The sequence below is a fragment of the Lysinibacillus alkalisoli genome, assembly GCF_014643595.1.
Taxonomy (GTDB): Bacteria; Bacillota; Bacilli; order Bacillales_A; family Planococcaceae; genus Metalysinibacillus; species Metalysinibacillus alkalisoli.
The window spans coordinates 1-57671 of record NZ_BMJT01000002.1 but is presented as its reverse complement, the minus strand read 5'-3'; the positions used below and the strand labels follow the sequence as shown (position 1 = coordinate 57671).

Annotated in this window: 64 protein-coding genes, 1 pseudogene and 1 riboswitch (1 of these 66 running past the window's edge); of the genes and pseudogenes, 13 read left to right on the top strand and 52 right to left on the bottom strand. The window is 36.9% G+C overall.

The window, feature by feature from the left end; genetic code table 11:
* Both IEW44_RS02715 and IEW44_RS02710 read right to left on the bottom strand, forming a co-directional pair.
* A protein-coding gene (locus IEW44_RS02715) for a HAMP domain-containing sensor histidine kinase (RefSeq protein ID WP_188613491.1) crosses the window boundary here: on the bottom strand, nt 1–134 show its 5' end (the start). It extends 1243 nt beyond the left edge of the window; the window shows 134 of its 1377 coding nt (coding positions 1–134); the start codon lies at nt 132–134; the stop codon falls past the left edge of the window.
* Nucleotides 131–790, bottom strand: a complete 660-nt coding sequence (locus tag IEW44_RS02710) for a response regulator transcription factor (protein ID WP_188613490.1) — start codon at nt 788–790, stop codon at nt 131–133. Before IEW44_RS02710 ends, IEW44_RS02715 begins: the two co-directional genes overlap by 4 nt.
* A gap of 436 nt (nt 791–1226) precedes the next feature.
* Here IEW44_RS02710 and IEW44_RS02705 point away from each other — a divergent pair, with 436 nt between their 5' ends.
* The gene (locus tag IEW44_RS02705; RefSeq protein ID WP_188613489.1) at nt 1227–1772 is read left to right on the top strand and encodes a GNAT family N-acetyltransferase; all 546 of its coding nucleotides are present in this window, start codon (nt 1227–1229) and stop codon (nt 1770–1772) included.
* A gap of 111 nt (nt 1773–1883) precedes the next feature.
* Here the strand turns inward: IEW44_RS02705 and IEW44_RS02700 are convergent, their stop codons facing one another.
* From IEW44_RS02700 to fakB, 12 genes are all read right to left on the bottom strand, one after another.
* Complete coding sequence (locus tag IEW44_RS02700; protein ID WP_188613488.1) at nt 1884–2825, bottom strand: ABC transporter substrate-binding protein; 942 nt, start codon at nt 2823–2825, stop codon at nt 1884–1886.
* Nucleotides 2826–2920: 95 nt separating this feature from the next.
* The gene (locus tag IEW44_RS02695; protein WP_188613487.1) at nt 2921–4438 is read right to left on the bottom strand and encodes an AraC family transcriptional regulator; all 1518 of its coding nucleotides are present in this window, start codon (nt 4436–4438) and stop codon (nt 2921–2923) included.
* Nucleotides 4439–4558: 120 nt separating this feature from the next.
* Entirely contained in the window at nt 4559–5635 is a 1077-nt protein-coding gene (gene murG, locus IEW44_RS02690; protein ID WP_188613486.1) for an undecaprenyldiphospho-muramoylpentapeptide beta-N-acetylglucosaminyltransferase, read from the bottom strand.
* A 202-nt stretch (nt 5636–5837) separates the two neighbouring features.
* Nucleotides 5838–6728: a CobW family GTP-binding protein gene (locus IEW44_RS02685; protein ID WP_188613485.1), complete on the bottom strand. Its 891-nt coding sequence runs from the start codon at nt 6726–6728 to the stop codon at nt 5838–5840.
* Nucleotides 6729–6799: 71 nt separating this feature from the next.
* The gene (locus IEW44_RS02680) at nt 6800–8272 is read right to left on the bottom strand and encodes a S41 family peptidase (protein WP_188613484.1); all 1473 of its coding nucleotides are present in this window, start codon (nt 8270–8272) and stop codon (nt 6800–6802) included.
* Between the two features lie 401 nt (nt 8273–8673).
* Entirely contained in the window at nt 8674–8859 is a 186-nt protein-coding gene (locus IEW44_RS02675) for a hypothetical protein (RefSeq protein ID WP_188613483.1), read from the bottom strand.
* Nucleotides 8860–9070: 211 nt separating this feature from the next.
* Complete coding sequence (gene deoD / locus IEW44_RS02670; protein WP_188613482.1) at nt 9071–9775, bottom strand: purine-nucleoside phosphorylase; 705 nt, start codon at nt 9773–9775, stop codon at nt 9071–9073.
* Nucleotides 9776–9856: 81 nt separating this feature from the next.
* Nucleotides 9857–10060 (bottom strand): YozE family protein, encoded by a 204-nt coding sequence (locus IEW44_RS02665; RefSeq protein WP_188613481.1) that lies wholly within the window; start codon nt 10058–10060, stop codon nt 9857–9859.
* Nucleotides 10061–10068: 8 nt separating this feature from the next.
* Nucleotides 10069–10491, bottom strand: a complete 423-nt coding sequence (gene msrB / locus IEW44_RS02660; protein ID WP_188613480.1) for a peptide-methionine (R)-S-oxide reductase MsrB — start codon at nt 10489–10491, stop codon at nt 10069–10071.
* The gene (msrA, locus tag IEW44_RS02655; protein WP_188613479.1) at nt 10491–11012 is read right to left on the bottom strand and encodes a peptide-methionine (S)-S-oxide reductase MsrA; all 522 of its coding nucleotides are present in this window, start codon (nt 11010–11012) and stop codon (nt 10491–10493) included. The genes msrB and msrA overlap by 1 nt, the downstream gene beginning before the upstream one ends.
* A complete protein-coding gene (locus IEW44_RS02650) occupies nt 11012–11578 on the bottom strand; it encodes a DUF2140 family protein (protein ID WP_188613478.1) in 567 nt (188 codons plus the stop codon). Before IEW44_RS02650 ends, msrA begins: the two co-directional genes overlap by 1 nt.
* A gap of 175 nt (nt 11579–11753) precedes the next feature.
* Nucleotides 11754–12596, bottom strand: coding sequence for a DegV family protein (gene fakB / locus IEW44_RS02645; RefSeq protein ID WP_188613477.1), 843 nt, complete (start codon nt 12594–12596; stop codon nt 11754–11756).
* 167 nt (nt 12597–12763) lie between these two features.
* On the opposite strand from fakB, the gene trhA reads away from it, so the two are divergent.
* Nucleotides 12764–13408: a PAQR family membrane homeostasis protein TrhA gene (gene trhA, locus IEW44_RS02640; protein WP_188613476.1), complete on the top strand. Its 645-nt coding sequence runs from the start codon at nt 12764–12766 to the stop codon at nt 13406–13408.
* A 64-nt stretch (nt 13409–13472) separates the two neighbouring features.
* Here trhA and folA read toward each other — a convergent pair whose 3' ends face one another.
* Complete coding sequence (gene folA / locus IEW44_RS02635) at nt 13473–13943, bottom strand: type 3 dihydrofolate reductase (RefSeq protein ID WP_188613475.1); 471 nt, start codon at nt 13941–13943, stop codon at nt 13473–13475.
* Between the two features lie 50 nt (nt 13944–13993).
* On the opposite strand from folA, the gene IEW44_RS02630 reads away from it, so the two are divergent.
* Nucleotides 13994–15178: a class I SAM-dependent rRNA methyltransferase gene (locus IEW44_RS02630; protein ID WP_188613474.1), complete on the top strand. Its 1185-nt coding sequence runs from the start codon at nt 13994–13996 to the stop codon at nt 15176–15178.
* 48 nt (nt 15179–15226) lie between these two features.
* Here IEW44_RS02630 and IEW44_RS02625 read toward each other — a convergent pair whose 3' ends face one another.
* Together IEW44_RS02625 and IEW44_RS02620 are read right to left on the bottom strand one after the other, a co-directional pair.
* The gene (locus tag IEW44_RS02625; RefSeq protein ID WP_188613473.1) at nt 15227–15982 is read right to left on the bottom strand and encodes a hypothetical protein; all 756 of its coding nucleotides are present in this window, start codon (nt 15980–15982) and stop codon (nt 15227–15229) included.
* 187 nt (nt 15983–16169) lie between these two features.
* Nucleotides 16170–16362, bottom strand: a riboswitch (cobalamin riboswitch).
* 51 nt (nt 16363–16413) lie between these two features.
* Nucleotides 16414–17010: a P-loop nucleotide/nucleoside kinase family protein gene (locus IEW44_RS02620; protein WP_188613472.1), complete on the bottom strand. Its 597-nt coding sequence runs from the start codon at nt 17008–17010 to the stop codon at nt 16414–16416.
* Between the two features lie 153 nt (nt 17011–17163).
* Between IEW44_RS02620 and IEW44_RS02615 the strand changes: the two genes are divergently transcribed.
* Together IEW44_RS02615 and IEW44_RS02610 are read left to right on the top strand one after the other, a co-directional pair.
* Complete coding sequence (locus IEW44_RS02615) at nt 17164–17856, top strand: phosphoribosylaminoimidazolesuccinocarboxamide synthase (RefSeq protein WP_188613471.1); 693 nt, start codon at nt 17164–17166, stop codon at nt 17854–17856.
* 259 nt (nt 17857–18115) lie between these two features.
* Nucleotides 18116–18613, top strand: a complete 498-nt coding sequence (locus tag IEW44_RS02610; protein WP_188613470.1) for a sigma-70 family RNA polymerase sigma factor — start codon at nt 18116–18118, stop codon at nt 18611–18613.
* Between the two features lie 165 nt (nt 18614–18778).
* Here the strand turns inward: IEW44_RS02610 and IEW44_RS15975 are convergent, their stop codons facing one another.
* Complete coding sequence (locus IEW44_RS15975) at nt 18779–18913, bottom strand: hypothetical protein (protein WP_268236342.1); 135 nt, start codon at nt 18911–18913, stop codon at nt 18779–18781.
* Between the two features lie 10 nt (nt 18914–18923).
* Nucleotides 18924–20033 carry a M20/M25/M40 family metallo-hydrolase gene (locus tag IEW44_RS02605; RefSeq protein ID WP_188613469.1) on the bottom strand — a complete coding sequence of 370 codons (1110 nt, stop codon included), beginning with the start codon at nt 20031–20033 and terminating at the stop codon, nt 18924–18926.
* Between the two features lie 176 nt (nt 20034–20209).
* On the opposite strand from IEW44_RS02605, the gene IEW44_RS02600 reads away from it, so the two are divergent.
* Entirely contained in the window at nt 20210–21070 is an 861-nt protein-coding gene (locus tag IEW44_RS02600; protein ID WP_188613468.1) for a hypothetical protein, read from the top strand.
* Between the two features lie 67 nt (nt 21071–21137).
* Nucleotides 21138–21299: a hypothetical protein gene (locus IEW44_RS02595; RefSeq protein WP_188613467.1), complete on the top strand. Its 162-nt coding sequence runs from the start codon at nt 21138–21140 to the stop codon at nt 21297–21299.
* Between the two features lie 173 nt (nt 21300–21472).
* Here the strand turns inward: IEW44_RS02595 and IEW44_RS02590 are convergent, their stop codons facing one another.
* From IEW44_RS02590 to IEW44_RS02560, 7 genes are all read right to left on the bottom strand, one after another.
* Nucleotides 21473–22429 (bottom strand): hypothetical protein, encoded by a 957-nt coding sequence (locus IEW44_RS02590; protein ID WP_188613466.1) that lies wholly within the window; start codon nt 22427–22429, stop codon nt 21473–21475.
* A 93-nt stretch (nt 22430–22522) separates the two neighbouring features.
* Nucleotides 22523–22933 (bottom strand): Fur family transcriptional regulator, encoded by a 411-nt coding sequence (locus IEW44_RS02585; RefSeq protein WP_188613465.1) that lies wholly within the window; start codon nt 22931–22933, stop codon nt 22523–22525.
* A complete protein-coding gene (locus IEW44_RS02580; RefSeq protein ID WP_188613464.1) occupies nt 22933–23784 on the bottom strand; it encodes a metal ABC transporter permease in 852 nt (283 codons plus the stop codon). The genes IEW44_RS02585 and IEW44_RS02580 overlap by 1 nt, the downstream gene beginning before the upstream one ends.
* A 12-nt stretch (nt 23785–23796) precedes the next feature.
* A complete protein-coding gene (locus IEW44_RS02575; protein ID WP_188613463.1) occupies nt 23797–24543 on the bottom strand; it encodes a metal ABC transporter ATP-binding protein in 747 nt (248 codons plus the stop codon).
* Between the two features lie 99 nt (nt 24544–24642).
* Nucleotides 24643–25563 carry a hypothetical protein gene (locus tag IEW44_RS02570; RefSeq protein ID WP_188613462.1) on the bottom strand — a complete coding sequence of 307 codons (921 nt, stop codon included), beginning with the start codon at nt 25561–25563 and terminating at the stop codon, nt 24643–24645.
* A gap of 142 nt (nt 25564–25705) precedes the next feature.
* Nucleotides 25706–26596 carry a deoxyribonuclease IV gene (locus IEW44_RS02565; RefSeq protein ID WP_188613461.1) on the bottom strand — a complete coding sequence of 297 codons (891 nt, stop codon included), beginning with the start codon at nt 26594–26596 and terminating at the stop codon, nt 25706–25708.
* 13 nt (nt 26597–26609) lie between these two features.
* Nucleotides 26610–27911, bottom strand: coding sequence for a DEAD/DEAH box helicase (locus IEW44_RS02560; protein WP_188613460.1), 1302 nt, complete (start codon nt 27909–27911; stop codon nt 26610–26612).
* A gap of 155 nt (nt 27912–28066) precedes the next feature.
* Here IEW44_RS02560 and IEW44_RS02555 point away from each other — a divergent pair, with 155 nt between their 5' ends.
* Nucleotides 28067–29038 (top strand): 4-hydroxy-3-methylbut-2-enyl diphosphate reductase, encoded by a 972-nt coding sequence (locus IEW44_RS02555; RefSeq protein WP_188613459.1) that lies wholly within the window; start codon nt 28067–28069, stop codon nt 29036–29038.
* A gap of 89 nt (nt 29039–29127) precedes the next feature.
* The gene (locus IEW44_RS02550; RefSeq protein ID WP_188613458.1) at nt 29128–29724 is read left to right on the top strand and encodes a TcaA NTF2-like domain-containing protein; all 597 of its coding nucleotides are present in this window, start codon (nt 29128–29130) and stop codon (nt 29722–29724) included.
* Between the two features lie 262 nt (nt 29725–29986).
* Here the strand turns inward: IEW44_RS02550 and IEW44_RS02545 are convergent, their stop codons facing one another.
* Both IEW44_RS02545 and IEW44_RS02540 read right to left on the bottom strand, forming a co-directional pair.
* A complete protein-coding gene (locus IEW44_RS02545) occupies nt 29987–31957 on the bottom strand; it encodes a methyl-accepting chemotaxis protein (RefSeq protein WP_188613457.1) in 1971 nt (656 codons plus the stop codon).
* 327 nt (nt 31958–32284) lie between these two features.
* Nucleotides 32285–33205 carry a cation diffusion facilitator family transporter gene (locus IEW44_RS02540; RefSeq protein WP_188613456.1) on the bottom strand — a complete coding sequence of 307 codons (921 nt, stop codon included), beginning with the start codon at nt 33203–33205 and terminating at the stop codon, nt 32285–32287.
* A 284-nt stretch (nt 33206–33489) separates the two neighbouring features.
* Between IEW44_RS02540 and IEW44_RS02535 the strand changes: the two genes are divergently transcribed.
* Nucleotides 33490–34002 carry a hypothetical protein gene (locus IEW44_RS02535; protein ID WP_188613455.1) on the top strand — a complete coding sequence of 171 codons (513 nt, stop codon included), beginning with the start codon at nt 33490–33492 and terminating at the stop codon, nt 34000–34002.
* A gap of 48 nt (nt 34003–34050) precedes the next feature.
* Here the strand turns inward: IEW44_RS02535 and IEW44_RS02530 are convergent, their stop codons facing one another.
* The 9 genes from IEW44_RS02530 to ccpN form a co-directional block, all read right to left on the bottom strand.
* Nucleotides 34051–34263 carry a hypothetical protein gene (locus IEW44_RS02530; protein WP_188613454.1) on the bottom strand — a complete coding sequence of 71 codons (213 nt, stop codon included), beginning with the start codon at nt 34261–34263 and terminating at the stop codon, nt 34051–34053.
* A 14-nt stretch (nt 34264–34277) separates the two neighbouring features.
* On the bottom strand, nt 34278–35399 hold the full coding sequence (locus tag IEW44_RS02525; protein WP_188613453.1) for a Nif3-like dinuclear metal center hexameric protein: 1122 nt from the start codon (nt 35397–35399) through the stop codon (nt 34278–34280).
* Entirely contained in the window at nt 35396–36091 is a 696-nt protein-coding gene (locus IEW44_RS02520; RefSeq protein WP_188613452.1) for a tRNA (adenine(22)-N(1))-methyltransferase, read from the bottom strand. The genes IEW44_RS02525 and IEW44_RS02520 overlap by 4 nt, the downstream gene beginning before the upstream one ends.
* Nucleotides 36092–36226: 135 nt before the next feature.
* The gene (locus tag IEW44_RS02515) at nt 36227–36574 is read right to left on the bottom strand and encodes a c-type cytochrome (protein WP_188613451.1); all 348 of its coding nucleotides are present in this window, start codon (nt 36572–36574) and stop codon (nt 36227–36229) included.
* A 172-nt stretch (nt 36575–36746) separates the two neighbouring features.
* Complete coding sequence (locus IEW44_RS02510; protein WP_188613450.1) at nt 36747–37310, bottom strand: hypothetical protein; 564 nt, start codon at nt 37308–37310, stop codon at nt 36747–36749.
* A 183-nt stretch (nt 37311–37493) separates the two neighbouring features.
* A complete protein-coding gene (rpoD, locus tag IEW44_RS02505; protein ID WP_188613449.1) occupies nt 37494–38621 on the bottom strand; it encodes an RNA polymerase sigma factor RpoD in 1128 nt (375 codons plus the stop codon).
* Between the two features lie 31 nt (nt 38622–38652).
* Complete coding sequence (gene dnaG / locus IEW44_RS02500; protein ID WP_188613448.1) at nt 38653–40449, bottom strand: DNA primase; 1797 nt, start codon at nt 40447–40449, stop codon at nt 38653–38655.
* A 180-nt stretch (nt 40450–40629) separates the two neighbouring features.
* Complete coding sequence (locus IEW44_RS02495) at nt 40630–41445, bottom strand: pyruvate, water dikinase regulatory protein (protein ID WP_188613447.1); 816 nt, start codon at nt 41443–41445, stop codon at nt 40630–40632.
* Nucleotides 41442–42098 carry a transcriptional regulator CcpN gene (gene ccpN, locus IEW44_RS02490; RefSeq protein ID WP_188613446.1) on the bottom strand — a complete coding sequence of 219 codons (657 nt, stop codon included), beginning with the start codon at nt 42096–42098 and terminating at the stop codon, nt 41442–41444. Before ccpN ends, IEW44_RS02495 begins: the two co-directional genes overlap by 4 nt.
* Nucleotides 42099–42446: 348 nt before the next feature.
* Between ccpN and IEW44_RS02485 the strand changes: the two genes are divergently transcribed.
* Nucleotides 42447–43835, top strand: coding sequence for a glycine--tRNA ligase (locus tag IEW44_RS02485; RefSeq protein WP_373286126.1), 1389 nt, complete (start codon nt 42447–42449; stop codon nt 43833–43835).
* Nucleotides 43836–43885: 50 nt separating this feature from the next.
* Here the strand turns inward: IEW44_RS02485 and recO are convergent, their stop codons facing one another.
* From recO to mtaB, 14 genes are all read right to left on the bottom strand, one after another.
* Nucleotides 43886–44656, bottom strand: coding sequence for a DNA repair protein RecO (recO, locus tag IEW44_RS02480; RefSeq protein WP_188613444.1), 771 nt, complete (start codon nt 44654–44656; stop codon nt 43886–43888).
* Nucleotides 44657–44704: 48 nt separating this feature from the next.
* Nucleotides 44705–45619, bottom strand: a complete 915-nt coding sequence (era, locus tag IEW44_RS02475; RefSeq protein WP_188613443.1) for a GTPase Era — start codon at nt 45617–45619, stop codon at nt 44705–44707.
* Nucleotides 45606–46010: a cytidine deaminase gene (locus tag IEW44_RS02470; protein ID WP_188613442.1), complete on the bottom strand. Its 405-nt coding sequence runs from the start codon at nt 46008–46010 to the stop codon at nt 45606–45608. The genes era and IEW44_RS02470 overlap by 14 nt, the downstream gene beginning before the upstream one ends.
* 13 nt (nt 46011–46023) lie before the next feature.
* Entirely contained in the window at nt 46024–46368 is a 345-nt protein-coding gene (locus IEW44_RS02465; protein ID WP_188613806.1) for a diacylglycerol kinase family protein, read from the bottom strand.
* 8 nt (nt 46369–46376) lie between these two features.
* Nucleotides 46377–46847, bottom strand: coding sequence for an rRNA maturation RNase YbeY (gene ybeY / locus IEW44_RS02460; RefSeq protein WP_188613441.1), 471 nt, complete (start codon nt 46845–46847; stop codon nt 46377–46379).
* Nucleotides 46848–46859: 12 nt separating this feature from the next.
* Nucleotides 46860–48974, bottom strand: a complete 2115-nt coding sequence (locus IEW44_RS02455; RefSeq protein ID WP_188613440.1) for an HD family phosphohydrolase — start codon at nt 48972–48974, stop codon at nt 46860–46862.
* A 108-nt stretch (nt 48975–49082) separates the two neighbouring features.
* Complete coding sequence (locus IEW44_RS02450; protein ID WP_188613439.1) at nt 49083–50039, bottom strand: PhoH family protein; 957 nt, start codon at nt 50037–50039, stop codon at nt 49083–49085.
* Between the two features lie 126 nt (nt 50040–50165).
* Nucleotides 50166–50675, bottom strand: a complete 510-nt coding sequence (locus IEW44_RS02445; RefSeq protein WP_188613438.1) for a hypothetical protein — start codon at nt 50673–50675, stop codon at nt 50166–50168.
* 34 nt (nt 50676–50709) lie between these two features.
* Nucleotides 50710–51711 (bottom strand): flotillin-like protein FloA, encoded by a 1002-nt coding sequence (gene floA, locus IEW44_RS02440; protein WP_308421623.1) that lies wholly within the window; start codon nt 51709–51711, stop codon nt 50710–50712.
* A complete protein-coding gene (locus IEW44_RS02435) occupies nt 51711–53051 on the bottom strand; it encodes an NfeD family protein (RefSeq protein ID WP_373286122.1) in 1341 nt (446 codons plus the stop codon). Before IEW44_RS02435 ends, floA begins: the two co-directional genes overlap by 1 nt.
* 186 nt (nt 53052–53237) lie before the next feature.
* The gene (gene rpsU, locus IEW44_RS02430) at nt 53238–53411 is read right to left on the bottom strand and encodes a 30S ribosomal protein S21 (protein WP_004227078.1); all 174 of its coding nucleotides are present in this window, start codon (nt 53409–53411) and stop codon (nt 53238–53240) included.
* Nucleotides 53412–53522: 111 nt separating this feature from the next.
* The gene (deoC, locus tag IEW44_RS02425) at nt 53523–54194 is read right to left on the bottom strand and encodes a deoxyribose-phosphate aldolase (RefSeq protein ID WP_188613437.1); all 672 of its coding nucleotides are present in this window, start codon (nt 54192–54194) and stop codon (nt 53523–53525) included.
* 74 nt (nt 54195–54268) lie between these two features.
* Nucleotides 54269–54745, bottom strand: coding sequence for a hypothetical protein (locus IEW44_RS02420; protein ID WP_188613436.1), 477 nt, complete (start codon nt 54743–54745; stop codon nt 54269–54271).
* Between the two features lie 187 nt (nt 54746–54932).
* On the bottom strand, nt 54933–56309 hold the full coding sequence (gene mtaB / locus IEW44_RS02415) for a tRNA (N(6)-L-threonylcarbamoyladenosine(37)-C(2))-methylthiotransferase MtaB (RefSeq protein WP_188613435.1): 1377 nt from the start codon (nt 56307–56309) through the stop codon (nt 54933–54935).
* Nucleotides 56310–56563: 254 nt separating this feature from the next.
* Between mtaB and IEW44_RS02410 the strand changes: the two genes are divergently transcribed.
* Nucleotides 56564–56854, top strand: a complete 291-nt coding sequence (locus IEW44_RS02410; protein WP_229704137.1) for an Ltp family lipoprotein — start codon at nt 56564–56566, stop codon at nt 56852–56854.
* A 76-nt stretch (nt 56855–56930) separates the two neighbouring features.
* On the opposite strand, the gene IEW44_RS02405 is transcribed toward IEW44_RS02410, so the two are convergent.
* Nucleotides 56931–57476, bottom strand: a complete 546-nt coding sequence (locus IEW44_RS02405; RefSeq protein ID WP_188613434.1) for a recombinase family protein — start codon at nt 57474–57476, stop codon at nt 56931–56933.
* 93 nt (nt 57477–57569) lie between these two features.
* On the opposite strand from IEW44_RS02405, the pseudogene IEW44_RS02400 reads away from it, so the two are divergent.
* Nucleotides 57570–57671, top strand: a pseudogene (locus IEW44_RS02400) (SulP family inorganic anion transporter); the annotation flags it as partial.

Sequence of the window (57671 nt, the reverse complement as noted above, 5' to 3'; positions counted from 1 at the left end):
GCTTTAATGCGTTCTTCTTCCAATAACCAACTATGCACAAATAAGTACAGCACAATGCAAATCGCTGCATAACTAATAAAAATAACTGTACCAGAAGCTGCTGCCCATTTATGTTTTAACGAAGTATGTGTCATTGGCGAATCACATATCCTACACCTCGAACGGTTTCAATTGTGAGTGCTGTTTGTAATTTCGTACGTAGATGTCGAATATAAACATCCACGACATTCGTTTCTACTTCGGTTTCAAAGCCCCATACCGCAGTTAAAATGTTTTCTCTCGTACACACTTGATTGAGATGTGTTAATAAATAATGCAATAAATCATATTCCGTTTTGGTTAATCCAATACGTTCTCCCTCTACATAAACCTCATGTGCTTTCATGTCCATAACAACTTGATTCAATTCTATTGTAGTTTCTTCTTTTTTTGTGCGGCGTAAAATTGTGCGAATACGTGCTAATAACTCCTCAATAGCAAAAGGCTTAACAATATAGTCATCCGCGCCTGCATCCAAACCGCCAACACGGTCCATGACAGCATCTCGGGCTGTTAATAAAATAATAGGCACATCCGACTTTGTGCGAATACGCCGACAAATTTCAATGCCATTTAATCCTGGCAACATCACATCCAATAATAAAACGTCATAATCTTGTGTTAATGCAGATTCATAGCCATCTCTACCATCATGAAAAATTGTCACGTCAAAGCCTTCGTGTTTTAACTCCAACTCTAGAAAACGAGCAATGCTTTTTTCATCCTCTACTATCATTACCTGAATGCTCATTACTTCACCTACTTTACGTAATATCATGTTTTTTATCGTCTCTTATTTTAGCATATGTCGCAAAATATGGCGGTTGCTAGCTCTCATCAAAAGCAAGTGACAAATTTGTGACACACTAAAATTATTTTCCATTTATGCAGATAAAAAGATATAGCTTTCCGGTTTTTTTTAGCTTATGATACTTTTGGTTAGACGAATTAGTTATACAAAAAACGATTGGTACAAAACGATAACATAGTAAATATTGACGAATTTTCTGAATATTATACAAAATATTTGAATTTACGAGAATTACGTTTTACAATGTTATTATCGTAGAAGATTTTTTTATTCTATGGTAGGTTTCACCTTTTTCTTATTTGGGAATAGTTTTTTGTAAGACGTTTCGCTGCCGTCTATTTGACAATTCCATATTGAAAAAAGGGAGGCGTTTCGCATGTTAAAAAAACGTGAGTTAGTCGAGTGCACTGAATTATTTGAGTTATTATCAAACCCTACCGTTTTCCCGTACGTACGTCAAAAAGCTACATCTGCTGACGAGTACTGGTTTATGACGAAACAGCTAATGGAAGAAGAAGCAGCTGGCACAGCAGTTTCCCGCACAATCATAGATGATTGGAATCAAGTGATTGGCACAATTAGCTTATTCGACATTCAAGAAGGCGCTGGTTTCCTAGGCACATGGATTGGTGAGCCATTCCAAGGTAAAGGGTACAACCAACGCGCTAAGCACGATTTCTTATCTGAGCTATTTTTTGAGTTAGATTTCCACACTGTGTTCTTACGCATTCGTGTTGAAAACATTAAATCTCAGCGTGCAGCAATGAAACTACCTTATGTGGTAGAGGCAAATGAATCACACCCTACATTATTACAACAAATTAATGCAAATGGTAATGAGTTTAAACTTTATCAAATTCCACGTGATCTGTTCTACATGGTGGCAGCACAAACAGCTAACGAAGAAGTTGTGGCAATGTAAATGAAAAATTATAGGATGGTGACGACAGTATGAGTACCGATGAAGGCAATAGTATAAAGAGATAAGAGGTTCGATTGACACTATAAAATCAATCAAACCTCTTATCTTTTTTTATTTACTCATTAACCACTCTGTTAGTTCTTTTAACTGCTCAGATACTGCTATTGGATCATAATACCATGAGCGTTCTTCTGGCCAAATATATACTTTATCCTGCTGTACAGCAGGTAAACTCCCCCATATAGGATCCGCTTTTAAGTCTTCTAATGTTGCATTGTTAGATGTGACGATTAAATAATCGCCTGCATAATCGGCTAACATCTCTTGCGATACCTCTTGCCATTGTTTCTCCATTAATTCATCTGCAATTTTCACAGGAGGTTTACGACCAAGTGCTTGATAGATTGGTTGGCCACCACGTCCAAAATTATCTCCATAAACATAAATAGCTTTATCCGTATACTCAATAATTGAAAAAGTTTGGTTTGTTGGAATGACTTTATCCACTTTTTCTTTAGCTATTTTCACTTGGTCTGCATAATCGGCTAACCATTGTTTTGCTTCTTCTTCTTTGTCAAATAACGCTCCAAAGTATGTTAGCTCTTCTTCCGCATTTTTCAAATCACCATAAGGAATAACAATAGTCGGCGCAATTTTCTTATAAGCCTCTTCATTATCAGGATTACCTGTAATAATAAGGTCTGGCACTAATTCTAATACTTTCTCTGTTGAAGGTGCACCATATACACCTATGCTTTCAATACCTTTTAATGCATCTTTTACATAATAGTTTTCAAGTGTTAGGCCTGGTGCACCTACTGGTATAACATCTAATGCTACTAGCGTTGCTAAATATTCATCTGCTACAATGCGCTCAGGGTTTTTCGGGATCTCTACCTCACCATTCCCTGCTTTTACTACTTTTGTTGCTATTTGTTGTTCTTCCGTTTTATCTGCTTTGGCTGTTGCTTTATCCTCTGTCTTATCTTTAGCACTACAGCCTACTAACACAACAAGTATTACCAAAACACATACTAGTACATTTCTTTTCATCTTTATGCTCTCCTTTAATTGAAATCAATTCTCAATAAGTATAAAGCGTATTGTTTTAAAGGTCGATGCACAAAAATGATATATGCTGTGGATTTTTATGATGTGAACAATGTCATAAGTCGGTCTAATTGAATATTCGTAGAGAGTGGGTCGTAGCCATAAAATGTGTTGGCATCATTAATAATAAAATACTGATTGTTGCGCACAGCTTGTAACGATTGCCATTTATCACTTTCGAAAATACGTTCAATTTGTTGCAAAGCATACGGTTCTTTTGGCAAAGCTGTAATGAAAATATAAGCCGCATCATAATTTACAATTTCTTCAATTGGTACCTTTACATAGCCTATTGTATTTTGCTTTAAAAACTCAGGTTTCTCAAATTGCAAGTCTTCATATAAAATATGGCAACTACGACCAAACTTACTATTAATGCTATATGCAAAGTGCTCACAGATTTCCCACACGATGACTACACCACGTTCCACACCTAATGTATCTAAAATATAATTAGTATGCTGAATTTTATTATCATAGTGTTGTAATAATGACTTTGCTTTTTGCTCGTGTTGAACGATACGAGCAATGGCCATAAACTGCTCCCGCCATGTCATGGTTAAACATGGCAGATCGACTAATGGCGCAATGGGTAAAATAGTTTCTTGATCATCACGATTATAATGAATCACCACATCTGGTTTACAGCGTTGTAATATCTCTCGATTTAACTCTACATTTTCTTCATGCATTAATTGTGTATGGTGTTGATATTGTATGGTTAGCCAATAGGGACAAATTCCATACACAGGTATGATGCCTAGCGCTAATAAACACCCTGTATGATTACTATTTAAGGCAGCTACACGTTTTAGTTTCTCATAATATAGCGTAGGGGCCATACTCGTAACTTGCTTAAATTTTCGACTAAAATACGTGCGATCCATATAGCCTACAGATTGTCCTAATTTTTCAAGCGAGGGCAATTCAATTAACAGGCGTTGTTGCGCTTTACGAATACGTAACAACGCAACATATTGGTTAAATGGCATACCTATTTGTTTATGAAAAGTACGTGAAAAATGAGCGGGTGTTACGCCCATCTGATATGCCATCTCCTCACGAGTAAGAGGAGCTGTAAAATGTCGATGAATATAATTAAGCGTTTGTGCAAACCATGTTTCTGTTGGATGGATCAAGTTCATTTGATGTTGTTCAAGCGCCTCTATCATCATTAAAAATAACTTATGCCATGTCACTGTGGAAGGATGCGCTTGTTCTGTTAATTGTTTCATTTCTTGCGCCATACGTACAATATAACTATCTCCACGTAACGGTGACAAGGTTGCTAACATATTTGGCGCTTGCCCATGTGCCTCATATATAATCTGAATACCTTCTACTGCACCCATAATATCGTATTGACTCTCCTTCGTTACACTAATCACGGAGCCACGACAAATGGAGAACATACCATCCTGTGTCCGATATTTCCCTACACCTTCTGTAACAATAATTAAGCTTTGCTGCTTTTGTGGCAAAGCATAAGCATGCCAATAGTGTAATTGGAGCGGCAAATAAAATGTATGGGTATGTAAATGAAAGGTAGTGTGCATCAATAACTAGCTCCTTTAATTGAAAATTATTATCATTTAAGGATAGCTGTTTTCACACATATCGTCCAGTAATGCCGATAAAAAAAGCTATTAAGCAAATGCTGCTCAATAGCTTCCTCATTATTTTTCATATTGTACAATAAGCTCTACCATTTCTTCAGGTGTTTTTGGTGGTTGCGTATCTGCCATACGCTCAATATATTGTGGTGCTTGTGCAATTAATTGCTTTAAGGCTTGTAGAAATGTTTCAGCTGTTAATGCTTCTTCTTCTAACACTGCAGCAAATCCTTGTTTTTCGAATAAATTAGCGTTTAGTACTTGGTCACCACGACTTTGATTTGCAGATAGCGGGATTAATAACATTGGTTTATGCAAGGTTAAAAATTCAAAAATCGCATTTGAACCTGCTCTAGAGACAATAAAATCAGCAGCATACAATAAATCGGAAAGCTCATCTGTGACATAATCAAACTGTTTATAACCTGCAATACCAAACAAGTTATTGTCAACATTACCTTTGCCACATAAATGAATGACGTCAAACTTTTGTAAAAGTTTTGTAAGGTTATCACGTAAAATATCATTTAACAACTTTGAGCCTTGTGAACCACCCATTACAAGTAGTATTGGCTTTTCGCCTGCAAATTCGCAACGTTCTATTCCTTTTTCTCGGTCACCTAAAAATAAAGATGAACGAATAATTGACCCCGTACACGTGGACCGGTCTGATGGTAGATGTTGCAATGTTTCCTCAAAAACAGTAAATACATGAGAGGCGAAGGGGAGCGCAATTTTATTGGCTAGCCCTGGTGTTACGTCTGACTCATGTATCACAATAGGAATATTTGCAAGTTTTGCTGCAATCACAACAGGCACTGAAACAAAGCCACCTTTTGAGAAAACAACACTTGGTTTTACTTTATGCATAATACGGAATGCTTGCGCGACACCTTGTAGTACGCGAAAAGGATCCGTAAAATTTTTTATCGAGAAATAACGACGAAACTTCCCACTAGCAATCCCGTAATAAGGCACTTGCGGAAACGCGTCTGCAATAATTTCCTTTTCAATACCATCTTTTGAACCGATGTAATGTACGTCATACCCTTTTTGTTGTAACGAAGGAATAATCGCCTGGTTTAGTGATACATGACCAGCTGTTCCTCCCCCAGTCAAAATAATATTTTTCTGTCTCAACATACATTCTCCTGTTCTACATCCTAAAAAAATTCTCTCTATTTTACTTATTAACGTCTTTTGTAAAAGTAGGTTGCAATTACATTTATACATTTTAGCATACGAGCGGCGTGAGCAAAACCCCATTATTATAATAGCACTTTACTCTTACGAAAAACGCATAAAAAAATGCGATATTTCATTATGATATCGCATTTTTTTACTATATGGACGGGACTTTAAGTTCATTCACATTTTCGCCAATAATAACAAGCTGAGGCGACATTTTCACATACTCTGGTAGCCATTGCACCATACCATAGGCATATTGGAATAACATTGGGTTAGTGATACCTTTTACCCATACATAACCTTTCATACGATAAATCGTATCAGGTAATGCACGTAACCACTGCTCAAATACTTCTCGCTCAACTGGTGTTGTGAATGTCACTAAACGCGTGGATAATTGCAAAGATGTAATAGGCGCCTTCTCCACAGGAAATTGGGATGTTGTTGCGGATAATCGTTCAACAACATTAAGCGGGACTTTAGCATGTGTTGTTTGGACAATAAATGCGTGAGGGTTAACCTGTTGTATGTCTTGTACAACTTTAGCTGCCTCACTATCCGTCAATAAGTCGATTTTATTGGCAAGTAACAAATGAGCATGTCGAATTTGCTCTAAAAACAGGGAGCGCATTTGAACAGGCAAAGTTTCTCGTTCTAAAAATCTTTTACTATCTGCCACTGTAATAATACCTTTAATATGCAATTGATCAGCAAATATTGGTGAGTAAACAGCATCTAGTGCCTCAACAGGGTGAGCGGCACCTGTTGTTTCAATAACTAACACATCAAACTCAGGCCCATGTAATAAACCTTGAATTTGCGCTTCTGTTTTCTCTGCACCACTACAGCAAATACACCCTTCTAACATTTCTTTTAACGGTATGTCTTCATCAACGGCTTGCGAATCAAAAGGTAACTTACCAAATTCATTCATAATCACGGCGGGCTTTAAGCCTTGTGCTTTTAGCTGTCGTAACAAGTCTGTCAATAACGACGTTTTACCACTGCCTAAAAAGCCACTTAATAAATATACATCCTTCATTTCATTCACCCTTTATAAAAAGCGAGATTGCCTTCGTTTGAAAAAAGGCAACCTCGCTTTATTCATTTATCTTACTTTGCTGATTTAGCTTCTTCTGCCGCACGTTTTAATTGTGGGTCGTCTGTTTTAATCTTCTCGCGTAATTGTTCCATAATAGCGAGGGTTGTATCACCTGTAATAACACCTGTTTGTTCTAGCTTTTGATCTACTTGAAACTGTTTCACTACTTGTGTTAATTCTTCGTCGAAACTACCATCTATCTTCCCAGCTTCATAGCCAAGTACAGTCAACATCTCCTGTACAGCCTTTACTTGCTCACTTACCATACCTTCTTTCATTTCGACTGAAGGACTTACATAGGGTAGTGAAGCATAAGTTGGCATATTAACTGCTACATCTGGTTTAATTCCTTTTTCATTAATCCAATTGCCTAATGGTGTTAACCATTTCCCTTGCGTATACTTCATTTCTGAACCATCTTTTTTATTTTTCACTTGGAATTGATGTACCGTTTGCATTGTACCTTTACCAAAAGATTGTTCACCTATAACTTTAGCCCCAGCAGATTCTTGTAAAGCTGCCGCTACGATTTCAGAAGCAGAAGCGCTACCTTTATCAATTAGTACAGTCACAGGCACATCATATTTCTTACCACCTTGTGCATAAAAAATCTCAGGCTTTTGATTGCGTAATTGAATTTGGTAAATCGGTTTCCCTTCTTCTACAAATAGGCTTGCCATTAACATCGCTTGGTCTAAATAGCCACCAGGATTTTGACGCATATCAAGGACGATGCCTTTCATATCTGTAAATGAATCTAACACAGCTTGTAATTCTTCTGCTGTTTTCTCACTAAAAGATGTAATTTGCACATGAGCAATGCCATCTTCTAACATTTCGCCATATACTGTTTCAATTGGAATATCGTCACGCTTAATTTTCACTTCTATCGGTGCACCATCACCACGCTTAATCATTAATGTGACTTCTGTGCCCTTTTCACCACGAATCAAAGCAACAGCTTCACTCGTTGTTTTACCTTCAATATTTTCACCATCTACTGACAAAATAATATCATGTGGTAGTAGGCCCGCCTTTTCAGCAGGTGAATTTTTAATAGGCGTTACAATCATAATCTGCCCATTACGGTCTTGGACTTCTGCACCAATCCCTTGGAAACTGCTGCTTAAACTTTCATTAAAGTCGCCAGCTTCTTTTACTGTCATATAATCGGTATAAGGGTCCTCTAAGGAATCTAACATGCCATTAACGGCTCCTTCGATTAATGTATTGTCTTCTACTTCAACATAATAATCTTTTTTTAAGGCATCAAAGGCGTCATATACCTTTTCAAATTCTGCACGCTCTACAGGTACTTTTACTTCGACTACTTTTTCTTCTCCAAAAGTTAGCGCAAAGATGGTAAGTCCTGCTGTTGCGAGTACAACAAAGAATAACATCATTAAAAAAGCAAACGGTTTAAAACGTAAATAACGTCCCGCTGGCTTGACGATTTCTTCTTGTTCATTGTTGTTTTGCTCCATCGTTTTTCACCACTCTCATATTCCCTACGTTTTCTTTTAAGACAGCCCTTTTATTAGACGTATGAGCATCTTAAAAAGTTCACTTTTACTTTATTAAAATAAAGTGTGTCTTTTATACGGTCTTATCCATTTTAGCACCATTGTATAGGATTGAAAACCTTATGCCATATAAATTCATGAAGTTCTTTTTTCTAAGCGATTCATCTACTTTATGAAGCTATGATAAAAGCATTATATTTATGCCACTATACGTGTAATACTAGTTTTTTCTACCTGTTTTAAGGAAGGAGCACTAATTTAGTAAATTTGCATGTGCTACATATTTTATGATGTAATCTGTTTAATTTTATAATGGCTTTATGCAACTCTAATTTTAGTGTTAACAATAGATCAAAAACACCTTAACGTAAATTGGTTACATCACCAACGCGAACTGTTATAAAGAATCCTGCATGGTAAGCATCTCTTAAAAACGAGCCAAAAACGATTACTAAAATACCTGTTATCCACACGCCATATTTAGCCCATCTTATTTTTCGTTTTTGTTCTGTAGTAGTCATCTCTTTCCCTAATGATTGATTACGCATAAAATTCGCTCTGGAAGGTCATCAACTATTAAAATGGAAATCATTTTATAATCCTCTCTCAATTCCCAGACAAATCGATGAATAATATAACTTATTTTAGGAATCTTAATTTCATTAATCCATTTTAAAATTTGCATATAAAAAAGTGTCTAACAAGGTCACGCTTGTTAAACACTTTTTACATTATATTTATCAAAGACTCTTGCTACGATTACGCTTGAATCGCTGCTTCTAGCGCTACAACAATCATATCGTTGAACGTTGTTTGACGTTCTTCAGCTGAAGTTACTTCACCTGTTAAAATGTGATCAGATACCGTAAGAATGGCTAACGCCTGGCGATTGAATTTTGCTGCTAATGTGTATAATGCCGCTGTTTCCATCTCTACACCTAAAACGCCATAACGTGCTAATTTTTCATTTTGATTCTCTTCTGAATAAAACATATCCGCTGTGAAGATATTACCAACTTTCACACTTAGTTCTGCTGCTTGACTTGCGTTATATGCTTTTAATAAGAGGTCAAAATTAGCTGTTGGTGCATAATCAATGCCATTAAAAATAATTTCATTCATTTTTGAATCTGTAGATGCCGCTTGTGCAATAATAACATCACGCACTTTTACGTCTTTTTGAATCGCACCACATGTACCAACACGAATTAGTTTTTGTACATCATACTCTGCCATTAATTCATGCGCATAAATAGAAAAAGATGGTACACCCATACCTGTGCCCTGCACAGAAATGCGCTTACCTTTATACGTACCTGTGTAACCAAACATATTTCGTACATCGTTGTATTGCACAACATCTTCTAAAAATGTTTCAGCAATATATTTCGCACGTAGTGGGTCTCCTGGTAATAAAATCGTATCGGCGATATCACCTTTTTTTGCATTAATATGTACACTCATTCGTACATCCCTCTTTTCTTTAAAGTCAGTATTTATCATACTTTTTTTTCATATACTTTGCAATGAAAGACGTCTAACCTCTTAATGATATAATGCCCATATGACATCAAACACATCTGCTGTCATCTCGGGTTGTTGTTGCAACTCTATATATTCCGATAACTCGTCAAAATCTGTGCTTTGTTTAGGGAAGGAGTGATCATGAAACACAGCTTCTGCAAACTGTGCTTTATCATCTGCTCCTCCTCTAAACGTTAACACAAAATGATAAAACGTTCTCTCCATATCATCACCTACTTAAACAACTTCTTCCACTCACCGTAACCTTCATCTTCGAGTTTTTCAACAGGGATAAAACGTAAAGCAGCTGAATTAATGCAATATCGTAAGCCCCCTGTTTGTAAAGGACCATCCTCAAAGACATGCCCTAAATGTGCATCTGCTTCTTTGCTACGCACCTCTACACGTCGCATCCCATGTGAAGCATCAAAATGCTCTGTCACCTCTTGTTGTTCAATCGGTTTTGTAAAGGCTGGCCAGCCACAACCCGCATCATATTTATCCAATGAGCTAAATAAAGGCTTACCTGATATAATATCTACATAAATACCCTGTTCAAAATGTGCATCATATTCATTGCGAAATGGTGGCTCTGTCCCGTTTTCCTGTGTAACATATCGCTGCATTTCTGTTAAATGTGATAAATCCTTCTTCATTACTTTCCCTCCCAATGTGCTTGAATAAACCCTTTACGACCTGAACCCGTTGCATAACGCTCATAATGTGCAGGATTTTTTTTATAGTAGCTTTGATGATATTCTTCTGCTGCATAAAAAGGTTTAGCTGGTAAAATTGGTACCACAATTGGTCGTTTAAAGATACCACTTGCTTGTAAATGTGCTTTAGAAGCCTCAGCAACCTCACGTTGTACTTCATCATGATAAAAAATAGCGGGTTGATACGACTCGCCTCTATCATAAAATTGCCCACCCGCATCTGTTGGGTCTAGTGTCTGCCAGTATAAGGACACTAATGCATCATACGAGATAATAGCTTCATCAAATTCAATTTGTACTGCTTCAAGATGGCCTGTAGTATTTGTGCACACTTGTTCATATGTTGGGTGCGCTACATGCCCCCCTGTATAACCTGATATCACTTGAATAATGCCTTCCCTTGTTTCAAAAGGCTCTACCATGCACCAAAAACAACCGCCTGCAAATGTGGCTATTGCCATTAATATGCCCCCTTTGGAATTGTAATATCAATTTTCACATCTTCTTCTGTTAACGTAATATCCCTTGGTTGAATATTAAACTTATTATCAATAGGTGCTTGCGCTAAATCAATAATAATTTGCCCATCTAATGGATAAATCCCCAACCACTGCGGTGTCTCTAAAAATTGGTCCACTACGGCTAGTGCCATACGTGGTGATACAGATAAGTCACCTGCTTGTAGTGTCTCTTGTTTTAAGACAATTTGATTGCTCACAATGGAAGGAATAAATGTCATATCTACAGGGATATTGCCAAACCATGTTTCAATCGCTGTGCTAAGTTGCACGTCTTTATCTACTTTAATCTGCATAGGCACTTGTTCTTTTAAAGCATGATCAATAAAAGTTTGTGCAGCAGCTTCCACTTCTTTTGTTGTCGAAGAAAGCGTCATATCTACACCTTCTAATGGCGCTCTTTCTTGGGGTGTTGCTCGTTCAGATGTTAAGACTAACATTGCCATAACACCCATGCTACCTAGCACTAAAATAAGTAATGTGAAAAATGCTATTTTCCATTTGTTCATGTGTAACTTCCTTTCAAACTTTCATACATTTACTATACACATTATATTTTCTGAACGCACTAAAAACACATTGTCATTACTGCTTTTTTTCATGGTATTTCCTTTATTTTCTTCCTCCAAAGTAATAGAAAAAAGCTATAATCACAAGCATTACGCTCACAATTATAGCTTTTTATTATTCTGAAAAGTAAATAAACCCAATAGCACCTGGCCCTGTATGCGTGGAAATCACAGGTGAGGTAAATTGTACTTCGATATTAGTAAAACCTGTAGCATTAATTTTATCAGACAGTGGTTGCCCTAAGTTTTTCATACCATCTGCATGAGATATGGATACCATCTTGACTGTTTTACCTGCTGTATCTTGCTCATATTGTTTAAACAGATGGTTTACTACTTGTTTATGGCTACGCACTTTCCCTACTGGATTATAACCGCCGCCTTCTAGGTTAGCAATTACTTTAATATTTAATAACGAACCAATAAATGCCTTGCCTTTACCGATGCGACCACCTTTAACAAGATTGTCTAACGTATCTACAATAACGTATAGATGTGTATTGGCACGCACTTCATCTAAGCGTTTTACAATTTCTTCTACAGTTGCACCTGCATCGCGCAATCTCACCGCTTCACGCACTTGTACACCTAACCCCATTGCAATAAAACGTGAGTCGATTACAGTAACGTCTGAGTCAGACATCTCTGCTGCTTGTCTTGCCGAATCAACGGTACCACTCATACTACCTGTCATATGAATAGAAATAATTTGATCTCCATTTTTCCCTAAATCGTCATATAATTGTTTAAAGACACCTGGAGCGGGTTGCGAGCTTTTTGGTAATGCTTTGGCGTTTGCCATCTTGTGTAAAAATTCTTCTGGCATAATATCTACACCATCTGTGTATGTTTCATTGTCAATTTGAATAGCAAGTGGTACTACATGAATTTGATGTTTAGTTAACTCTTCTTTTGTTAAATCACTTGTAGAGTCTGTCACTATATGAATTTGGCCCATTTCGACACATCCTTTACTTCTTTACTCTCTCATTATACCGACTGAAAGTTTAAGCGTAAACATGATAAGTGTAACCTTTTTTATTTATTAAGGAGGTGGTATGCTTATGTTAGTAGTATTTTAGAAAAACGTTTAAACAAGTATTTTACAAAAAAGGAAGTGAATTTATGACGACTTTCAATCCTTATCAAGACGGTGGTAATCGAGAGGAACTATGGAATTCAATTACACATGGTATTGGACTACTCATCAGCATACCTGCGCTAATCTTACTGGTGCTTGCAGGAGTGCGTAACGGTACAGCCATCCATGTTGTAACCTTCTCCATTTTCGGTGCTTCACTCATCTTACTCTTTTTAATGTCGACATTATTACACAGCATGCCATACAAATACAAACATATCTTTGCTAAGTTTGATCACTCTGCGATTTATATTTTAATTGCGGGTACTTATACCCCATTTTTACTTATTGCCATTGGCGGTACATTAGGTACCGTATTACTCATCATTATTTGGGCACTTGCTATTATGGGTGTATTTATTAAATTTTTCTTCTTTATGAAATTTGAAAAAATCTCTACGCTTTTTTATATTGGTATGGGCTGGCTCATTATTGTAGCTGCTAAACCTGTTTATGCTTTCCTCGGTTTTGAAGGGTTTATGATTTTAGTATCTGGAGGTTTGTGGTTCACACTTGGCACCATTTTTTATGGGTGGCGCTCTTTACCTTATAATCATGCCATTTGGCATATCTTTGTCTTAGCTGGTTGTATGACGATGTATTATTGTGTATGGGTTTATTTAATATAATAGCATTAATAAAATACCAGCTCTCCTAGTTTAAGAGCTGGTATTTATTATTACCGAAAGGCTATTATTTTTCATACACAGCATATGTAAATGTAAAACCTTCGTCTGCTGTGATAGGTGCTTGCTCACTCACTTTATGAAAATCTTTATACGTTGGGAAGTGTGTGTCACCTTCAAACTCGTGATTAATTTTGGTCACATAAATACGCTCAGCTAATGGCAAGGCTTGTGTGAAAATCTGTTCTCCACCAATCACCATAATCTCATCAACATTCCCCGCTAATTTTAATGCTTCTTCTAAACTTGATGCTAATGCCACACCCTCTGCATCATAAAATTTATCACGCGTAATTACAATATTACGACGCTCTGGTAATGGCTTACCGATTGATTCGAATGTCTTACGTCCCATTATTACAGGCTTACCTAATGTTTGTTTTTTAAAGTATTGTAAATCTCCTGGTAAATGCCATGGCATTTTGTTTTGATGGCCTATTACTCGATTATTATCATGCGCTACAATTAATGAAATCATCTGCTTCACTCCTTCTTTTGTTGTACAATGTAAGCATACTACAAAAAGGAATGACAAGCATGCATACAATGACTCTATCACCAAAATATGTTACAACAATAAAACAAGGCTTTCCGCTCATCTTACGTGAAGCTGTTAGTGGCCCGTTGCCAACAGAAGAGGGGCAACTCTTTTATTTGGTGGACGCACAAAAACACTATCTCGCAACGGCCTATTATGGTAAACAAAATAAAGGGATTGGTTGGGTAGTAACTACTGACCAACAGCAAACCATTGACGTAGCCTTTTTTAAACAATTATTGCAGCGTGCCTTCGCTCGCCGTCAGCACCTCTTTAACTCAACAACTACAACCGCCTTCCGTGTTTTCAATGGAGAAGGTGATGGTTTAGGTGGCCTAACCATTGAATATTTTGATGGCTATTATGTTGTCAATTGGTATAGTGCTGGTATTTATCGTTGGCGCACTATGATTTATGAAGCATTACAACAAGTCGTGACAATTAAAGCATTATATGAGAAGAAACGTTTTGACGATCACGGTCAATATATTGACCAAGATGATTTCGTCTTTGGCGAACCTGCTAACTTTCCACTTGTTGTGAAGGAAAATAATATGCATTTTGCAGTAGATTTAAATGACGGGGCTATGACAGGTATCTTTTTAGACCAGCGTCATGTGCGACAAGCCATTCGTGACCGTTATGCTAAAAATACAAATATGTTAAATACGTTTTCCTATACAGGTGCTTTCTCTGTGGCTGCGGCATTAGGTGGCGCTAAACAAACAACAAGTGTAGATGTAGCAAAACGTAGCCTTCCTAAAACGACAGAGCAATTCGAAGTCAATGCGATTACGGCACCTCAAGCTATTAAAGTAATGGATGTCTTTAATTATTTTAAATATGCACAAAAACATGGCTTAACTTTCGATTTAGTTGTGTTAGATCCCCCTAGCTTTGCACGTACTAAAAAAACGACTTTTTCTTCGAGTAAGGACTACCCTAAATTATTAGAAGATGCGATTGCCATTACCGCTAAAAATGGTGTTATTGTAGCCTCAACTAATAATGCAGGCATTACGATGAAACGTTTTAAACAAATGGTATCTCAAGCTTTTGGACAACGAAAGTATCGCATATTAGAGACCCATCAATTACCTGAAGATTTTTATGTAGATCAGCGTTTCCCTGAATTTAACTACTTGAAAGTGTTATTTATTAAAAAACAATTTTAAAATGATAAAAGCCCCTCTTGAAAAATATCAAGAAGGGCTTTTCTTACGTTATGCATATGCTGCTGCAAGTTCAAAATTGGTATTTTCTATACCTGCTATCCTATGCCCTACTTTATGATTTAACAGGGTTAATCCCATAACGTAAGTGACTAATTGCTCATGACCATTACCTCTAGGATGCCAATTCATATGGTGCTCATTAATTGTTTCAATAAAAGCTAGCAAATTGGCTAACTCTTGTTGGGCAAAACGCTGACTATACAACTGTTTATAATAATTTTCTGTTTTTTCTAGCATTTGTGTTTGTAAATCTATAATATAAGTCTCATAAAAACGAACGACCATGGCTACAATGCAATCATTGACACGTGCTGCACTCAAAATAGGTGTGGGTACTCTCGATAAGCGCTCTAGGTTTGCTTTAGCACGTACAGAATCAATACGCGTTAATAAATGATAGTTTTCACCATTCACTCGGTAAATAATAGGGTTCGTTGGCATATACATCGTAAAACCATTTTTTCTCGTTTGTAACAATACAGCATCTTTTTCATGCGCCAATAAATAACCTTCTCGTTCGCCATCATATAACCAAACGACATGTTTGTTATGTAGAACTTGATGGAATAAACGCTCGTTTGTGATTAATTCTGTCTCAAGCATCATATCCACTAATTGTTCCACACTTTGTCGTGTTTTTTTCCCCTTGCTGCGTTCTTCATGGGGCATTTTCTCAATAGTCATCGCAGGAGCCTTTGGTAGCGTACTGCGTTTTTGAATAAATACGTCCTCATTAATTGCCATTCATCTCATCTCCTTATGTGAAAATAAAAAAACATCTTCTTTGGCATGAAGATGTTTGAAGTGTCACGTATCATTAGAGCAACAACAAATAGGCGGACCTAACAGCCACCTTGTTTGTTTACGTCTAATAACAGAATCGATGAATGTAGATTGATTCGTCATTATAAACACCTCCTATCCTCGTAGGTTTAACGGTACAGATAAGGCAGGTCTCCTGGCTTGAGTTCATCGCATGTAACTCGCCTTCCCATTCATTGAACAGTGGCCTTATGAGAAACAATACTCCCTCTTACAGTTGCGGGACAGCTATGGATTTTCACCATATTCCCTTTTAAATAAATACCATACAATGTATTTATACCTTATCCTAGCAATATGAAATTGTTATTCGTCTACAGTAAATTGTATCGTGATGTCACAATACTGTCAAATTAACGAATAGACTGCACAAGCCCCTGCAACTTCAAATCATAGAGTACAGGTAACATATCGCTATTATCAAAGCCAAGTTGCGTATAATCATCCGGGTGCCATCTCACCGTTAGCCCTGATACTTGCGCCATATACGTTTCCCAATTATTTAACTTCCAGCGATCTCGTTGTTCGTTACGTTTAATTAAACGGTTTAACAGTGTTGTACTATCTACTGTCACACGTACTACAATAATAGTAGCTACCTCTCGTAAAGCTTTCATTTGTGGATGCGTATGTAGATAATCTTGCTGTAATATCTCTTGTTCAAACCCTGCTGTTAGTACTACAGAGTGACCTAACTTCACATTATCGTACGCGATATTTAGTAAAGCCTGATATTCCAAAGGACGCACCGTTTGTATATAAAAGTCTGATTCTCGGTCATGACTATTTTGCGTCGGTGAATTATGGGCTAAAATGTATTCAGTCAATGGTGTTGTAACCGTATCTTTATCAATATATGTATAGTTTTTCATCTCTGCGATTTTTTTACCAATATAACTTTTCCCTACCCCAATCTCACCAACCATCAAGATGACATTTGGTTTTTGCATCTTTTTCCCCTCACTTTAATTAATGTTATCTCAACGATTTTACCATGAAGTCATACAAAAGACGAAAAAATCACTTTTACGAACATTTTACTAGTTTTCAGCTTAAATTATTCGTGTTAAAATGATTGTATTCGATGAAATGGAGGGTTTTTTGTGAAATTACTATACAAAGGTAAAACAAAAGACGTATATGACTTAGAAAATGGCTTTTACTCATTACAATTTAAAGATGATGTAACAGGTGAAGATGGTGTATTTGACCCCGGTGCCAACACAGTAGGATTGACGATTGAAGGCGCGGGACTTGCTTGTTTGCGTATGACGAGCTATTTTTATAACAAATTAAACGAAAGTGGTGTGCCTACTCACTTTGTAGCAGCTAATATAGAGGATGCTACTATGACGGTGCGACCTGCTACTGTTTTTGGTAAAGGTTTAGAAGTAATCTGTCGTTTCAAAGCAGTTGGTAGCTTTTTACGTCGTTACGGTGCCTATGCTGAAGAAGGGCAAGACCTTGATGCATTTGTAGAAGTAACATTAAAAGATGATGAACGTAAAGACCCACCTATTTCGAAAGATGGTTTGGCTATGTTAAATATTTTAACACCTCAAGAATATGATATTTTAGAAGAACGTACTGTAGCCATTGCTAAGTTCGTCCAAACAGAATTAGCTAAAAAAGGCTTAACGCTATACGATATTAAGCTAGAGTTTGGTCGCGACGCTAAAACAAATGATATTATTTTAATTGATGAAATCTCTGGTGGTAATATGCGTGCCTATAAAGGCGACGAATACATTGAACCGTTAACACTGGAAAAAATAGTGCTTGAAGATGTAATATAAGCTATTCTCTACAGCTTTTGCTAGTGATACTCCACTAGTAGAAGCTGTATTTTTTATACCCTTGTCTGAGCTTTTTTAAGAAAATGTATTTATACACAACGGATAAATACGCCTGTATAGTACAGTAATAAAGTAAGCACAATTACCTATTGTTACTTTATAATGTATTGCTGTTCAACTTTAATTATTGTTTTTCTTGCATTACAGTAGGGCATACCATGGAATACATACGTTGCGCAATGTTAAAGGATGAATGATGTTGCACCGTTTACCGTTTGAACAATTAGTAAATGAGCTACGCCCCATGATGACTCGAATTTTACAGAGAGCACATATTTATAAAGATTTTGATGAATTTTTACATGTGATGATGATTGCATTATGGAAGGCTCAACAGCGTTATGAACCGGAAGTTGGGTTATTTTCAACTTTTGCTTATGCTTCTATGCACGGCGCAATCAAGGATGAACTTAATAAAATCCGTCGACAAAAAGTGCTATTCATTGATGATGAGAATGAGGCACTATTGCGAGAAGAACCTTATGACCCTATTGCGTATCGTCAATTAATCGACTCGATTCAAAGCGCGTTATCTATGGAGGAGTACATCCTATTTTATTATCGCTATGAACAACAATTTGCGATTAGAGAAATCGCGACATTACTACAGCTCCCTTATGAAGTCGTAAAACGTCGTTGTGCGCGCATGCGTACAAAAGTACATGCACTTTTGATGGCAACGAATCAAAAACAATAGCATAAACATGAAATAAAAGGAGCTCAGCGCAGCCCACCCTAATTATGTGATGCTTTCACTATCAACTGGCACATAATATAAGCCAACAAGCAAAGCAACTATAAAAGAAAAATGGTACAAGGAAGCGGAACTTTACCTTGTACCATCTTATGATTATGCCGTCTATTATTGGTGAAGTAATGGCAAGATTGTACCAAAAATACCATCGGATACTTTCCACATAATGGCCCATAATACAGCAACTAATACAATCGTGACAACTAGTATCACTAAAACAAACAGCGTTTTATTCTCTTTCATCCTTGCCTCCTTATTGTGCAGAGCGCTTGACAATTGCTACTAATACATCAGCTAATTGCTCAAGTTGCTGTACAGGTATGCGCTCACTTGTTGTATGAATATTTTCGTAACCTACAGACAAGTTTACAGTAGGAATACCAAAACCTGCGATAATATTAGCGTCGCTACCTCCGCCAGATGTAGCGAGTTGTGGGACTAACCCTACATCTTGGACAGCGGCTTTTGCCACTTGTACCACATGATCCTCTTCTGTAACGCGGAAACCAGGATACATGAGTTGCACATTTACCTCCGCATGCGCTCCGTGTTCTAATGCTACTTGCTCAAAGGTTTCTTTCATATGTGCGGTTTGAGCTGTTAATTTAGCTTCATCAATCGAACGCGCTTCAGCTAATATATGAACTTCATCACACACGATATTTGTCGCTTGCCCACCTTCAAAACGCCCAATATTAGCCGTTGTCTCCTCATCAAGTCGACCTAACTTCATCTTAGCGATGCAACGGGCGGCTACAGTAATAGCTGAAATCCCCTTTTCAGGCGCTACCCCAGCATGCGCTGTTTTGCCTATTACTTTGGCAAATACTTTAGCTTGGTAAGGGGCGGCTACAACAATCCCACCTACATCGCCATCGCTATCTACAGCAAAGCCATATTGTGCGGTCATTAGGTTTTGATCTAATTCTTTCGCACCTGCTAACCCACTTTCTTCACCCGCTGTAATAATAAATTCAATCGTACCATGTTCAATATTTTGCTCTTTTAAGCGCTTTGCCATCTCAAATAAAGCAGCAATTCCTGCTTTATCATCAGCACCTAAAATGGTTGTGCCATCGGATACAATATACCCATCTTGAATACTTGGCTTGATTTGTTTACCAGGGACTACCGTATCCATATGTGCAGTAAAATAAATAGGTGCTACGTCTTTTGTGCCTTTTAGTGTAGCAATAATATTACCTGCTGCATGTCCATTGCGTAGATGTGCATCGTCTTGCACAACTTCGAAGCCTAATGTTTGTAATTTTTTTACTAAAATAGGTGCAATGATTGCTTCATGCTTTGTTTCAGAATCAATTTGGACAAGCTCAAAAAATTCTTCTACTAAACGACTAGTCATAAAAACATCCTTCTTTCCTTATTCAATACAACTTTCATTATATGGTTTACCTTTCAACATATCAAACGCTTGTTGAACTCCCTTTAACATCCACTCCACTAAAAGTGCGTTAAAACAATAATTAGCTATTATATGTTATCATTATCTATATGATGTATTTGATTGGAGGAATACATATGACATGGCTACATATTTTGCAACGAGAAGATGATTTACAAAATCATTATGATTATTATCGTAAGCGTTATATCACAAGTAAAAAAAGCGAAAAACATTTTTTACAATTGCAAGCTCGTTATCATCAACTCTTACATGAGCTCGTGCCTACTTCACGTTTTTCCTTTCAATATATTAAACGTTTATTTCGCAATGAACAACAGCTCCAAGACCGTATACAATGCATTAAAAAACGCATGCACTCCTTAACGCCTTACATGTTAAATGAGGTAGAGAAACAAGAAGCCAAACAACAAATGACGATACTACAACACCAACTACAAGCTGTAGACCAATTAAAACAGCGACACCTTGAAGTATACTACCCTGTGTTAGCTCAACAAGTTCTTACAATACGTAAAACTATGTTACAGCTTCAACAACAAAATCATACTTTACAGCATTTACAAATGCTAGCAAGTGCGTTACCTCAAGCACTTCACAAAGTCAATCGTAAACTACAGTTAGCTCGTGTACACTCAAAATCTAAACCTAATCATTGTGGGATGTTGACAGCTTCTATCGCCTATGAAACAAACAAAGAAACCGCTCAAGTGTGTGAACAAACTCGTCAACTATTACAGCACTACGAGTACCAATTGCAAGGCATATTCCCCTCTACATTAGTCCAGCAATATGACGATATACGCTATACGGGCTTTATCGCACAACAAGAAAGCAAAGCCATTCAACAACTAACACATGTAAAATATCAAATTAATGAGCAGCAACACTCTCTTTACCAACTAGAGCAAACAAACACACAACAATTGCTGACACTCAAAACACAACAACGACAAATTTGGGAAAGTGTTCAATAATTCGTCGCTTGAATCCTTTGATTTAGCATTGGTATGATGAAAGAAATAAGTTGGAGGCGTTATTCATATGTTAGGCATTGTTGGTGGTATTTTAGTATGTGTCATCTTTATTATTGTTCCCATTTTAGTTTTTATGAAAAAAGCAACAAATACACAAGGTGGTCATAAAGAGATTGACCCCTACCCTCATACAAATCATTCTGGACAAAAGCAAGAGAATCAATCATAATCTCTGTTGTGACAATGCCAGAGACAAGTATTGTGTAAGCACAAACCACTAAAAAACATGTTAGACTCATGGAAATTTGGTCTAACATGTTTTTTTAGTTAGGAAGAGCTATGCTGCATCTTGCTTTTTACAAATCATCGCATGATGCCTCTACCTCGTTTCATTTAGCTATATTATAAAGTTTGGAGTAATGTATCTTGTGCTTTTTTAACATTAACTTGATAGGCTGTGACTTCCTCTTGTTTAACACATAATCTACGCAATGTATTATCCACATTATCCTGCAGCTGTATGACATTTTTTTGTGCCTCTGCTAACTGACTATTAACACTCCACGCTGAGAAAATATCATCAAAAAAATAATCCGCAAACTTGACGAAGCCGTCTGTATCCACATTGACTGCACTTATTTCATAATGATCAACGTCTAACAATTCATTTTGAAATTGTTGTAAAGCTGCATGTACGTTAGGCAAAATCGATTTAACTTTGTCTATTTCACTATGCTTTAAATGTGTAATAAATAAACCTCCACCAAATAAATCCCATGCTGAATAACCTCGTGCTGTATCTAATTGTTGCATAAGCATTGCAATTAATTGTTTCGCTTTTTGCCCTGCTTCAATAGCTTCTTCTACTTCATATAACAAGCGAATGGCATTCGCTTGTTGGTCCTCTAATTCCGCCAATTGCTCCGCTTGTGCTGGCTGATATTGTATGACATATAGTCGCTTTTTTGTGCGTAATTGTTGTACCTCAGCAAGTAACTCATCTGTATTTAGACCTTGAGCACGCTTTGCCTCAACTTGTGTAATTTGCGCTTGTGTAAACTGAAGTAACTGTTGTACCTCTTGTAATTTAATAATAATTTGTGCTAATCGCATCTCCTTTTGTTCAACTTTTTGATCTAGTTTTCCATTACGATTAGCAAGTCGCTGCCAAAATGTCTGTTTATTAAAATAAGCTATTTTATTTTCATATACTTGCTGTTCAGCCTGTAAGATGCTTTGTCTCTTTAATAATTGCTTTTGTTGTAGTTTGTACTGTACAACTTGCTTATATAAACGATCTCGCTCTTCTAACTGCCTTTGTAAATGCATTTGCTTTTGCTGTAACTCATCCCATGCCATTTTATTCACCTCTTACTTCATATACGTAACTAAGACTCATTTGTTTCATTAAAAAACGCTGGTGGAAAGTATGTACTTTCCACCAGCGTTTTTTTAATGACATTGTGGGCATTTCCCGTAAATTTCAAACTTGTGATTTTCAATTTCATAGCCATGTAAATTTTGCCCAACCATTTCCATTGGGCATAGCTCTAACGCCTTGACATCACCACAATCCATACAAATAAAATGATGATGATGCTCTTTTGCATCACATTGCATACGGAAATGACGCTCTCCAGACAACTCTGTTTCATCTAAAATTCCTAATGACACAAATGTAGCTAAATTACGATAAATCGTATCATAACTCATGCCCGGATATTCCATTTTCAATACATCTAATAATTGTCTTGCAGTTAAATATTTCTCTGTTGCATTAAACATCTCTAAAAGACGTTCACGTTTATCTGTTTTTTTATACCCATTTGCTTTTAATATTTCCCATGCTTTGACGCTATTCATTATGCTTCAGCTCCTAATCGTTGAGGCAACAATTTTTTCAACCAAATCACAAGTAATAAAATGAGAATTGCCGTTACTACTATTGTACCACCTGGCGCTAAATCTAGGAAGAATGCACTCACAAGCCCAATCATAACTGCCATCTCGCCAAAAATAATAGCATATATTATCGTTTGTTTAAAGCTTGTTGCCACGCGCATAGCAGCAGCCACAGGTAATGTCATTAAAGAGGAGACTAATAAAATCCCCACAATACGCATACTTGCTGCAATAACTAAAGCTGTCACTAACATAAAGGCAATATGCACCGCTTTTGATGGCAGGCCACTCGCTCGACTATATTCTTCATCAAAAGATAAGACAAATAATTCCTTATAAAAAATCCGTAAAAAGACAATCACTACAATGGCAATAACAATGACCACAAATAAATCACTGCGTGCTACAGCAGAGACAGAGCCAAACAAATAACTCATTAAATCTGCGCTAAAACCTTGAGCCAGTGAAATAAAAATAGCACTAATCCCTATACCACCAGACATAATAATGGGAATGGCTAGTTCTTCATAATGCTTGTATACACGACGTAAACGCTCAATAAATAGCGACCCTGTAACAGATGCCACAATGCCTAAATAAATGGGATTCAGTAATGCTAAAGCTGAGAAAGTTTGGCTGAGGTATAAACTACCTGCAATCCCTGCAAGTGTAACGTGAGACAAGGCATCAGCAATTAAAGATAGGCGGCGTACAACAATAAACACACCTAGGAGTGGTGCAATAACGCCAATAATCATACCTGATAGAAAGGCATTTTGTAAAAATTCATATTGGAAGATGGCTTCAATCATCTGTTTACTCCTTTAGTGTATTTTACGAACGGCATGTCCATACCATACGTCTCTTGCTTCTTGTGACATCTCATCAAATTCATTTTTATAGCCGTGAAAATGAATCGTTTGATTTAAACAAGCAACATGTGTAATGTGACTTGATACAACATCAACATCATGTGTGACTAACAACATTGTAATACCACGTTGTTGATTTAAATGCGCTAATAAATCATAAAATGCTTGCACATTTTCATGATCAATACCGACGGTTGGCTCATCTAACACAAGCATTTTAGGCTCACTAATCAATGCCCTCGCGATAAATACACGCTGTTGTTGTCCGCCAGACAAGGCACCAATGCTACGCGATTTGAAGGCTAACATACCAACTGCTTCTAACGCCTCATCGACCAAGGTATGTACATTCTTAGGCAAACGTTTGAATAAGCCCACCTTTTTTGTTAAGCCACTGCGTACGACTTCAAATACAGTTGCTGGAAAACCCGAATTAAAAGCATTGGACTTTTGTGAGACATAGCCAATCCATTCACGATGTTTAAATTGTTTCGCTGGCTCATCAAATAATACTACTTCACCTGATGTTGGTTTTAATAAGCCTAAAATAATTTTTAATAATGTCGATTTTCCTGAACCATTGGGCCCTAATAATGCTAAAAAATCGCCTTCATTCACTTGCAAAGAAATATGATCAAGTGCTTTACGCTGTTCATAAGCAAAGCTAATATCATTAAGTTGTAGTAATGTCTGCTTCATATCATCGCTTCCTTCTAATTCAAAATCGTTACGATTTACAAAGTAACATTATAGCGGATAAGTTATCACTTGTAAAGAAAAAAAGATTGACGATAATCGTCAATCTTTTTTCGTGCCATCACCAAAAGAACGCGCTTCAATATCCGTAATCTCCTGTAAATTCATTTGATTCACGTCTACTTCTTTGTCATCCTCTTGAATAGGTACATCCTTTTTATCAATATATTCAATCGCCACTTCGGAATACTCACTCACGTCTAAACCATGTGCGGACAAATCTTCTTGCTTTTGATGATGGTCTATACCGTCACCAAAAGAACGTGCTTCGATATCCGTTGCTAGTGCTTGTGGATTTACTTGTGTTAAATCGATTTGAGCTGTTGGTGTTGGCTCGACTTTTACATCTGTAAAATATTCAACTGCCGCTTCACTATACTCGTCAATACTAAGATTATGTGCGGATAAATCTTGTTGAGCGACATGTTGGTCTACACCATCACCAAATGCTTGGGCTGTCATATCAGTAATGGCTGTACTATCAAATTTCGTATAAGCAATATGAAAATCTTCATGTGATACGTCTTGCATCATCTCATGATTAAAACCATCTGCTACGAACTCCGAGTAATTGTCTGTATGATATAAATCTTGCTCTAATGATGTAAATAATACTGTACGTTTTCGTAATACTTTACCTTGGTCAACGAGCTGAATATCGCATTTACCTCCATTAGATAACAACTCTACTTTATTAAAGCGTGCTGTTGCTAAATACAATAAATGTGCCTTTTTTGCCAATGGTAACATCTCATCAAAACGTAATTTAGGCGTCTGCTTTAATGGCGACGACCAAATGAGTTCGTTGTCTTGGACGATTTCGAGTGCTGCATTCGTTAATGTTTCACCTGTACGAATGACGAATACAATATTTTTATGATTGGCTTCGTCACCAGGCTGAATGCGGTGTAGCATTAAAGCTTCCTCTTGAATTACGTCACACATATAAATAAATGTAGCCATAATCCATCCCTCCTTTTAACAAACGAATAAATAAAATAGTTATCATGTTGATACTATTATAATTATAAATTCTTTTGTATAAAATGAGAAGTAGTTACTCTCAATACACGCATAATGCACCACATTGCACTAAACTTATGACCTAGCGTAGCGCATCAATTCGCGCTTCATTGAATAATCCTGTGCGAAGCATGTCAATTTCTATTGCATAAGGTGCTTGTTTTGACTTTGGTTGATCTGTCAGTGCTACATAAGGCGTTTCTAAAATGCGCGGAATATCACCAAATGCATCATGATGTACCACACGATATAATGTATCGAAACCAATATGACCAAAACCGATGTTTTCATGACGGTCTTTATGTGCTGCTCTCACATTTTTTGAATCATTAATATGCAATACTTTAATACGGTCCAAACCTACCACTTGGTCAAACTTTTCTAATACCCCATCTAAATCATCCACAATATCATACCCAGCATCATGGACGTGACACGTATCAAAACATACAGAAAGACGCTCATTATGCGTAACACCATCTATGATTTTAGCTAATTCATCAAAGGTGCGTCCGCATTCTGTTCCTTTGCCTGCCATCGTCTCTAAAGCAATTTGTACAGGGGCATCTTGTGATAGCACCTCATTTAAGCCCTCAATAATTTTAGCAATACCCGCATCTACCCCGGCACCTACATGAGCACCTGGATGCAATACAATTTGGCTTGCGCCTAACGCTGCTGTACGCTCAATTTCGGTTTGTAAAAAGTCGACGCCTAAACGAAAAGTTTCTGGTTTTGTAGTATTAGCGATATTAATAATATAAGGGGCATGTACAACAATCTTTTCCATACCATGCTCTTTCATATGCGCTAAACCCGCTTCAATATTTAAGTCCTCAATGGGTTTACGACGTGTGTTTTGCGGCGCACCAGTGTAAATCATAAATGTATTCGCACCATACGATAACGCCTCTTTACTCGCTCCTAACAACATTTCTTTCCCACTCATTGAAACATGTGAACCAATTAACAATGCTATCCGCTCCTTATTTATTCATACGACCGCGTTTACGACGCTCTTTACGTTTAATCTCATCCATCTTCCAACCCATTTTGCGTTTATAACCTGGTTTCACTTTTTTCGGTTTGCGAACTTTAGATTTTGCGATTTCATCAATCTCATTTACTTGTTTCTGACGATTTTTACGCGCATGACGATCTTTCATGTCGACAAATTCGCCTTTGGCAATATCTTTACGCTCAAACGGAATACCCATTGCTTCTACTCTTGCTAACGCATCTTCATCAGATGGTTCATACAAGGTAATTGCTGTACCTTTATTCCCTGCGCGTGCTGTACGCCCTACACGGTGAATGAAAAACTCTAAATCCTCTGGAATCTCATAGTTAATAACGTGTGAAATGCCTTGAATATCAATACCACGAGCTGCTAAATCTGTAGCCACAATATATTGATATTCTAAGTCACGTACTTGTTTCATCATTTTTTTACGGTCACGTGGGCTTAAATCGCCATGAATTTGCCCTGCACGTACACCATTACTATTTAAATAGTAAGCAACTTGCTCCGCTGTTTTTCGTGTGTTGGTAAAAATCACAGCAATATAAGGATTAATCGTTTGCACAATCTCAAGTAATCGATCACCTCTTGATTTAGAGCGCGTAGGCACTAAATAAAAGTCAATACCTTCCGCTACAGGTTTGCTATCCTTCATATTGATATGAACAGGTGCATCCATATACTTTTTCAAGAAAGGTTTTAAACGTTCTGGAATAGTTGCTGAAAAGACATACATTTCTAACCGCTCTGGCATTTGTGCTGCAAAACCATCAATATCTTCTATAAAACCCATATCAAAAGCAAGGTCTGCCTCATCTACCACTAATATATTTGCTGTATGCACAAATAACGCTTGCTCTTTTACTAAGTCATTAATACGTCCCGGTGTCCCAACAACGATTTGTGGCTGTGTCGTTAATTTTTCAATTGTACGTTTTTTATCTGTACCACCAATGAATAATTTGGCGCGAATATCCGTATGCTCAATTAACTGCTGTAATGCATCAAAAATTTGTTGCGCTAACTCACGTGTCGGTGAAGTAATAACTGCTTGTACTTCTTGTTGTTCTTCATTAATACGCTGAACAATTGGCAATAGGAAACTATGTGTTTTACCTGTCCCTGTATGTGCTTGTCCAATTGCGCTTTTCCCTTTTAATAAAAGGGGGATCATTTCTTTTTGAATAGGTGTTGGGGTTTCAAACCCTAACGCTTGAATTGCATCTCGTAAAAATGGTTTAAATTGATAATCTGTGTATTTTGACATGATAATGCCTCCTGACCGTTCATATTGTAACATGTTTTATACGCATTCGCCTATTATACTATACGTGTCAAGCATGCTTTTTATAAGCGTTTCTTTGTACTATTTGATTGTCTCCGTTATAATGTAACTACCGTATGTATGAAAGGGGAAACACAATGCAAGTTATTAAAATTAATCCACGTGGCTACTGTTATGGTGTCGTTGACGCGATGGTCATTGCACGCAATGCTGCACTCGATACATCTTTACCTCGTCCGATTTATATTTTAGGTATGATTGTCCACAATAAACATGTTACAGATGCTTTTGAAGCTGATGGTATTATTACATTAGATGGTGAAAATCGTTTAGATATTATTAAACAAGTCGAAACAGGTACAGTTATTTTTACCGCTCATGGTGTATCACCTGAAATTCGTCGCATCGCTAAAGAAAAAGGGTTAGTAGCTATTGATGCTACATGTCCTGATGTAACAGTAACACATGACTTAATTGCAGAAAAATCTGCTGAAGGGTACGATATTATTTATATTGGCAAAAAAAATCACCCTGAACCAGAAGGTGCAATAGGCGTTGCCCCGAATCATGTTCATCTCGTACAAAATCTTGAGGACGTTGCTGCGCTTCAATTAGATAATGATAAATTACTTGTCACTAACCAAACGACTATGAGTCAATGGGATGTCGTTCATATTATGGAAGAATTAAAGAATAAATTCCCACACATTGAGGTGCATAAAGAAATCTGCTTAGCTACACAAGTACGTCAAGAAGCGGTAGCGAATCAAGCTGGGCAAGCAGACCTACTCATTGTCGTTGGTGACCCTAAGTCTAATAACTCTAACCGTTTAACACAAGTTTCAGAAGAAATTGCTCACACAAAATCGTATCGTATTGCGGACATTTCAGAACTTGATATTGCATGGCTAAAAGGCGTTGATACTGTGGCAGTAACTGCTGGTGCATCAACACCAACGCCAATTGTTAAAGAGGTTATCGCATTTTTAGACCAATATGACCCAACAAATCCAGATACACATATTATTGAACGCTCTGTCGCTTTAAATCGTATCCTCCCGAAAATTAAAACACCAAAACCTGTTATTAAGATTATGCCAAACGAATAAAAGATGAAAAATACTACTGCACAATACGCAAGCAGTAGTATTTTTTATTAATTAATATGGTATGATATGTGTAAAAAGGAATTTATAACATGATTGAACTTTTAATAGAAAAACTTGGTACAATGCTTGGTTATGCCATTATCATCACTATTATTGTGGCACTTATTGCGCTTATTGTTACTGCTTTTTCGTATAGTGTGACAGTATTATATCGCTTACGTTGGTGGCTTGTCATTTTATGTTTCCTTATTATTGGAGAAATTGGTTATGAGCGCTATCAACTTACTCAAACTCCATCATTTGAGGACACACTTTTAGACGAACATACCCCATCATCAGAACGAAATGCGATTATACAAGACTTTATGTTAGCTTATGCTTTAGCAATGGTTGAAGCTATTAACAGCCAAGATTATGAACAAGTGCGTCCCTTTATTCAGCAACAATCTGTCTTAGAAGAATCTCAAATGCGCTTAATCGCTTCATTAGCTGAGCAAAATATTACAGAAGAAGTCGTCGCTATTACTGTAGAAGATATTGAACCGTTAGATGCTTTTCAATATCGCGTACGTGTTAATGAACAAATCACTGTTTTTGAAGATGGACAAAGTAGATTAACCGATTTTACTTGGCAATATTATATGAATACATTTAATGGTTCTCCTGAACTTACAATGATTGAATAGAACACATATTAGAAATCCAGGTAACAACAATAAACCGTAATACCTTGCTTTTAATAAGATGTAATAGCCTATGTACATAAAATCATTCCATTATATTGACAAGCAATTTCAGGAAGTGAATATCTGCTTCACTGCATCAAAAAATGTTAGACCAATAGTATTGGTCTAACATTTTTATTTTGTACCTGTCTCTTTTATCTCACATTAAAATCTTACTAACACTTTAGTAAAAATAGGTTGCGTCTCACCTTTTTTTGACTCACTATATTTTGGCTTCAAACTGACTTGTTAATGTTTTTAATTCGTCTGCCATATGAGCTAACGCTTGTGCTGAGGCTGAGATTTCTTCCATTGAAGCTAATTGCTCCTCTGTAGAGGCAGCCATGTCTTCTGCTCTTTCTGCATTATCTTTAGCTGTATGCACAAAGTCTTCGGTGACAGCTGTTACTTCTTGCACACTTGCTGCCATTTCTTCTGAAGCGGCTGTCACATCTGCCATTTTTGGCGTAATTTGTTTCATACTTGTTTCAATCACATCAAATTTCATAATGGCTTCGTCTGTAATTTGTAAGCCTTGCGTTACGCCTTCTGTTACTTCTTGCATAATCGTTACAGACTGTGCTGTCTCCGCTTGTACATTACGAATTAAATCAAAGATTTTTTGTGCAGACTGTTGTGACTGCTCAGCCAAATTACGTACCTCATCTGCCACAACAGCAAAGCCCTTACCATGTTCACCCGCACGTGCCGCTTCAATCGCTGCATTTAATGCGAGTAAATTGGTTTGTTCAGCAATACTTGTAATCACATCTAATATGGACGAAATTTCTTTAGAACGTTCATACAACGCTTGCGTAATCTCATTAGACTTATTGACAGAATCATGGATCGCAGTCATTTGCATCTTTGTATTGTGAACTGCTTCTCCACCTTCTTCAGCTTGTAATGTCGTATGTTGTGCTAAATCTGCTACCTCAGATGAAATATCCGCCACATGAATAATAGCTGTTGATAATTCTTGTAATGATGTAGCATTTTTATCGGCTTGTGCAGTTTGAGACTCTGCATTTGTTGCAATATCTTGACTGGCATTTGTCAGTCTCTCTGTTGCAAGGCTTGTCTCACTAGCATTTGCTGTTAACTGTGCTGCTGAAGCTGCCACTTCTTCTGCATTTCGCTCCATATTTTCTAACATAGTAGCTAAATTAATACGCATGTCATTGAATGCAGTACCTAACTCACCAATCTCATCTTCTGTGGGAATCATAATTTCTTCTTGTAAATTCCCTGCGCTAATTTTTTGTGCGCTTTGTTTTAATGAAATAATTGGCTTAATAATTAAACGTAAAACGAAGTGGAAAATAATCGCACTCACAATAATAGCAATGACCAGCACCCATAACGTTTGCTTTAGTATAGGTACAGCTGCCTCTTCAATTTCTTCATTGTAAATGGTGCCTGTAATTTTCCAACCTGTTTGCTCATTGGTTGTAAATAACATAGTACGACTATCATTATCAAAAGTATATGCTATTTCACCTTTGTCTTTTTTATACATGGCATCTAAAAATGATTCGTCACGAACTTTCCCCAGTTCCACTGTTGGATGTGATAGCGTAACACGATTTTCGTCTAATACAGAAGGATATCCCTTACGCCCTATACTAATTGATGTAGCCATATCATGAATTTCGGATAGTTTAATATCTACAGCTACTACTCCCTCGTTATCTTTTAATGCTTTAGCAACTGTAACAACCATATCTCCTCCAACAATATCTTTGTAAGGTGGTGTGATTGCGACTTCCCCTTTATTTCCCATCGCTAATTTATACCATTCTCTCTCTCGAGGATTATAACTTTTATCTTCATTTACTTTTGGCGCTGCTAAATAACCACCATCATTTGTCCCAACATATACACTTAATACATTTTTATTTAACTCTGCATAGCGTTGCAGTTGGTAGTTCATCATCGTTTTATTTTTCTCAAAATCTTTGCCTGCCATTTTATCGCTCAGTATCGTAATGTCATGTTCGCTATCTTGAATGGTTTTAGTAATTAAATCATCTAAAACTCGGACACTTTCATTCGCACTATAGAGAATTTCATTTTTAATTGCGGACTTTGCGGTCAAGTAGGATAAAGAACCTACGCAAAGTACGGGTACTAACAAGACGATTAAAAATAATAGATACAAACGACCTTTAAAATTGTTCACCATTTTCTTCATCTAATCTGCTCCTGACTGCTCAAAGTTGTCTCTTTATTTTATCTTATTATTTTACGTAAGACAAAAAGAAATCTGCTTTTAACATTACATGATATTATAGTGGAGAACAATGTTTTTAGTCATTTTTTTAGCGTTTTTTTGCAAAATAATACTTTTCTATATTCCTTTAGTTTTTTGAACATTTTGTGTATGTTTACCTACATGTTAAAAATACACATAGGACAAAATAAATGGTAAAAGAAAAATATGATTTCCTTTACCATTTGTATCATTTCATATTCACTAGTAGAGCGACCATCACAAAGCATTATTTTCGATAGCCCTTCTTCATACTAATTTACACGCTATATCTTCTGAACAAGTCGCATAAGGATTTAAATGAATAATAGCATCTTGAATATTATTATGGTTAGTAATAAGAGAGCGTTTCACTTGTTTGCTAATCATATGCCCTTCTTCTACAGTCAAGTTCGCATCTACGCTTAAACGTACGTCTAAGACAACATAGCGTCCATGTGTACGTGCATATACTTTGTCTACTTTACGCACACCTGCTACACCTGTAATCGTCTGCTCAAATTGTGCAATTTGTTGTTCATCTAACACTTGTTCCATCATCATAATAGATGACTCCTTTGCTAGAGCATATCCCATTCGAATAACAATCGCTGCGACTGCAATACTAGCAACTGCATCAGCATACAATAAAAATGAAATATCATAATGATTACCAATTAAAGTAGCCGCAATACCAATTAATGCAGCAATAGATGAAAAAGCATCCGAACGATGATGCCATGCTTCACTAATTAAAGCAATGCTATTCACCCTTTTACCTAACCGATATTTATATTGAAATAGAGCCTCTTTTGCTACGATAGAAATGGCAATAATAATGAGCGCACTCATCTTAGGAATAGCTACATTTCCTTGGAACATAGACTTAATCGCTGATATTGTAATTTCAACACCCACCAATATTAGTAAAAATGCAACAATAATTGATGCGATTGTTTCTGCTTTACCATGACCATATGGATGCTCTTCATCTGGTGGCTTAATGGCTACTTTAACCCCAAATAAAATTACAACAGAACCGACTATATCTGAAGCAGAATGTAAAGCGTCTGCAAGTAAAGCTTTACTATTTGCGATAAAACCAAACGCACCTTTTAAAAGGGTTAATATAATATTAGCTATGATGCCAATCCATGTGGCTTGCACAATTTGTTTGTTCACATCCATCATTGGTCATCCTCTCAAATTTGTTGCCTTCATCGTAGCAAACGACTATCGTGTAGGTACATAGCAAGATTGTTGCCAAAGTGATAAGAGTTTTACCACACCAACAATAGCGTTAATAATTGGCTATTTAAAGAGCATTAAAACCTATTTATACATACCTTAATACCTAAATTTAAAATCCTTTTTTATCCTTTTATTAACAACTTATTTCTCATTTTTAAAAGGCATTTGTATAATATATGAAACAATCTCACCTGTTGTTACGTATAATAAGCGAGGTGATTTTATTGTATCCATATCTCTATCGTATTGAACCACATAAAAAACAGTATGTACTTCATCAAATCGTAAATAAAGATACGATCTTATGTGGTACTATCTACAAGGAAAAACAAGCCCATTGGAAAACGCTAATCAATACCATTACAATTTTATCTCTACAAGATACATTTCCGTTTTCCTCTACGTTATGTGCTTACAATACGCATGACCAAGAAATCGTTAAAATTCAGCCTAAATTTTCTTTACATCACTTATCTTTTGAGTTAAAGATTAATCATGAGCTATTTTTATTACAAGAGCATAAAGATGAATTATTACGCTCTGTTTATACTTGTACACTTAATGATGCCGAGATTATTATAACGAGTAATTTTAAAGAAGACTATTTTATACACATTGCAGCACAAGAAGTTGCCACGATTCAGGCATCAGGTGGTCATTTTACCATACAAGCTAACATTCAAGATGAAAATTTACTCTTGCTCATCGCTAGTCTATATTTAACTATTACACAATAAAAATAACCCCTCTTTTAGTGTTAAATGATACCAAAAGAAGGGTTATATTTATTTATCACATTTAATGTCATAATTACGTGTAAAGAAATTGCCTAATTCTTTGACGATAAGTTCGCCACCTTCATCTTTACACTGTTCTTTCATCAATACAATTTGTTTATCGTAGGAGGCATTACGGAACATAATTAGTCCAAATCCAACAATAATGAATAATGCACCTATGACTAACCAGCCTTTGCCCACACTTGGATTGCGTCTCATCTATTGTTCGCTCCTTAAATAAATTGGAAGGGTTCTGTATTCACTGTAGATGCTATAAAGGTAACTTGAATTTTTTTTGCTGCACATAACGTTGTCATCTTCTGCGTAACACCTTCAATCATCACCTTCTCCACATGATGGCCAGGGTCAATAATATTTAATCCTAATGCTTCAGCATCTTGTGCGGTATGGAAATACATATCACCTGTCACAAAAACATCCGCTCCTGCAAAATGAGCTGCATGAACATATTTATTACCATCACCACCAAGTACAGCTACTTTATGCACCATTACCTCACCATCACCAACCATACGTAACACTGGTACTTGGAATTGTTGTTTCACATAATGAGCAAATGCTTGTAATGTCATTGCCTCTGTAAGTCGGCCTATACGTCCAATCCCCATTTGATTAGTTTGTTGTGCTAACTCATAAAGATCATAGGCTGGCTCTTCGTAAGGGTGATGCTGTAACATCGCTTTTAACACACGGTTTTTAGCACTTGCTGGAAAGACTACCTCAATACGCTGTTCGGCTTCAATATGGACTTCCCCCACTTCACCGACATGAGGTGTCGCACCTTCTAATGCTTTAAAACGCCCTTCACCTTGCACCGTAAAACTACAAGCATTGTAGTCACCAATTGCTCCTGCCCCTACTTGTGCCAATGCTTGACGCATATCATCCGCCTGAGCATATGGAATAAATACCGCTAGTTTCATTAATGGTTCACTATAGGTTTGTTGCAAATAAGTCACATCTTGTAAATGTAATGCTTGAGCCAATAAATCATTAACCCCACCATGGGCTACATCTAAGTTAGTATGAGCTGCATAGATAGCAATGTCATTTTTAATAATTTTTTCATACAACTTACCTGCTGGTGTATCTGTGCGTAAATTAGCTAATTTACGAAAGATAGGGGGGTGATGAGTAATAATTAACTCACAACCTTCTGCGATGGCTTCATTAACTACAGCATCATTAACATCTAGCGTTACTAATACTTTTGTCACTGGTTTGTTAAGTGTACCTATTGCTAAACCGATAGGATCATTTTCCATACATGCCAATTTCTTAGGTGACCACGATTCAAAGACTTGAATAATTTCTTGACCATTTGTCATATTCACGATAAAATCGCCTCCGCCATCTCTATTTTGTATTGTAATTCTTTCCGTTTTTCTATCATTGCTGTCGTATTTTCAGCTTGTGCGATGGCCTCTAAAATTTTATGCCACTGAGCAAGTTCTCCTTGCCACTTTTTAATAAAGGCTGGTGCTTTGCGTTCGCTTAATAACGGGCCAAATAATAATTGCTTTTCAGTTAGTGTCATCTCACCACGTTGTAAGACGATCACTTCATAAATTTTATCGTCCTCTTCCATAATCATTTCGTCTAAAATCGCAAATCCATTATGCATAGCCCATTCTCTAATGGCACGCGCATGAATGTTAGGTTGTAAAATGAGTCGTGTAACATTCGTTAGTGCACTTGGTGTTTTGGCTAAAATAGACGCAATTAATGGCCCTCCCATACCTGCAATTGTAATGGTGTCTACCTGGTCTTCTGGTGTAATTGCTTGCAGTCCATCGGCTAAACGCACCGTCACTTGATTCGTTAAACCTTCTTGTTGCACTTGGCTTCGTGCGGATTCATAAGGCCCTTTCACTACTTCACCTGCTATCGCATGTGTAGCAATCTTTTGATGTATTAAATAACACGGTAAATAAGCATGGTCGCTCCCGATGTCCGCAACAGTGGAGCCTGTTGGAACAAAAGATGCAACAGCTGCTAAACGTTCTGATAGTTTTTGTGCATTCATTTATGTGACCTCTCTTTATTTCAACATTATCATCTCTAATACTTTACCATAAAGCGAGAAGAGTTCGGTACTATTGCTTATCAATTCATATATGAAATAAAAAAAGCACTGACAATTGTCAGCGCTTTGGGTTTATTATTTTTCAAGACCTGCTACGTATTCAGCAACTGCTTTCGCTTCTGCTTCTTTACCTGCTAAAATAGCTGGCATACCGCCTTGACCATTCATTGCTACGTCTGCAATATGATCTTCTTCTAAACCACGGATATCTGGGCCTGACGCACCTGAAAGGTCACCGCCGTGACAACCGATACAACTGCTTTTCGCGATTTCTTCGCCGTTAACTTCAGTTGTTTCTCCGCCGCCTTCACCGCCGTTCGCAGCCTCTTTCTTTTTATCTGCGCCATCTAAAGACAAGAAAAAGATAACAGCAATACCCATAGCTAAGATTAATAAATAAGGTACGATTGGACTGTTTTTCATTTGGATTACCCTCCCTCTACATTTAAATGAGTACGATATCTATAAAATTATAGAATCAGTTCAACACTTCATATTGTACTTCATAATGCGTGAAACTAAAAGCCCTAATACACAAGTTTTACAGGGAATCCCCTAAAAAAGCGACTAATTACGAAGAATTTGTGAATTTTTATTATAATGCTATATAAACACTATAAGCAATTACAACCACACACGCACAAATACCCGATATCGTAAAATAAACTAATTTTCGTTTCAAACCAACGACCAACCATAAGATACTATTCCCAATTAATACACTAATTAAAACCATATTATAATGAGGAAAATAAGTAATGGCGAGCGAGACTGTTAAGCTAAAAACAAGTAGCGCAGCGACAATATGATATAAAATGGCAAGTGATGGTGCACGCATTTGTACAACACTCGCTCTAACAAAAAGTAACGTTGTCACGATAATACCTAACATTGTAAAAACCCACGAAAAAGTAGTAAAGATAAACATACCTATAAATGTGAGCACGGTACCAATCATCAAAGCAGTAGTAATGATGGTATTTCTCTTTTTCTCTTGAGCGAGTATAGCTTGTTTAGCTTTTGCCTCTTCCTCACTTACTTCATCTTGTCCTTCATTGTAAAGTGTAGCTAAAAAATCACAATAATGCTCTGGTAACAATTTATTTTGCTTCCAAAATAAAATTTCATTAAGTATTATTTTTTTCCTTGGGGTTGTCATATTCTCCTTCTCCAAACGTCCTATATTTCTTATTATGTATCATTACTATTTTATGCGATTTACGATTACTATTCATGTTACTAAAGTAATGATTAATTAACAAAAAATTTTGCAACGTTATATTTAACAAACAAAAACAGCAAACTAAAATAATTATTTTAGTTCACTGTTCTTGTCTAATTATTATTCTAAGAAATCTTTCAGACGTTTACTGCGTGAAGGATGACGTAATTTACGTAGCGCTTTTGCCTCAATTTGACGAATACGTTCGCGCGTAACGCCAAATACTTTACCTACTTCTTCAAGCGTACGTGTACGACCATCATCTAAACCAAAACGTAAACGTAAGACATTTTCTTCGCGGTCTGTTAATGTATCTAATACATCCTCTAATTGTTCTTTTAATAGCTCATAAGCTGCGTGGTCTGATGGAGATTGCGCTTCTGAGTCTTCAATAAAGTCACCTAGGTGTGAGTCATCTTCCTCTCCAATGGGTGTCTCTAATGATACGGGCTCTTGTGCAATTTTTAATATTTCACGCACTTTTTCAGGTGTAATATCCATCTCTTCACCAATTTCTTCTGGTGTTGGTTCACGCCCTAAATCCTGTAATAATTGACGCTGAACACGGATTAGTTTATTGATCGTTTCCACCATGTGCACAGGAATACGAATTGTTCTTGCTTGGTCTGCAATAGCACGTGTAATTGCTTGTCGAATCCACCAAGTGGCATACGTAGAGAATTTGAAACCTTTGCTATGGTCGAATTTTTCTACCGCCTTAATAAGCCCCATATTACCTTCTTGAATTAAGTCTAGGAACAACATGCCTCGTCCAACATAACGCTTAGCAATCGAAACAACTAAACGCAAGTTAGCTTCCGCTAAACGTTTGCGAGCTTCTTCATCGCCTTGCTCGATACGTTCAGCTAACGCAACCTCTTCCTCTGCCGACAGTAAATCAACACGACCAATTTCTTTTAAATACATGCGCACAGGGTCGTTAATCTTAACACCTGGTGGCACACTTAAATCGTTCAGGTCAAATGTTTCTTCACTTGCTTCCTCTTTTTGTAGACTTTCCTCTTCAAATTTTTCCTTACCGATGATTTGAATATCTTGATTTTTTTCGAGGTCTTCTGCAAAATGGAAAATCTCCTCATTTTCAAGCTCATAAGGCGCTAGTTTTTTTGAAATTTCCTTCATTGAAATTTCACCAGCTTCTTTTGCAGCAGCTTGTAATAATTTCTTTGCCTCATCTAATGAAATTTCAACTTCTACTTCTTTTGAACGTTCAGACTGATTCGCCATAAACCTTCCTCCTTCTAAACAATTACACCGATTACATTCCTCGCAGCACTCTTTGCAAATGAATGATTTCCATTGCCAGTTTGTTTGCTTCAGCAGTTTCTTGCAGCTTAATCATTTCTTTTAATTTGTGCTCTTTTTCATCAATGGAATGTTGAATACGTGCTTTTTTTAAACTTGCTAAACAATCATTTACTTCTTCTGTACGTGAATCCTCATTACACTCCATCAACGCTGCTTCTGCTACAATTTTACGTAAATCTTGCTCTGGCAATATCTCTGTAAAACGTTGAACATCTGCATGTTGATATTCTTCATAGAAGCGTATTAAATAAATAAATACTGTGTTATACACATCACGAATAAATGGTGCCGCATCATTTTCTTGCAATAATACATGGTGAACAATGTCTGCATCAGCTAACATATGTGCCAATAATAATCGCTCTGCTCTTTCATAATGCGACAATACTTTTGTATCGGTTGGAATATTTACCGTTTGTGTAGGTTGTACAATTGTTTTTGTCTGCTGCTCTAATTTACGATAATCCGCATAAATAGCTTCTTCAGATATGCCAGTTTCTTGCGCTAGTTGACGAATATAAAGATCGCGCTCCATAGGGGAGTGACGCTTTGCCAACTCTTCTAACACTTCCCTTACATATTGTAAAACGTCATTCTCATGCTGAAAGTTTTTATTCTTTCTTGCATGATGCATAATAAACGCTAAATAAGCTTGAGGATGTTCGATGATGTTTTCTGCAAAATTTTCTTTCCCACGCGTCTTAATATAATCATCTGGGTCAAGACCATCTGGTAAAATGGCTACTTCAACAGCAAGATTCATCTGTTGTAACAAAGCTCCTGCTCTTTTAGCTGCGTCAAGACCTGCTTGGTCACCGTCATAACATAATGTGATGTTATCCGCTAATCGCTTTAATTTGTGACAATGTTGGTCTGTCAATGATGTACCCATCGTGGCAACAGCATTCGTTACACCAGCTGTAGTAGCTGCTAATACATCCATGAAACCTTCCATTAAAACAGCTCGACGCTGTTTCCGAATGGCTGGCCGAGCTCGGTCTACGTTATATAACACTTCACTCTTATGGAAAATAGGAGACTCTGGACTATTTAAGTATTTGGCCTCTTCCTTATTCGTGACAAGTACCCTGCCTGAAAAAGCAATTACTTTTCCACGGTCATCGCGGATGGGAAACATAACGCGTTCACGAAAACGATCAAAATAGGAGCCATCATCACGCTCTACTAATAAGCCACATGCCGCCATTTCTTGAATATCAAAACCTTGGCGCTCTAACAAAATCGTTAACGTATCAAAATTAGGCAATGCGTACCCTAGTTGATAATCGATAATCATTTCTTCGCTAAAACCGCGGTCTTTTAAATATTGCAAAGCATGCTCGCCATCTTCTGTATTCATCAAAATATGATGGAAAAAGGAGGCTACAAATTCATGCGCTTCCTTCATGCGTGTTTCAGTGGCAGATACAGGTTTAGCTGTAACAGTTGGTGCCTCAACAGCTAAACCTGCTCGCTCGCCCAGTTTAGCAACTGCTTCTGGAAATGTAATCCCTTCAATATCCATGACAAAAGTAAATGCATTGCCACCAGCGCCACAACCAAAGCAGTGAAAGATTTGCTTATCTGTAGAAACGGAAAAGGATGGCGTCTGTTCGCCATGAAAAGGACAAAGACCAAAATAGTTGCGACCACGTTTCGTTAATTGCATATATTCACTCACAACATCTACAATATCGGATTGTGATCGGATTTGTTCAATTACCTCTTCTGGTATTTTTGATGCCATTCTCTCACCTTCAATATACGTATTTCGAGATAAGTTAGAAAAAACCTCTATTTTTCCGTAAAAAAAACAAGGTTTTTTTCAGCCTCTTTTCTCTGACACAATTTTATTATTATAAAGCATTCTAACAAATAAAACTACTAGAAGCATTCAAAAAACGCTTTAGCATATTGCTAAAAGCGCCTACTGTTTTTGTTCGTGTAAGTGTCGAATAATGCGATTTGCTGTTTCTTCTACCGCTTTATTTGTTACATCAATCACCTGACAGCCAATTTGTTCGACGATGCGATTAAAGTATTGCAATTCTTCCTCAATACGAGAGTGTTGTGCATATAATGCATCATTATTTAAGCCTAAAGCCAACAAACGTTCTTGACGTATAAAGTTCAGCTTTTCAGGTGAAATCACAAGTCCAATGCACTTCTCCTTAGGCACTTGAAACAGCTCTTTAGGTGGGTCTACCTCAGGCACTAACGGTACATTTGCCACTTTAAATCGTTGATGTGCTAAATACTGGGACAATGGCGTTTTTGAAGTGCGCGATACCCCAATCAGTACAATATCCGCTTGTAGTAAACCTCTTGGGTCTCTGCCATCATCATATTTTACAGCAAATTCGATCGCTTCAATCTTTTTAAAATAATCTTCATCTAGTTGATGCATAATGCCTGGCTTTTCTAGCGGCGCCTCATCCAATATGTTATCCATAGCACCAATTACTGGGCCAAGTACATCAATGCCATGTACACCTTGTTCTGTGCATAGTGTGGCAGCGAGTGTACGCATTTCATTTTTTACTAACGTATAAATGACCATAGCGCCTTTTACACTAGCATAATGAATGATTTTTGTTAAACCTTCTTCGGTACGTGTATAGGGAAATCTTCGAATCACAGTCTCCTCATAATTAGGTCTAAACTGGCTCAGTACTGCTTTTGCCACTTGTTCACCTGTTTCACCGACGGAATCGGATATCACAAATACTTTAATACCTTTCACTCTGTAACCGCCTCTTCATTTGTCTCTGTTTCAATTAGCGAAATAAATGCGCGTGTAATGTTTGTTTTTGTTAATCTGCCTATTACTTCTATTCCTTTTTTACGTTCAATTACAACTGGTAAGGAATCTACTTCTCTTTCAATAAGCTTTTTAGCTGCTGTCATTAAAGAATCTTTCTTCTTACAGTGCGAAATATTAGGCATGCGGGTCATAATAATGTGTACGGGAATTTTATTTAAATCTTGTGAGCCTATGCTTGTGCGAAGCAAGTCTTTACGTGATAGTACGCCCGTTAAAAAATTATCGTCGTCTACTACAAATAAAGTCCCAACATCCTCTGCAAACATATGACAAATCGCTTCATAAACCGTCATATTCTCTGAAACCTTAACTGGTGATGAATAAAAATCTTCCACTTTAAGTTTAGATACACTTTCATAAAGTGATGCCGATGTTTTTTTACCTGAATAAAAATAGCCTACTCTTGGTCTAGCATCTAAAAAGCCTGACATGGTAAGAATTGCTAAGTCAGGACGCAAAGTTGCGCGTGTTAAATTTAAACGGTCTGCAATATGTTCACCTGTGATTGGTCCGTTTTCTTTAACAATCTGTAAAATTTCTTCCTGACGTTGATTGAGTTCGATTTGACTCACCGCCTCAAAATGTTATGTGTTATACTTAATGCTTAATTATTATATACTATTTTCACCTTGATTGCTAAGAAAAGAAATATCAATTAGAATATTGACATTCGTTTAAAAAAATGATAGTCTTTCACGTATATACAGGCAATGACGAGTCTATAAGTAATTTTTTCAAATTGCAGCGAGTAGAGTATAGTGAGAGTCTACGCGAAAAAATGAAACGGCAACTCCGAGCCAATTGTGTGGAAAGTGGTTTACAATTTTGTAAACAATCAGGGTGGAACCGCGGGTATAGCACTCGTCCCTGGGCATATTATGTGCCCGGAGACGGGTGCTTTTATTATGAGGAGGTCATTCATTATGGCAAAATCAATGGAAACAATTGTTAGTTTAGCAAAACATCGTGGCTTCGTATTCCCAGGCTCTGAAATTTATGGTGGTCTGGCAAATACTTGGGATTATGGTCCACTAGGTGTGGAATTAAAAAATAATATCAAAAAAGCTTGGTGGCAAAAATTCGTACAAGAATCTGCTTATAACGTAGGACTTGACGCAGCGATTTTAATGAACCCAAAAACATGGGAAGCTTCTGGTCATATTGGTAACTTTAACGATCCAATGATTGACTGTAAAGCATGTAAATCACGTCATCGTGCTGATAAATTAATTGAAGATGCTTCATTATCAAAAACTGGAAAAGAAATTATTGTTGATGGTATGAGCTTTGATCAAATGAAAGAAAAAATGGATGAATTAGATGTAACTTGTCCAGATTGTGGTAAACAAGACTTCACAGATATTCGCCAATTCAACTTAATGTTTAAAACTTTCCAAGGTGTAACAGAGTCTTCAACAAATGAAATCTTCCTACGTCCTGAGACAGCACAAGGTATTTTTGTTAACTTTAAAAATGTGCAGCGCTCTATGCGTAAACGCGTACCATTTGGTATTGCCCAAGTCGGAAAATCATTCCGTAATGAAATTACACCAGGTAACTTTACATTCCGTACACGTGAATTTGAGCAAATGGAACTCGAATTCTTCTGTAAACCAGGTGAAGACCTTGAGTGGCATAAATACTGGAAAGATTTCTGTGAAAAATGGCTACTTGACTTAGGTATCACACAAGATAATATGCGCCTACGTGACCATGAAGAAGATGAGTTGTCACACTACTCCAATGCCACAACGGATATTGAATATAAATTCCCATTTGGCTGGGGCGAGTTATGGGGTATTGCTGACCGTACAGACTATGACTTAAAACAACATATGGAACACTCTGGTGAAGATTTCACGTATATCGATCCTGTTTCAAATGAACGTTATGTCCCTTACTGTATTGAGCCGTCTTTAGGCGCTGACCGTGTAACATTAGCCTTTTTATGTGATGCTTATGAAGAAGAAGCATTAGAAGGTGATGATAAACGTACCGTTATGCGTTTCCATCCTGCTTTAGCACCGTTTAAAGCAGCTGTATTACCTTTATCAAAAAAATTAGCAGACGAAGCAAATGATGTGTGGGCTGACTTGCGTAAATACTTCCCTGTAGATTATGATGAGTCACAATCTATTGGTAAACGTTACCGTCGTCAAGATGAAATTGGTACACCATTCTGTATCACATATGACTTTGACTCTAAAGAAGATGGCCAAGTAACTGTGCGTCATCGTGATACTATGGAACAAAAACGTATGCCAATTGCGGATGTCAAAGCTTATATCGAGAGTTTCTTAACATTTTAATCACGAAAAAGCACTGTTGAAAATTCAACAGTGCTTTTTCATGCGATTTATTAGTCTGACTCTCGTTTCGGTAATTGTGCATCCATCCGCTCTAATTGCTCAATAAATTTTTTCGATTTCAAACGTATACCTGTTTGCTCTTCATAAATTGTCGAAATAATTTTATGAATAAAGTTTTTTGTTTCCTGCTTTAATGTAATGGCACCAATTTGATCTACTGGTACATTGTAAAACATCCTAATGAGACGTACATATGCAGGTTTTAACCGAATGATATAGTCATCTAGATGAAAACAACGATGGCAGAGAAAACCACCCTGTGTGAAGGAAAAAGCAAACTCACCATCTGTTGAACTACAAGCTGCACAACCATTTAGCATAGGTTGCACCCCTGTATAAGGTAATAATTTCCATTCTGTAATTAGCATAATCGCTTCAGGGTCTACTTCTTCATCGATGGCTTTCAATGCATACTGTAAAATATCAAAGGCATATGGTTGAGGTTCACCTTCTTCAACGACACGATCCACTAATTCAACAATATAACTCCCATAAGCCATTGCGGTAATATCTGAGCGTAAATGACGTAGTGCATCTAATTGTTCACCTTGTGTTAAAGAGCCCATGCCTGTATATTTTTGTACCATAAACATAGCATGCGTAAATACTTGCGTCATAGAAGCAAGTCTACTTTTAGGACGCCTTGCACCTCTCGCCATTACTGCAACTTTACCCGCTTCACGCGTCATTAGGACTACGACTTTATTTGCTTCACCATAATCATGTGTGCGTAATACATACCCTTCCCACTTATGTAACAAGTCATTCCCTCCTTACGAAAAAACGGAAGGCATAAGCCTCCCACTTTTTTAATATTCGTCCTCACGGAAACCAAAATCGCGTAAATGCACAGACTTATTACGCCAATCCTTTTGCACTTTTACCCATAATTCTAAATACACTTTAGAACCTAACAACATTTCAATATCTTTACGTGCTCTCGTTCCCACTTCTTTTAACATAGCGCCATTTTTCCCAATAACAATGCCTTTTTGTGAATCACGTTCTACCATAATCGTAGCGGATACACGAATTTTATTTTCAAACTCTTCATCACGACGAATTTTGTCAATGACTACTGCTACAGAATGCGGAATCTCTTCACGTGTTAAATGTAATACTTTTTCACGAATTAACTCCGAAATAATAAAGCGCTCGGGATGATCTGTTACTTGGTCTGCTGGATAATATTGAGGCCCTTCCGGCATATAACGTTCTACAGTCTCTAATAAATGATCCACATTATGGCCTTCTAACGCAGAGATTGGCACAATTTCTGCAAAGTCATATCGTTCTTTATATCCTTCAATAATTGTTGCTAACTTATCAGGATGTACACGGTCAATTTTATTCACGATTAAAAAGACTGGCGTTTGATTACCTTCTAATAAATTCATAATGAACTCATCACCAGGACCTAGTTTTTGCTCAGCATTCACCATAAACATAATAATATCTACTTCACGCAATGTATTTTTTGATACTTTTAACATAAAGTCACCTAATTTATGCTTAGGTTTATGGATACCTGGTGTATCAATAAAAATGAATTGGCTATTTTCTGTTGTTAGTACACCTTGTACTTTATTACGAGTTGTTTGAGGCTTATCACTCATAATCGCAATTTTTTGTCCTACAACACGATTTAAAAATGTTGACTTTCCTACATTTGGTCGTCCTATAATTGAAATAAAACCTGATTTAAATTTTTTATTTTCCTGCATCTTGTAAATCCTCCGTTGTAAATGCGCCAGGCAATAACTCGCCTACCGTCGTTTCTAATAGATTGCCCTTCATATTCGTTAAATACACAGGCATTGCTGGGTCGCAAAACTCCACCATTACTTGTCGACATGCACCACATGGTGATACAGGCCCTTCTGTATTCGCCGTTATGGCTAAAGCTGTAAATTGGGTCACCCCTTCTGAGATAGCTTTAAAAAAGGCTGTACGTTCTGCGCAATTTGTTAATCCAAAACTGGCATTCTCAATATTACATCCTTTATAAACTTCGCCATCTGCTGTTAATAGCGCAGCACCAACAGGAAATTTAGAATACGGCACATAGGCAGCTGTTTTTGCTTGTAATGCTGCCTGTATCAACTTTTCTTTCATAAAAAACTCCTATCTATAACCATTTTGGTAAAAAAATTAGTAAGCCTATTATCGCACTTGCTAGAGCAAACACAAGTACCGCACCTGCCGCGATATCTTTTGCTTGCTTAGCTAATGGATGAATAGTGGGGGAAGCTAAATCAACTACTCGCTCAATCGCCGTGTTTACCATCTCTAACGCAAACATCAAAGCAATAACTATAATAATAATAAGCCATTCAACTCGACTTAACCCTGTAAAATAACCCGCTATTATAACAATCATAGCGCTCAATAGATGTGAGCGAAAATTTTGTTCCTGCATAGCACTCCTAACACCTGTTATAGCAAACGTAAATGAGCGGAAAAATTTACGCATATCAAACATTAGGCACGCGCTAATCCATACGATTGTAAGATGGCATCTTGTTTACTAAACATTTCTTTCTCATCTGCTGCTGTCATATGATCATAACCTAATAAATGCAACAAACCATGTACCGCTAAAAAGCCTAGTTCACGCTCAAATGAATGACCATATTCAGCTGCCTGTTCTACAGCACGATCAATTGAAATAATAATATCGCCTAACACTCTTGGCATCCCCTCTACTTGAACGGCTATCTCTTCTTCACCCATCTCTTCTAATGCAAACGAAATTACATCCGTAGCACGATCCTTATTGCGATATTGTTTATTAATCGCCTGTATCGCTTCATTCGTGACAAAAGTCACTGAAATTTCGGCATCTTCCTTGATTCCTTCTGATGCGATAGCATGTTGTAGTAGTTTTTCGACAAGGTCAATATGGTGATCTTGTACAGCTTTTGTTTCATCTAAAAAATCAATGGTTAACATATTCACCTCTCCTTACATTTTAGGGTATTCAATACGTGAATGGAAAATACCATTTAACGTTTCGCATAATACTTCTTCAATAATTTTTAACTGCTTAATTGAAATATCACACTCATCAAATTGATTATCATTTAAACGATCTGCAATAATGGATTGTACTAACTTACGTATTTTTTCTGGTGTTGGCTCCTTCATCGAACGTACAGCCGCCTCCACACTGTCTGCTACACTAATTACAGCCGCCTCTGTTGTTTGTGGCTTTGGCCCAGGGTAACGGAATAAAGACTCATCTAATTCCTTGCCTTCCTCTTTGGCTTTAAACCAAAAATACTTTAATAAACTCGAACCATGGTGTTGTAAAGCAATATCAATGATTTCATCTGGCATTTTGTGTTTACGTAGTAAATCGGCGCCATCTGTCGTATGCGCGATAATAATTTCCGCACTCTTCTCAGGTGGCATAGCATCGTGCGGATTCATCCCTGCCATCTGATTTTCAATAAAGAAGGTTGGTCTAAATGTCTTGCCAACATCGTGGTAATAACAACCTACACGGGCGAGCAAACCATCTGCCCCAATTTCTTCACATGCTGCTTCAGCTAAGTTAGCTACCATCACACTATGATGATAGGTCCCTGGCGTCTCAACAAGTAGTTTCTTTAATAAAGGATGATTAGGATTTGATAATTCAATAAGGCGTAACGTTGATAAAATGCCGAAAGCAGATTCAAAAAATGGTAATAAGCCCATCGTTAATGTACCTGACATAAAACCTGATACAGCAGCAGCAATAGCATATACCCCTAATTCCTTCATACCGTAATTGGCTTGCGTCATTAATAAATAAAACAAGATAAAGAGTAAATTTACTACTGTGACAATACCACTTGCTGTTAAAATATGTGTGCGCTTTTCCACACTACGCATAAAGAACAAACTTGCAAAACCGCCAAAAATAATATAGAGAGCAATCTCCATTTGCAGTACAGATGAGTAACCTTCTTGGAAGATAACCCCAGCCGACGCAGCAGTCATTACAGTTACAAGTACAGCAGCACGGTCATTAGCTAGCAAACGCACAAGCATCGTAGCTAATGCAGTAGGATAGAAAAATGCAATAACAAAATCAAAATCTGTAGCAATAATACTTAAAATCTTCATTAAAACAATCGATATGGAATACACGATAGCCGTCACGAGCAAGGCATTGCGTTTCTTCCGCATATCTGAATCCCAACGCTCAAATAAAATAAACATAAAGGACATTTGTAATAAAATCAACAATAAAATCCCTACTACAGGCTTCATTGAACTTTTGCCATCTGTCATACCAAGCAACTCTAATTGTCGATACATTTCTGTATCAATAATTTGACCTTCTTGCACAATAATTTGACCTTGTAAAATACGTGTTGGCTCCACATTAGATTTAGCTTGCTCAATTAGCTTCTTTGTTTGTGCATCATCTAGTGTTTCTGTTTCAACGATGCTACTACGGGCAATCTGGGCAACAGCATCTAATGCTTTGCTATTCAAATTCATGCGTAAACGCACTTTAGATTCAATAGCATTACGCTCATCCTCTACATAATTATCACGAATAGGATTTTCTAATGTTGCTTTTACATAATCATTTAGCTCTGTTGTTGCATATTGTAAGTCTTTTTCATCTAAACTTAGTAATGCTGTCAATTGCTCATCTGATAATGCAATGGAAATTTCATTATCATCAATCGAATTAAATTTCTTTTTTAACTGTTTAACTTGTTCCTCCATTGGTACTTCCTTGTCACTAGCTGCCGCTTCTTTTTTTACACTTATGACATAATCAAACAGCGACGTAACAATAGCTGTACGCTGTGTAACAATGGCTTCATTGTACACATAAACAGGATTAACCTCTTCTACTATACGCTTTTTCTCTTGCTCTGTTTTATAGGAGTCTTCAATTGTTTTTGTTGAACGAATGGTGTCAGGTGCAAGTTGTAATGGTTTGACATCGTATGTTCTTCCCTGTACGTTACCTAACATTAAGAAAAACTGTAATACACCTGTAATGAGTAGTACAATAATTAAAAAATAACGAAAGTTGATCAACTTCATTATTTTATCAATTGTCTTATCCAAACTACGCACTCCTTTCCACTTTCTATCATACCAATTTCTTAGAGATTTTACTGTAAAAAAACAAAAAACAGCCACATTTTATTGTAGCTGTTACAATTTTTCAACGCTTTAGTTTTCATTCTCTCCATAAGCTTGAATAATTTTAGCAACCATCGGATGGCGTACCACATCACCTTGCTCTAAAATTTGAAAATGAATATCTTCTACACCTTGTAAAATCCGCTCCGCTTTAATTAAGCCCGATTCTGTATTGCGTGGTAAGTCGATTTGCGTCTTGTCTCCTGTGACAACCATCTTAGAGCCAAAACCTAAGCGAGTTAAAAACATTTTCATTTGGGGATGTGTTGTATTTTGTGCCTCGTCTAAAATCACAAATGCATCGTCTAACGTACGACCTCGCATATAAGCAAGCGGGGCAATTTCAATTGTACCGCGTTCGATTAAACGATCCGTCTGTTCAGCTCCATAAATATCATGTAAGGCGTCATATAAGGGACGTAAATAAGGATCTACTTTCTCTTTTAAGTCCCCTGGTAAGAAACCTAGAGACTCACCAGCTTCTACAGCTGGACGCGTTAAAATAATGCGCTTCACTTGCCCTGTCCGTAACGCTTGTGTTGCCATCACAACCGCTAAGTATGTTTTACCCGTACCCGCAGGCCCAATGCCAAATACAAGATCGCGGTGACGGATCGCACGAATATATTCGCGTTGACCAATTGTTTTTGCTCGAATGGGTTTACCTTTTGCTGTGCGTGCAATTTCTTCATCATATAGGGATGAGAAAAACTCCAACGTACCTTTATGTTCCATTTCAATAGCAGATGCCACATCACGCATATCAATATTGATATTTTTACGGATGACTTGCAATAAAGCATCTAACACAGCTGTTACTCGTTCTTTATTTGTTTCTTCACCCGATAATGATATGGTTTCACCACGTGTAATAATATGTACATTAAACGCTTCTTCCACCATTTTCATATTCGCATCTGCCATACCTAGTAGCATAATGGCTTCATTCGGGTTATCGACGTGCAAGGTCGTTAGTTTCTCTGTCATCCATCATTCTCCTTCACATGTACTAAACACTCTTACTTTATCACTATATTACGTATACTGTAAAACATTTGTCTATCGATAAAAATAAGGCTGCTAGAAATTATTCTCTAGACAGCCTCATTATATTTAACGTACACGTTGTTGTTTTGATTTTGGTTTACCTAAAATCTCCGCCATTACAATTGCTTGCATAAGCTGCTGTTGTGCTTGTCCTGTATTGGATGTCTCTTGCTCAGCTTTTTCTACTTTTACTATTTGACGATCTGCCATTAATGCTGGGCGAGTAGAGCGATTTTGTAAAGGTTCACGTTTTGCACGTTCTACTATTTCTCTCCGCTTCGGTTCAGGTGGCGGTGATTTTACAGGCTCACTTACCACTTCTCGTGCAACAGGCTTAACATCACCTAGCATTTCTCGTGCAAATTCTTCAAAGGTCGGTTTTTTAGTTGGACTTGTCACTGGTTTAACAGGCTGTGCCTTATAACCTTTAGCAGGCTTAGCTTTTGTTGGAACAGGTTTTGGCGCATGTTTCTGAGATGGGTTTTTACTGTTTTCGTTACTCTCTTTTGATTTATTTACACGATCAATCACTGTACCAATAATTGAGATAATGATGAAAATAATAAAAGCTTCCATTTTAGAGCGTCACTCCTTTCGCCAATTGAAGAAGTTAATTCTGCTCGTCATGCTTGTCATTTTTTGAGCCTTTAGCAATTGATTCACGCATAGATGTATCTGCTTGAATATTATTGTAGTTAACTAAATCCATAACACCTAAATTTCCTGTGCGTAAAGCTTCTGACATTGCCATAGGTACTTCAGCTTCGGCTTCTACTACTTTCGCTTTCATCTCTTGTACCTTAGCTAACATTTCTTGTTCTTTCGCTACAGCCATTGCACGACGTTCTTCTGCTTTTGCTTGAGCAATATTTTTATCAGCTTCAGCTTGTTCAATTTGTAATTCTGCACCGATATTTTTACCAACATCAACGTCTGCAATATCAATTGATAAAATTTCAAAAGCTGTCCCTGAGTCTAAACCTTTAGCTAACACGGTTTGAGAAATCATATCTGGGTTTTCTAATACTTGCGTGTGGCTCACAGAAGAACCAATTGTCGAAACAATACCTTCACCAACACGAGCTACAATTGTATCTTCACCCGCACCACCAACAAGACGCTCAATATTAGCGCGTACTGTAATACGTGCTTTTGCTTTTACTTCAATACCATTCATAGCAACACCTGCAATAAATGGTGTTTCGATTACTTTAGGGTTTACTGACATTTGTACTGCTTCTAATACATCACGGCCTGCTAAGTCAATAGCCGCACAACGTTCGAATGTTAACTCAATATTAGCACGGTGTGCAGCAATTAATGCGTTAACTACGCGGTCTACATTACCACCTGCTAAATAATGACTTTCTAACTGATTAATGGTTACAGGTAACCCTGCTTTATGAGCTTTAATTAATGGGTTAACGATACGTGATGGAATAACACGACGTAAGCGCATACCTATTAATGTGAAAATACTTACTTTAACACCTGCTGCTAATGCCGAAATCCATAACGCGATTGGCACAAATGTGAAAAATACAGCTAATACGATTAACAATACAACAAGCGCAAAAATTAAACCGATTGTTGACATTGAAGAAATATCCATTATGCTTCCTCCCTCTCTTCTCTCACTACAATGCGAGAGCCTTCCACTTTAATAATTACAACCATTTTACCTGCTTCAATATAAGCACCTTCACTCACTACATCTAAGCGCTCACCTTGAATGTCCATAATACCTGATGGACGAAGCGGTGTCACTGTTTTTCCAGTGCGCCCTATTAAATCAATACGATTCACATTAGAAACGTAGCCATCCTCAGTTGTAGTAGCGTCTTTTAAAACAAGGTTATTTAATATGGTCAATTTTTTACCAAATACCTTCATAATAATCACCATCCCTACTATTGCAACACTTATTGCAATTAACACGGAAATCAGCATATGCGTAACATCAGCACCTGCCATGACAATACTAGCAATAACTGCTCCTATACCTATTATACCAACAATTCCACCTGGTATGAAAAATTCTGCACCTATTAATGCTGCACCTAATATAAAAAGTAAAATCGTTTCATATCCAGCAAAGCCTGCTACTAAATGGCCAAAAAAGAACAACACAAGTGAAATTAACCCCATCGCTCCTGAAATCCCAAAGCCTGGTGAGTATAATTCGATAATCAAGCCCAAACTAGCAATAGATAATAAAATAGGAATAACAATCGGATTGGTAATAAAGCGTGCTACATGCTCAAAAAAAGTAGGCTCTACTTGTATCATTTCATGATCATTTAATTGTGTAGCCTGCAATACGTCTTGTAATGTAGCTGCTGTGCCTTGTGAATACTTAACTTGCTCGGCTTCCTTAGCAGACAATGTCAAGAACTCGCCCTTTGGTGAACCTAATTCTGGCAAGTCAATATCTTTATCTGCCATTGCCATCGCATAAATAGGGTCTTTGCCTGCTTTTGTTTCTGCAGCTGCTTTCATTTGTTTAATCCATGCACTCTGCACCTTTTTGTCTGCATCTTTACCAGATTGTTCAATAATTCCAGCTGCTCCCATTGTACCATTAGGTGTCATATATACTTCATCAGCATGTAATGCTAAAAATGCACCTGCTGATAAGGCATCTTTGTTAATATACGCAATTGTACGAATATTTGTCGCATCCATTAACTTGGCAATATTGCCTGCTGCATTCGTGAAACCACCTGGCGTATGAATATCTAATATAATGGCATCTGCTTGATTTTGCTCGGCTTCTTTAAAAGCACGTTGTAAAAATGCATGGAGTCCTTTTTCAATATCTTCATGAATAGGGATATGATAAATGACGTTGGACTTTGCTTCTGCTTTTGTTACGAGCGCTACACTAGGAATGAGAAAACCAATCAATAGTATTGTTAAGATAAACAGCCTAATTTGTTTACCTTTTTGCACATCATTACCTCCTCTCTTCTTACCTTTACTATAATGTACGGGACTAAACGAGAAAAGTTTCAAAAAAAGTGCTAAAAATGCAAAATACCTGAATGGAAATAAATTTCCATTCAGGTATATCAATTGTCTGTTCAGTAATCAATCAAATTGCGTGTTTTTAACGTAGGGACTTGAGTAAAAACTAAATTACCACTTACGTTTACGTGCAGCTTCTGATTTCTTTTTACGTTTTACGCTAGGTTTTTCGTAGAATTCGCGCTTTCTTACTTCCTGAATTGTACCACTTTTTGAAACAGTACGTTTGAAGCGACGAAGAGCATCTTCAAGCGATTCGTTTTTGCGAACGACAGTTTTTGACATATCTCTTTCCCTCCCTCCGAACACACATCACACAACAACTTAAAATAAAGTAGCTGTGTACTAGAAAATTATACCGTAATATAGCAGATTGGTCAACAGAAACAATAAGAATTAATAACTTGAATTTGCTGTATCCCCACTTACAATTGCAACGCCTGAACTTGCACCAATACGGGTAGCACCAGCTTGTATCATTAAAGCAACATCTTCTGCATTACGCACACCACCTGAAGCTTTAACACCAATATGTTCACCTACCGTTTTACGCATTAAGGCAACATCTTCTACAGTCGCTCCACCTGTTGAAAAACCTGTTGATGTTTTTACAAAATCGGCACCAGCTTGTTTACTTAATACACAAGCACGTACTTTTTCTTCCTCTGTTAATAAACACGTTTCAATAATCACTTTTACAAGTGCTTGTTTATTTGCAGCTTCAACAACTGCTTTGATATCTTGTAACACTTGTTCATCGTCTTTATCTTTTAAAGCACCAATATTAATTACCATATCCACTTCTGTAGCGCCATTTTGAATCGCATCTTTTGTCTCAAACACTTTATTGGCTGTTGTTGTTGCACCTAACGGAAAACCAATTACGGTACAAACAGCTACCTGTGAACCTTGCAATAATGTTGCACATGTTTTTACCCATGTTGGATTGATACAAACAGAAGCAAATTGATATTGTTTAGCTTCCTCACAAAGTGTAGTAATTTGTGTTTTTGTTGTGTCTGCTTTAAGTAATGTATGGTCAATTAGCGAGGCATATTTTTTAGTCATCTTGAAAAACTCCTTTATTTTAGATGTACGTACCTCTTATATCATAGCATAGGACCTATTGATAAGCTATTTCATTATGTATGGTCAAACTGTAATGTTTCGTATAAAGTGTGACTATCTTTTGAAAAGTAACGTACTTTTATGCAAGGTTTTATATTACCTGCATACAGTTGATAATAAAGGACATCAATTACTAATGTAGATTCTATAATGGCTGTAAAAATATCAGAGCGATAGTCGGCTTGTTGCATATAAAAATCTAAAACGGTTAAATCATCATTACATTCAAATTTAGCATACGAGGCTACTTCAATGTCTTCGCAAGTATCCACTTGTTCTTTAAAAGCTTGCACCATACTTTTAAAGTCCTGTAAGGCTAGTTGGCGATTTTCTTCCGTCATATATAATAAGAGCTGCTGATTCTTTATAGTGTAGTGAGCAATACGATTAGGATCATAATTACTAAAATCATCAATATCTCCTACGATACCATCTGGAATGATGACACATACCAGGTCATCTTGCTCATTATTCTCTTCCAAAAACTTCATTTCACACCCCCCCATCTACTTATCTGATATGTATTTCCCTATTTCTTTGTGTTTAAACTAAAATACTTTATATTAATGTATTATAATTTTTTTCCTGAAATCATCAAGTTTTTATTACTAGACAAAAGCATGCTATGTCATTTTCTCTTCTCAAAAAAATGCACAACATGCTTTCGCCTATCAAACATTACACAATACGCTCTACACGTTGTGTTCTTTCTTCGACTTCTTGCCCCACCACACGTACAAATTGACCTTCATTATATGGATAGCCCGCTTTAGTAATACGCACTTTCACTAATTGACCGATTAATGATTCATCACCGTCAAAGACCACTTTCAAATAATTATCTGTATAACCTACATATAATTGTTCATCACCTTCTTTGAAACGTTCTTCAGGAATAATTTCAACTACATCGCCTTCAAAGCGACTAGCATACTCTTTTGCTAATTGATTATTTAACTCAAGTAAACGGTGCACTCGCTCATTTTTTATTTCTTCATCGATTTGATCTGTCATACGAGCAGCTGGTGTACCCGTACGTTTTGAATAAGGGAAAACGTGTAACTCTGAAAATTTATGATCACGTATAAAATGATATGTCTCCATAAATTCTTCTTCCGTTTCACCTGGGAAACCGACAATGACATCTGATGTTACAGCTAAATTTGGCAAAGCTTCCGTTAGACGTGTAATACGATCTGAGAAAAACGCCATTGTATACTTGCGACGCATGCGTTTTAATACGGTATCTGAACCTGATTGAATTGGAATATGCAAATGATTTACAACAATGTTTGACTCACGCAATACGTCAATCACTTCGTCTGATAATTGAGATGCTTCAATAGAAGAGATGCGTAGACGCTTTAAACCTTTAACATTCGCTTCAAGATCACGCAGTAACTGTGCCAAGTTATAGTCTTTTAAATCTTCACCATAGCCACCTGTATGAATACCTGTTAATACAATCTCTAAATAACCTGCATCCACTAGTTGTTGTGCTTGTTTAATCACTTCTTGTGGGTCACGAGAACGCATCAAACCTCTCGCCCAAGGAATAATACAAAACGTACAGAAGTTGTTACAGCCTTCTTGTATTTTGAGTGAGGCACGTGTACGATCTGTAAATGCTGGTACATCTAATTCTTCGTAAACACGATTCTTCATAATGTTACGCACCGCATTAATCGGCTGACGTTCTTTTTTATATTGTTCAATAAGCGGCAACATTTTAGTACGGTCTTGTGTACCTACTACAATATCAACACCAGGAATCGCCATAATCTCTGCGGGTGAGGTTTGTGCATAACAGCCTGTTACACAAATAACAGCATCTGGATTTTGACGTACTGCTCGTCGAATAACTTGACGTGACTTTTTATCTCCAGTATTCGTCACTGTACAAGTATTCACAACATACACATCTGCTTGATGTTCAAACTCAGTACGTTCATATCCCTCTGCCTGAAACAACTGCCAAATCGCTTCTGTTTCATAATGATTTACTTTACAACCTAAAGTATACAGGCTCACGGTTCGTACGCTATTATCTTTCATTTATATCAACCTTTCTTTTGATTTCTACTTCGATTTATTTTCGAAATTGCTACCTGAATAATGATAACATAATACACTTAAATTCAACACTTCTTAAAAAATGCTTTTATTTCATTGGTTTTCGCTTCTTTTTAATCCATATATATAGCCATAATTAACTTTTTATAGCACTATATACATATAAAAGTTATGAATGGATTATGTTGTAAACAACAAAGAAACCTTTTTATAAGAAATGGTGGTTTATTACTCTTGTGGCGTTATTCATTATAGGAGCAATCGCTTCACCTAAAGATAACAATGAAACAAAACCTAAAGAGGAAGTAGCTAAGAGCGAAAAACAAACAGAGACTGTAGTGGAACCTGCTCAATACGCTATTGATAATCTTGATGTCGATTGGAAAGAAAATGCGTTAAAGAAAGCTGAAACGTACGCAGAGAGAATGAGTATGTCTGATTCAGGTATTTATGAACAACTTATTTCTGAGTATGGTGAAAAATTTACTGCAGAAGAAGCTCAATACGCTATTGATAATTTAAAATAGAAATAAAAAAGCCGTCACCTACTAGGTTTTATCCTGGTAAGTAACGGCTTTTCTTGTATAAATGATACTACTTAAACTAGTCATCTAACAATTCTAAATAACGATAAAGCGTGGACTTACTAATCCCTGTCTCATTCTTAATATCAAACAACGTATGTTGGCCCGTTTGATACATCGCAATCGCTCGTTTCACATTTTCATCTGCTTTTCTTGGTCTCCCTAGTACTTTACCTTTCTCTTTTGCTTGCATCATACCTAACATGGTGGATTGTTTGATAATATCACTTTGAAATTCTAAAAAGCGATTTAGCACATCTAACAAAGGCTTTTCTAGTAACTCTACTGATGTTATATCGTCTTCTATAAAATGAATTGTGACACCATCATGAGCGCAGATTTTCAGTAATTCTTCAAGGTGTCTCGTTGTATCAGCTAATGCAAAAAAGCGAGACACTTGAAGAATATCGCCTGCTTTCATTTCCAACAATAACTCTTCTAAAGCATGACGCTTTTTTGCTTGACCATGCGTCTCTTTAAAAATCCTATCACTCTTTTGTAATACATCTGATTGTACTAACATATCTGGGTCATCATATAAAGGCCTTTGATAGCCGTATAACATTTTTATTCACTCCTATTTTTCCTATAATGGTTCCTTTTTGGGAAAGTTATGTTATGATGAACGAGAAATTTTATTTAAGATAAGGAGATTAGTATGCAAACTTTACAACAACAATGGTTTGGGAATGTGCGTGGTGATGTGCTATCAGGTATTGTAGTTGCCTTAGCCCTTATACCAGAAGCAATAGCGTTCTCC

What these genes read in the sequence shown, in the direction of transcription:
- IEW44_RS02595 (WP_188613467.1), top strand. Translation starts at nt 21,138, where the DNA reads ATGTTAGGCATTGTTGGTGGTATTTTAGTATGTGTCATCTTTATTATT.
- IEW44_RS02520 (WP_188613452.1), bottom strand. Translation starts at nt 36,091, where the DNA reads ATGAATGCACAAAAACTATCAGAACGTTTAGCAGCTGTTGCATCTTTT.
- mtaB (WP_188613435.1), bottom strand. Translation starts at nt 56,309, where the DNA reads ATGAAAGATAATAGCGTACGAACCGTGAGCCTGTATACTTTAGGTTGT.
- IEW44_RS02675 (WP_188613483.1), bottom strand. Translation starts at nt 8,859, where the DNA reads ATGCGTAATCAATCATTAGGGAAAGAGATGACTACTACAGAACAAAAA.
- folA (WP_188613475.1), bottom strand. Translation starts at nt 13,943, where the DNA reads ATGATTTCATTAATTGTAGCGCATGATAATAATCGAGTAATAGGCCAT.
- IEW44_RS02680 (WP_188613484.1), bottom strand. Translation starts at nt 8,272, where the DNA reads ATGGAGCAAAACAACAATGAACAAGAAGAAATCGTCAAGCCAGCGGGA.
- deoC (WP_188613437.1), bottom strand. Translation starts at nt 54,194, where the DNA reads ATGACTAAAAAATATGCCTCGCTAATTGACCATACATTACTTAAAGCA.
- IEW44_RS02470 (WP_188613442.1), bottom strand. Translation starts at nt 46,010, where the DNA reads ATGAAAGAAAAGTTGATACAGGCAGCATTACAAGCAAAAACAGCTGCC.
- IEW44_RS02685 (WP_188613485.1), bottom strand. Translation starts at nt 6,728, where the DNA reads ATGAAGGATGTATATTTATTAAGTGGCTTTTTAGGCAGTGGTAAAACG.
- IEW44_RS02540 (WP_188613456.1), bottom strand. Translation starts at nt 33,205, where the DNA reads ATGATGGATGTGAACAAACAAATTGTGCAAGCCACATGGATTGGCATC.
- IEW44_RS02420 (WP_188613436.1), bottom strand. Translation starts at nt 54,745, where the DNA reads ATGAAGTTTTTGGAAGAGAATAATGAGCAAGATGACCTGGTATGTGTC.
- msrB (WP_188613480.1), bottom strand. Translation starts at nt 10,491, where the DNA reads ATGAAGAAGGATTTATCACATTTAACAGAAATGCAGCGATATGTTACA.
- era (WP_188613443.1), bottom strand. Translation starts at nt 45,619, where the DNA reads ATGCAGGAAAATAAAAAATTTAAATCAGGTTTTATTTCAATTATAGGA.
- IEW44_RS02580 (WP_188613464.1), bottom strand. Translation starts at nt 23,784, where the DNA reads ATGATTGAAGCCATCTTCCAATATGAATTTTTACAAAATGCCTTTCTA.
- IEW44_RS02560 (WP_188613460.1), bottom strand. Translation starts at nt 27,911, where the DNA reads ATGTCAAAATACACAGATTATCAATTTAAACCATTTTTACGAGATGCA.
- IEW44_RS02465 (WP_188613806.1), bottom strand. Translation starts at nt 46,368, where the DNA reads ATGCGTAAATTTTTCCGCTCATTTACGTTTGCTATAACAGGTGTTAGG.
- IEW44_RS02605 (WP_188613469.1), bottom strand. Translation starts at nt 20,033, where the DNA reads ATGACTAGTCGTTTAGTAGAAGAATTTTTTGAGCTTGTCCAAATTGAT.
- IEW44_RS02450 (WP_188613439.1), bottom strand. Translation starts at nt 50,039, where the DNA reads ATGACAGAGAAACTAACGACCTTGCACGTCGATAACCCGAATGAAGCC.
- IEW44_RS02545 (WP_188613457.1), bottom strand. Translation starts at nt 31,957, where the DNA reads ATGAAGAAAATGGTGAACAATTTTAAAGGTCGTTTGTATCTATTATTT.
- IEW44_RS02625 (WP_188613473.1), bottom strand. Translation starts at nt 15,982, where the DNA reads ATGGCAATTAATGAGGACGTATTTATTCAAAAACGCAGTACGCTACCA.
- IEW44_RS02585 (WP_188613465.1), bottom strand. Translation starts at nt 22,933, where the DNA reads ATGAATAGCGTCAAAGCATGGGAAATATTAAAAGCAAATGGGTATAAA.
- rpsU (WP_004227078.1), bottom strand. Translation starts at nt 53,411, where the DNA reads ATGTCAAAAACTGTCGTTCGCAAAAACGAATCGCTTGAAGATGCTCTT.
- IEW44_RS02705 (WP_188613489.1), top strand. Translation starts at nt 1,227, where the DNA reads ATGTTAAAAAAACGTGAGTTAGTCGAGTGCACTGAATTATTTGAGTTA.
- ybeY (WP_188613441.1), bottom strand. Translation starts at nt 46,847, where the DNA reads ATGTTAACCATTGATTTTTTAGATGAAACAAAAGCTGTACAAGATCAC.
- IEW44_RS02570 (WP_188613462.1), bottom strand. Translation starts at nt 25,563, where the DNA reads ATGGCTACATTTATTTATATGTGTGACGTAATTCAAGAGGAAGCTTTA.
- deoD (WP_188613482.1), bottom strand. Translation starts at nt 9,775, where the DNA reads ATGAGTGTACATATTAATGCAAAAAAAGGTGATATCGCCGATACGATT.
- dnaG (WP_188613448.1), bottom strand. Translation starts at nt 40,449, where the DNA reads ATGGCATCAAAAATACCAGAAGAGGTAATTGAACAAATCCGATCACAA.
- floA (WP_308421623.1), bottom strand. Translation starts at nt 51,711, where the DNA reads ATGGATATTTCTTCAATGTCAACAATCGGTTTAATTTTTGCGCTTGTT.
- IEW44_RS02700 (WP_188613488.1), bottom strand. Translation starts at nt 2,825, where the DNA reads ATGAAAAGAAATGTACTAGTATGTGTTTTGGTAATACTTGTTGTGTTA.
- IEW44_RS02665 (WP_188613481.1), bottom strand. Translation starts at nt 10,060, where the DNA reads ATGGAGAGAACGTTTTATCATTTTGTGTTAACGTTTAGAGGAGGAGCA.
- IEW44_RS02575 (WP_188613463.1), bottom strand. Translation starts at nt 24,543, where the DNA reads ATGAAGCAGACATTACTACAACTTAATGATATTAGCTTTGCTTATGAA.
- fakB (WP_188613477.1), bottom strand. Translation starts at nt 12,596, where the DNA reads ATGGGCCAAATTCATATAGTGACAGACTCTACAAGTGATTTAACAAAA.
- IEW44_RS02630 (WP_188613474.1), top strand. Translation starts at nt 13,994, where the DNA reads ATGACAAGCATGCATACAATGACTCTATCACCAAAATATGTTACAACA.
- IEW44_RS02515 (WP_188613451.1), bottom strand. Translation starts at nt 36,574, where the DNA reads ATGAAAAACAGTCCAATCGTACCTTATTTATTAATCTTAGCTATGGGT.
- IEW44_RS02710 (WP_188613490.1), bottom strand. Translation starts at nt 790, where the DNA reads ATGAGCATTCAGGTAATGATAGTAGAGGATGAAAAAAGCATTGCTCGT.
- IEW44_RS02620 (WP_188613472.1), bottom strand. Translation starts at nt 17,010, where the DNA reads ATGCAAAAACCAAATGTCATCTTGATGGTTGGTGAGATTGGGGTAGGG.
- rpoD (WP_188613449.1), bottom strand. Translation starts at nt 38,621, where the DNA reads ATGGCGAATCAGTCTGAACGTTCAAAAGAAGTAGAAGTTGAAATTTCA.
- IEW44_RS02555 (WP_188613459.1), top strand. Translation starts at nt 28,067, where the DNA reads ATGCAAGTTATTAAAATTAATCCACGTGGCTACTGTTATGGTGTCGTT.
- IEW44_RS02590 (WP_188613466.1), bottom strand. Translation starts at nt 22,429, where the DNA reads ATGGCATGGGATGAGTTACAGCAAAAGCAAATGCATTTACAAAGGCAG.
- IEW44_RS02510 (WP_188613450.1), bottom strand. Translation starts at nt 37,310, where the DNA reads ATGACAACCCCAAGGAAAAAAATAATACTTAATGAAATTTTATTTTGG.
- trhA (WP_188613476.1), top strand. Translation starts at nt 12,764, where the DNA reads ATGACGACTTTCAATCCTTATCAAGACGGTGGTAATCGAGAGGAACTA.
- IEW44_RS02550 (WP_188613458.1), top strand. Translation starts at nt 29,128, where the DNA reads ATGATTGAACTTTTAATAGAAAAACTTGGTACAATGCTTGGTTATGCC.
- IEW44_RS02405 (WP_188613434.1), bottom strand. Translation starts at nt 57,476, where the DNA reads ATGTTATACGGCTATCAAAGGCCTTTATATGATGACCCAGATATGTTA.
- IEW44_RS02650 (WP_188613478.1), bottom strand. Translation starts at nt 11,578, where the DNA reads ATGAACAAATGGAAAATAGCATTTTTCACATTACTTATTTTAGTGCTA.
- IEW44_RS02600 (WP_188613468.1), top strand. Translation starts at nt 20,210, where the DNA reads ATGACATGGCTACATATTTTGCAACGAGAAGATGATTTACAAAATCAT.
- IEW44_RS02695 (WP_188613487.1), bottom strand. Translation starts at nt 4,438, where the DNA reads ATGCACACTACCTTTCATTTACATACCCATACATTTTATTTGCCGCTC.
- msrA (WP_188613479.1), bottom strand. Translation starts at nt 11,012, where the DNA reads ATGGCAATAGCCACATTTGCAGGCGGTTGTTTTTGGTGCATGGTAGAG.
- IEW44_RS02530 (WP_188613454.1), bottom strand. Translation starts at nt 34,263, where the DNA reads ATGAGACGCAATCCAAGTGTGGGCAAAGGCTGGTTAGTCATAGGTGCA.
- IEW44_RS15975 (WP_268236342.1), bottom strand. Translation starts at nt 18,913, where the DNA reads ATGAAAGAGAATAAAACGCTGTTTGTTTTAGTGATACTAGTTGTCACG.
- IEW44_RS02445 (WP_188613438.1), bottom strand. Translation starts at nt 50,675, where the DNA reads ATGGAAGCTTTTATTATTTTCATCATTATCTCAATTATTGGTACAGTG.